This is a genomic window from Streptomyces mobaraensis NBRC 13819 = DSM 40847 (assembly GCF_017916255.1).
Taxonomy (GTDB): Bacteria; Actinomycetota; Actinomycetes; order Streptomycetales; family Streptomycetaceae; genus Streptomyces; species Streptomyces mobaraensis.
In genome coordinates, this window is the sequence record NZ_CP072827.1 from 3,080,994 (window position 1) to 3,138,664 (window position 57,671).

Genomic DNA, 57,671 nt, shown 5'->3' on the forward strand with positions numbered 1-57,671 from the left:
CTCGGCGATGGCCACGAACTCGTCCACGGTCAGCGACTCGCCGCGCGCCTGCGGCGAGATCCCGGCGGCGACCAGCGCCGCCTCGGCCGCCGCCGCGGAGCCCGCCCAGCCGGCGAGCGCCGCGCGCAGCGTCTTGCGCCGCTGGGCGAAGGCGGCGTCGACGACGGCGAAGACCTCTTCCCTGGTCGCCGTGGTGGCGATGGGTTCGGCGCGGCGGACGAGGGAGACGAGGCCGGAGTCGACGTTCGGGGCGGGCCAGAAGACGTTGCGGCCGATGGCGCCGGCCCGCTTGACGTCGGCGTACCAGGCGGCCTTGACCGACGGGACGCCGTAGACCTTGGAGCCGGGCGGGGCGGCGAGCCGGTCGGCGACCTCGGCCTGGACCATGACGAGCGTCCGCTCGATGCTGGGGAAACGCTCCAGCATGTGCAGCAGGACGGGCACGGCGACGTTGTAGGGGAGGTTGGCGACCAGCGCGGTGGGCGGCGGGCCGGGCAGCTCGGTGACGCGCATGGCGTCGCTGTGCACGAGTGCGAAGCGGTCGGCGCGGTCGGGCAGCCGGGCGGCGATGGTCGAGGGCAGGGCCGCGGCCAGGACGTCGTCGATCTCGACGGCGGTGACCCGGTCGGCGGCCTCCAGCAGGGCCAGCGTCAGCGACCCCAGGCCGGGGCCGACCTCGACGACCACGTCGTCGGGGCGCACCTCGGCGGTGCGGACGATGCGCCGGACCGTGTTGGCGTCGATCACGAAGTTCTGACCGCGCTGCTTGGTGGGGCGCACCCCGAGGGCGGCGGCCAGTTCGCGGATGTCGGCGGGGCCGAGCAGGGCGCCGGACTCGTCTGTGCTGGGGCTGGAGCTCACCCGTGAAGTTTACGGCCGCACACGGGCCACGGGCTCGCCCCCCGGCGGACGTAGAGCTTCTTGGCGCGCAGGGTCTGCTCCTCGGCGCTGGCGTCCTGTGGGCGCCCGCTGCCGCCGAGCGACTGCCAGGTGCCGACGTCGAACTGGTACAGCCCGCCGTACGTGCCCGACGGATCCACCGCGTCCGGCCGCCCGCCGGCCTCGCACTGGGCGAGCCCGTGCCAGTTCAGGCCCTCCGCGCCCTGCACGGTGCTGGGCATCTTCTTGGTGCCCACCTTGATGATCTGGGTGCGGGGCTCGCGGACGATCTCGGAGGAGAGCTTGCGGGGCTTCTGGCGGACGCCGTTCACGGTCCGGAGCGCGTAGGTGATGCGTTCGACGCCCTTCTCGCCGCGCTGGGCGACGACCTCGGTGCCCTTGGCGAGGTGGGGGTCGTCGTGGCGTTCGGTGGTGAAGTCGATCGGCACCTCGCGGACCTCGCGGCCGCCGGTGATGCGCATGATCGAGACGGTCTGGCCGTCGCGGGGGAAGCTGTCGGGGTCGACGGACGTGGTGTCCTCGCCGTTGAGGGTGATCCCGGCCTGTTCGAGGGCCTCGCGGACGGTCGCGGCGTTGGTGCGGATGGTGCGGGTGCGGCCGTCGGCCATGAAGGTCAGGGTCCGCTCGGTGCGGACGTCCAGGTCGAGGCCGTGCCGGCCGATGGGCGCGGAGCGGGAGGCGGACAGGTAGGCGCCCTCGGCCCGGACGCCGAGCTGGCGCAGGGCGCCGTCCACGGTCCGCGCGGTGGTCCACACCTGGCGGCGCTCCCCGTCGAGGGTGAGGGTGACCGGGCGGCCGTAGCGGACGATGACGCGGTCGCCGGAGGCCAGGTCGTGGTGGCGGCCGGGGGCGACGATGTCGTGCTCACCGACGGCCATGCCCTCGTCGGCCAGCAGCTCCTCGACGTCGTCCGCGAAGGTGTGCAGGGTGCGCGGGGTGCCGTCGACGCTGAGCTGGACGGACTTGTCACCGGCGACGAACGCGGAGGTGCCGCCGGCCAGGAAGGCGACCACCAGGGCCTGCGGGAGCAGCCGGCGCAGCGGGTCGCCGCCCTGCCGGGGGGCGGCCCGGGCGGCCCGCTTGCGCCGCCCGGCCCTGCGGGCGCCGGCCCGGCCGGGCGGGGGCGCCTCGCCGTGCAGGTCGTCGGGGGGCTCGCCGTCGGGCTCGTCGTCGAGGGCGCTGAACGGGCCGCTCCGGGGGGTGTCCTCCGGCCCGTCCTCCTCGGAGGGGACGGCGACGGCGGGCGCGTACCCCTCGTACGGGTGACCCTCGTACGAGGGGTGGACGACGCCGGTGAGCACGGTGGCGGCGGGCGGCGGCGCGGCCGTGCCGGGCGGGGCGGAGGTCTGCCGGGGCACGTACGCCTCGTAGCCGGCGTACGTCCCAGGGCTCCCCTGGCCGGGCCGGCTTCCCAGCCCGTGCCCGCCCAGCCCGCCGTGGGGCCCGTACGGCTCGGACTGGCCGTGGTCGCCGTGGGGCGCGTACGGCCCGTACGGCGGCGGCTCGGCCGCACCGCGGCGCGCGGCGTGGGGGCTGCCCTGCGGATGGCTCACGACACTCCACTGGGTCCGGACTGACGGGACCGGGACTGTAGCGGAGGCGGGGTGACTCTCCCAAGCCCGTCCGTCACCCTGTGTCGTCGGGATCCGGGGGTCAGTACTGGAACGCGCGTGCGGTATTCGCCGCGACCGCCGTGGCCAGGGCGTCCTCGTCCACGCCCTTCACCGCGGCCATCGCCCGGAGAGTGACCGGAATGAGGTACGGCGCGTTGGGCCGTCCGCGATACGGGACGGGGGTGAGGAACGGCGCGTCGGTCTCGACGAGGATCCGGTCCAGCGGGGCGACCGCCAGGGCGTCGCGCAGCGGCTGCGCGTTCTTGAAGGTGACGTTCCCGGCGAAGGAGAGGTAGTAGCCGGCCTCGGCGCAGACCTTGGCCATCGCCGCGTCCCCCGAGAAGCAGTGGAAGACGACCGTCTCGGGCGCCCCCTCCTCGGCGAGCACCCGCAGGACGTCGTCGTGCGCGTCCCGGTCGTGGATGACGAGGGCCTTGCCGTGCCGCTTGGCGATGGCGATGTGCCGGCGGAACGAGCGCTCCTGCGCGGCGACGCCCTCGGGGCCGGTGCGGAAGAAGTCGAGGCCGGTCTCCCCCACGCCGCGGACCTGGTCCAGGGCGGCCAGGGCGTCGATCTCGTCCAGGGCCGCGTCGAGGGCGGCGTCGCCGCCGGGCTCGCGGGCGCCCTGACGGGACCAGCCGTCGGGATCGCCGAGGACGATCCGGGGCGCTTCGTTGGGGTGCAGGGCCACGGTGGCCCAGACGGCGTCGTGGGCGGCGGCCGTCTCGGCGGCCCAGCGGGAACCGGCCAGGTCGCACCCCACCTGGATCACCGTCGTGACCCCGACGGCGGCGGCCTTGGCCAGGGCTTCGGCGACCGTGCCGCCCTGCATGTCCAGATGGGTGTGCGAGTCGGCCACGGGCACGTTCAGCGGCGCCGGCGGGGGCGGAGGGACGTCCTTGTCATCCTTCTTCCGCCCGCCGTCCGCCGTGCCGCTGTTCGATGCTTTCGCCGCCATGGTCGGGATTCTAGGGACCGCTCCCGGGCCGCGCCCGGGGCGGGTGCCCCGCTCCCGGCCGACCCGCCTACTTGCGGTGGAAGGGGTGCAGCAGGTCGGAGAGGTGCCAGTGGCGCGGTTCCCGGGGGGCGCGCCGCTGCTCGTTGCCGACCGGGATGCCGCCGCTCATGAACGGCCCGGCGGGCGAGGACGGCGACACGGTCGTCCGGGAGGCCAGGTGCAGGGCGTCCGCGATCTGGGAGACCTGCCCCGAGCGCATGATGCGGACGAGGTGCTCCCCGCAGTTGGGGCAGGTGGGGCGGGTGAGCGGCGACGGGACGCGGTTGCCGTCCGTGTGGTACGTGACGAAGGGCCGTCCCTCCGGGTCCACGTGGTGCTCTATCTCGTACGACTGTTCCCAGCTGTGCGCGCACCTCATGCAGGCGAAGGCGTAGGACTCGTGCACCGTGTCGCGGCCCGTCCGGACGGCCGGCGCACCGGGTTCCGTCGCGGTGCGGATGGCGGTGCCGGACTCCACGCCTCGTGAGGTCCCTGCGGTCTCGCTCATGGCAGCTCCTCTTGTCCTCCGGACATTTCCCGGTCCGTTCGGACGTTCATCGGGATCGGACGTCCCACAACCAGGGAACGCCCATTCCCGCGTCGACGCAGCAGCCCATTCCTCGAATTGGGGCAAACTTAACCGCTACATGCCCGAAGAGCCCGGGAGCGAGGTCTGACCTTTGCTTTTCGCTCCAGCCCTTTACTTTACGGCGGGGCGCGGCGGCCGGCATTTCGGAAGGGGCCCGGCCGGGAGCCCGGGAACGCCGCGGCCGGACCTCCGGTCCAGGCCATTCCGCGTCCGGTACCAGCGGTTCCGGGTGATTCCGGGGGCCCGGCGGGCCGTTTCCGCAGTTCCGGCGGGGTGCTTCCCGGTAAACCCGGCGGGGACCCGCTTCCGGTATCACGGAAGGAACGCTTCCGGCGGTTCCGGCAGTTCCCGCGCGGTTCCGGAACGGCTCCCGCACGGCCCCTGTGGGCGTTCCGCGAAGAACACCTCCGGGTTACCGGCGAGAACCGTTCCGTTACCGCTTCCCGGGATCGGCGCTACCGCGTGCCCGGCTGCCCTTCGCCCGCTCCCGCGGATCCGCCGTCCCCTCCCGATTTCGCCGCGGTTTTCGCCGCCACGACCGCGTCGAACACCTCGCGCTTGGGCAGCCCGGCCTCGGCGGCGACCGCGGCGATGGCCTCCTTGCGGCGCTCGCCCGCCTCCTCCCGGACCCGTACCCGGCGGACCAGTTCGGCCGCGTCGGCCTCCTCGGGCCCCTTCTCGGGGGCGCCCTCCACGACGACGGTGATCTCGCCACGGACGCCCTCGGCGGCCCATGCCGCCAGCTCCGCCAGCGGGCCGCGCCGGACCTCCTCGTAGGTCTTGGTCAGCTCGCGGCAGACCGCGGCCCGCCGCTCGCCGCCGAAGACCTCGGCCATCGCGGCGAGGGTGTCGTCCAGCCGGTGCGGCGCCTCGAAGTAGACGAGGGTGCGGCGCTCGTCCGCCACCTCGCGCAGCCGCCCGAGCCGCTCCCCGGCCTTGCGCGGCAGGAAGCCCTCGAAGCAGAACCGGTCCACCGGCAGCCCGGAGACGGCCAGCGCGGTCAGCACGGCGGACGGCCCGGGGACGGCCGTCACCTTCACCCCGCGCTCCACGGCGGCGGCCACCAGCCGGTAACCGGGGTCGGAGACGGACGGCATCCCGGCGTCCGTGACCAGCAGCACCCGCGCCCCGCCGGTCAGCGCCTCGACGAGTTCCGGCGTGCGCGACGACTCGTTGCCCTCGAAGTAGGAGACGACCCGGCCGGTGGTGTGCACCCCCAGCGCCTGGGTGAGCCGGCGCAGCCGCCGGGTGTCCTCCGCGGCGATCACCTCGGCGGCGGCCAGCTCGGCGGCCAGCCGGGGCGGCGCGTCGGCGACGTCGCCGATGGGGGTTCCTGCGAGTACGAGCGTTCCAGTCACGCCCCCATCCTCGCAGGCGCGCCCGGGGCCTCCCGGGGCGCCGGGCCGCGACCGCGCGCTCCCCGGCGCCCGCGGCGGCCGGTTCCCTACGATGGCGCGGTGACCAGTGACACCGCGACCCAGGGCCGGCCGAGCCGCGCGGCGGCCGGACAGCCGCCTTCGTGGCAGACCCGGCTGCGCCGCTTCGGATACGCGGCCCCCGAGCGCCGGACCGGCGTGCGGGAGCGGCTCGTGCCGCCGTACCGGGAGCCGGGCACCGGCGTGTGGGAGGCGCTCGGGGTGCGGCCGGGGCCCGCGCGGCTGCTGGCGCGCTCCCTGGGCTGGCTGGGACCGCTGCTGGTCACGCTGGTCGCCGGGCTGGCGCGGTTCCACAACCTGGGCAGCCCGCGGGCGGTGATATTCGACGAGACGTACTACGCCAAGGACGCCTGGGCGCTCTGGAAGTTCGGCTACGAGGCCAAGTGGCCCGAGGACAAGGACATCAACCAGCGCATCGTCGACGGGTACGACCACATCGCCGACGTGCCGTCGTACGTGGTCCACCCGCCGGCCGGCAAGTGGGTCATCGGCCTGGGCGAGCAGTTCTTCGGTCTGACGCCCTTCGGCTGGCGCTTCATGGTCGCGCTGCTCGGCACGGTCTCCGTGCTGATGCTGTGCCGCATCGGCCGCCGCCTCTTCCGCTCCACGCTGCTGGGCTGCGTCGCGGGCGCGCTGATGGCCGTGGACGGCATGCACTTCGTGATGAGCCGCACCTCGCTGCTCGACCTGGTGCTGATGTTCTTCGTGCTGGCGGCGTTCGGCTGCGTGCTGGTCGACCGGGACCGGGCGCGGGCCCGGCTGGCCGCCGCGCTGCCCGACGACCCGGCGACCGGCGACGTCCGCCCCGACGCGGGGACCGCGCGGACCCTGCGGCTCGGGTGGCGGCCGTGGCGGATCGCCGCCGGGGTGTTCCTCGGGCTGGCGGCGGCGACGAAGTGGAACGGCGCGGTCTACCTGGCCGCGTTCGGCGTGCTCGTCGTGCTGTGGGACGTCGGCTCGCGCCGCCTGGCCGGCGCCCGCCGCCCGTGGCGCACCGCGCTGCGGCGGGACGCGCCCTGGGCGTTCCTCTCCCTGGTCCCGGTCGCGATCGTGACCTATCTGGCCACCTGGACCGGCTGGTTCGCCAACAGCGGCAGCTACAGCCCGACCCAGGGCTGGCAGCACAGCGGCTACTACCGGCACTGGGCGGAGACCGAGGGCGGCTACGGGACGGACGGCTTCCTCGCCGGCGTCCTCAACCCGCTGCGCAGCCTCTGGCACTACGAGCACGAGGTGTGGCGGTTCAACACCACCCTCAACTCGCCGCACACCTACCAGTCCAACCCGTGGAGCTGGCTGGTCCAGGGCCGTCCCGTCTCCTACTACTACGACTCGCCCGCCGCGGGCACCGGCGGCTGCCCGTCCGACGCCGGCGGGAAGTGCGCGCGCGAGGTGCTGGCGCTGGGCACGCCGCTGCTGTGGTGGGCCGCCTGCTTCGCCCTCGCCTACCTGCTCTTCCGCTGGTTCTTCCGGCGGGACTGGCGGGCCGGTGCGATCCTCTGCGGGACGGCGGCGGGCCTGCTGCCGTGGTTCCAGTGGCAGGACCGGACCATCTTCGACTTCTACACCGTGGTGTTCGTGCCGTTCCTGTGCCTGGCGGTGGCCATGATGATCGGGGCGATCAGCGGGCCACGGGGGGCGTCGGAACGCCGGAGGGTGACGGGGGTGGTGGGCGCGGGCGCACTGTTCCTGCTCATCGTCTGGAACTTCGTCTACTTCTTCCCGATCTACACCGGGCAGCCCATCCCGATGGACGCCTGGCGGAACCGGATGTGGCTGGACACCTGGATCTGACGATCTCCCTTGCTGTCCAGGCGACTTGAGCACCCTCGTTGTACAAGCGTCTTGAGCGGCCTCCCGTGGTCCGTCTCACGCCGTCACCGCGGGTGCGTTGTCAGTGGCCTCCCGTAGTGTGCTGGTCCGTGACGGGACGCGGCCGTCCGGGCCGCGGCCGGGGAGGGGGTCGACCATGCGCGCGGGAGCGAAGGCCGTGGTGGCGGCCGTCGCCGCGACGGTGCTGGGGGGTGCCGGGTACGCGGCGTACGCCTGGGTGGACGACGTGGGCCGGAGCACGCGCCGGGAGGCGGCCCCGGCCCGGACGGGTCCGCCGACGGCGCCGGAAGTGGAGCGGGCGGCACGGGACTTCCTGGCCGCCTGGTCGCGCGGCGACGTGGAGGAGGCGGCGGGTCTCACGGACAACGCGCCGGCCGCCTCGGCCGCGCTGACCGGCTACCGCGACGACGCACACGTCCGGAAGGCGACCTTCCGGCAGGGCGCGGCCACGGGGACGGAGGTGCCGTTCACCGTCACCGCCGAGATCGCCTACAAGGGGCACGCCACGACGTGGACGTACCCCTCCAAGCTGGGGGTGGTACGCGGCCGGACGAGCGGGCGGGCCCTCGTCGACTGGCGGCCGGCCGTCCTGCACCCCCGGCTGACCGCCGGCGAGACGCTGACCACCGGGCCCGCCCTGGGGTCCGCGGTGGCGGTCACCGACCGCGCGGGCAAGCCGCTGGACGCCACGGCGTACCCCTCGCTCGCGGGCATCCTGCCGGAGCTGCGCAAGCGGTTCGGGGAGAAGGCGGTCGACGGCCGGCCGCGGGTCGAGGTGCGCGCGGAGAGACCGGGGGGTGGTGGCGGGCAGGGGGCGGCGGCCGGACGGGAGTCGTCTGCCGGGCAGGGGTCCGAGAAGGTCCTGCACGTCGTCGCCGAGGGCGGCAAGGCCGTGATCCGGACGACGCTGGACGCGGCGGCGCAGCGGGCGGCCGAGGCGGCCGCGGCCGCGCGGAACGAGGCGTCGGTGGTGGCCGTCCGACCGAGCACCGGGGAGATCCTGGCCGTCGCGGACTCCGGCGCGCGGCGGGCCGGCTTCAACGCGGCGCTGCTGGGCCGGACGGCCCCCGGCTCGACGATGAAGATCGTCACCGCCGCGCTGCTGCTGGAGCGCGGCAGGGCGCGGCCGGACCTGCCCCTCCCCTGCCCCCGGTACGCGACGTACGGCAAGCAGTTCCATAACGTGGAGCGGAGCGAGAACCCCGGGGCCACCTTCGCCCAGGACTTCGCCGCCTCCTGCAACACCGCCTTCGTCTCGCTCGCCGGCCGCATCGCCGACGACGACCTCGCCGCCGAGGCGCGGGACGTGTTCGGCATCGGCGGGGAGGACTGGCAGACCGGGGTCACCACGTTCGACGGCCGGATACCGCCCGATACCGGGGCGGGGAAAGCGGCGGCGATGATAGGCCAGGGCACGGTCCAGATGAACCCGCTGACCATGGCCTCGATCGCGGCCACGGTCCGCGACGGCGCCTTCCGCCAGCCGCACCTGGTGGACCCGGAGCGCTTCGGCCTGCAACAGGCGCACGCGGCACGCCCGTTGCCCCCGGCGGTGGCCCGCCAGCTGCGCGGAATGATGCGGCTGACCGCCGTCTCCGGGACGGGACGGGCGGCGATGTCCGGCCTCGGCGGCGACATAGGCGCCAAGACCGGATCCGCCGAGATCGATGGACAACCGCAGCCCAACGGCTGGTTCGCCGCCTACCGCGACGACATGGCCGCGGCGGCGGTCGTCCCCCGGGGCGGCCACGGAGGGGATACGGCGGGGCCGGTGGTGGCGGCGGTGCTGCGGACGGGCTGACCAGCGGGGCTCCGGCGGGCCTCCCGAACCGCCGGGCGTCCCCCGCGCACAGTGACGGAGGTGACAGCGGAACGGCGACCCGCCCGCTTAGCGTCGAGCGCATGCGCACCCACGACTCACCGCACCGGCCCGCCTCGTGACCCCGCTGGTCATCGCCGCCGTCCTGGCCGCGGCGGTCACCCACGCCGGGTGGAACGCCATCGCCCACGGGATCCGCGACCAGTTGACGGCCTTCACCCTCGTGGGGGCGGGCAACTGCCTCGGCGGGCTGGCGGTGATGCCGTTCGTCCCGGCGCCGGACGCGGCCTCCTGGCCGTACCTGGCCGTCTCCGGCGTGCTGCACGTGCTCTACATGGCCCTGCTGATGCGCTCCTTCTCCCTCGGGGACTTCGGCCAGGCGTACCCGATCGCCCGGGGCACCGCACCGCTGGCGGTCACCGTCCTGGCGGCCGTCCTCGCCGGCGAACTGCCGGACGGCTGGCAACTCGCCGGCGTGGCCGTGGCCTCCACCGGCCTGGTGGGCGTCGCCCTGTGGGGCATCAAGGGCTCGGGCGCTCCCCCGCAGTGGCCGGCGATCGGCGCGGCGGCGGCCACCGGCCTGGCCATCGCCGGGTACACGGTCGTCGACGGCATGGGCGTACGCGCGTCCGGCTCCTCGCTGGGCTTCACCGCCTGGCTGATGGTGCTGGAGGGGCTGCCGGTCCCGCTGTACGCCCTGGCGGTCCGCAAGCGGGCCGCGCTCGCCGCGGCACGGCCGTACGCGGTGCGCGGTCTGCTCGGGGGGTTGATGTCGATGCTCGCCTACGGGCTGGTGCTGTGGGCGCAGACGCGCGGTCGGATGGCGCCGATCGCGGCGTTGCGGGAGTCGTCGATCATCGTCGGGGCGGCGATCGGCACTCTGCTCTTCAAGGAGCGCTTCGGTGCGCCGCGGGTCGCCGCGGCGGCGTTGCTGGTGGCGGGGATCGGGCTGATGCTGCACGCGGGGTGAGGGCCGGTGGGTGAGGGTGCCCCGGTCCCGCCCTTTCACCGTTTCCTGGGGCTGCGCCCCAGACCCCCTTGTCCTCAAGCGCCGGACGGGCTGATTTCAGCCCGTCCGGCGCTTGAGGACAACCGCGCGGAGCGCGGTTTCAGGGGGTGCGGGGGGCTCGCCCCTGCAAGAAACGGTGAAAGGGCGGGGCCGGGGCACCCTTACCCCCTCCGAAGCGCTGCCCGCAGGCCGATGTTGGACACAAGGATCCCGCCGTCGACGGGAAGGGTCACACCAGTGATCCACGAAGCGTCGCGCGAAGCCAGAAAGGCCACCGCAGCGGCGACATCCTCAGGCCGCCCGACCCGCCCCAGCGGGTAATGACCGGCGGCCCGCCGCAAAGCGTCCTCCCGCCCGTCCCAGTTGGGCGTGTGCACGGTCCCGGGAGCGATGAGGTTGACGCGGACGCCGCGTGGCGCGGCCTCGCCGGCGAGGGTGCGGGTGAGGCTCGCGAGGCCCGCCTTGGCCGCGCTGTAGGCGTGGTTGCCGAAGTCCTGTTCGCCGTTGACGGAGCCGATGTTGACGATCGCGCCGCGCCCGCCGGCGGCGGCCAGGTGCGGCAGGGCCGCGCGGGCGCAGCGGAAGGCGCCGCCGAGGGTGACGTCGAGGTCGCGGTGCCAGGGCTCGTCCGCGTGGTCCTCGAAGCGCTCGGGGTCGGGGGTGCAGGAGAGGGCGTTGTTGACGAGGACGTCGAGCCCGCCGAAGCGGTCGGCCGCGTGGGCCACGGCCGCTTCCACGGCCTCCCGGTCCGTGACGTCGCAGACGTGCGCCTCGGCGGTGAGGCCGGCCTCCCGGATGGCATGGGCGGTCCCCTCGGCCCGTCCGCCGTCCGCGTCCGTGACGAGGACGCGGGCGCCCTCGCCGGCCAGCCGCAGTGCGGTGGCGGCGCCGATGCCGCGCCCGGCGCCCGTGATCAGAACGGACCAGCCGTCGAACCGTCGCGTCATAGGAGCCCCTCTCGCACCACCGGTCACACCGTCGGGGGCTGTTCCCTACCCCGCCAGCGCGCGGGCAACCGCCCGGACCAGGGCCTGCGCACGCGGGTCGGCCGTCACGTTCTTCTGCATGCCGTTGGTGACGTACCCGAAGGAGATGCCGGACTCGGGGTCGGCGAAGGCCAGGGAACCGCCGCGGCCGGGGTGGCCGAAGGAGCCCGCGGCGAGCAGCGGCGAGGCGGGCCCGTGCAGCATGTAGCCCAGTCCGAAACGGGTGTTGGCTATGAGGATCCGGTCGGGCCCGGCGGACTCCTCGCTGCGGGCCAGGGTGAGCGTGGCCGGCGCGAACAGCCGCCGTCCCCCTCCCTCGACGCCCCCGACGCCCTCGACGTCGCCGATGAGCGCCGCGTAGAACCGCGACAGCGCCTCCGCCGTCGCGACCCCGGCCGAGGCGGGGAGCACGGCGGCCCGGTAGGCGGGGTCGTTCTCGTCGGGCAGCGGGTCGATGGCCGCGAACGCGCGCCGGGTGAGCGACGTGGGATCGCGGTAGGCGTCGGAGACGGCCTGCTTGGGGCGGACGCGCAGCCCGGGCGTGCCGGTGCCGGCGGGCGGCTCGACGTCGCCGATCCGCCCGGCGCGGTGCTGTTCGGCCTCCGGCAGGCCCAGCCACAGGTCGAGCCCGAGGGGCGCGGCGATCTCGTCGGCGATCCACGCGCCGATGTCGCGCCCGGTGACGCGCCGGACGAGTTCGCCGACGGTCCAGCTGTAGGTCTGGGCGTGGTAGCCGTGGTCGGTGCCCGGCTCCCAGGCGGGCGCCTGCGCGGCGACCGCGCGCGGGCCGCTGACGCCGTCGCAGGCCTGCTCGGGGGTGAGCGGGGTGTCGAGGACGGGCACGCCCGCGCGGTGCGCGAGGAGGTGCCGGACGAGGACGCGCTCCTTGCCGGCGGTCTTGAACTCGGGCCAGTAGGTGCCGACGGGCGCGTCGAGGTCCACCTGCCCGCGCTGGTGCAGCAGCAGCGGCACGGCCGCCGCGACGCCCTTGGTGGCGGAGCGCACGATCTGCGCGGTGTCCGGCGTCCACGGCGTGCCGCCGTCCACGTCCCGGGTGCCGCCCCACAGGTCGACGACCTTCCGGCCGCCCTGGTGGACGACCACGGCGGCGCCGCGCTCGCCGCGGCGCGCGAAGTTGTCGGCGAAGGCGTCCCGGACCGGTTCGAAACCATCCGCCACCGTGCCCTGGACGTCCGTCACTGCTGTCCTGCTCCCACTGATCCCGCCGGTCGCACCGGTCCGTTCGCCGTACATGTCCTTCCATGGTGCATCGCGACCGGCGTCCCCCGGTGACCGGGTCGCCCGCCGCCGCGTAGGCGGCCGGGCGTCCCCCCGCCCCGGCGGCCTTCTGACGCCTTGCCGGGCCGGGAGCCGCCATCCGCGAAAGTGACGGGGATCACTGCCGATGGGCCGGATGGGATCGCGGCCGACGGGGGCGAGGGTCACGGCCCGGGCCGCGCCGCGACCGCCCGCGGGTCGAAGCCGAAGGGGAGTTCCAGCCGGTGCGCCCGCAGCAGTTCCGCGTCGCCGAGCAGGGTCCGCGTCGGCCCGTCGGCGGCGATCGTCCCGCCGCTGAGGACGACGGACCGCTCGCAGAGCTCCAGGGCGTAGGGGAGGTCGTGGGTGACCATCAGCACGGTGACGTCCAGGCTCCGCAGGACGCCGGCGAGTTCGCGGCGGGAAGCGGGGTCGAGATTGGAGGAGGGCTCGTCGAGGACGAGGATCTCGGGCTCCATGGCCAGGACGGTGGCGACCGCGACCCGCCGCCGCTGCCCGAAGGACAGGTGGTGCGGCGGCCGGTCGGCGAAGGCGGCCATGCCGACCCGGTCCAGGGCCCGGCGCACACAGGCGTCGAGCGCCGCGCCGCGGATCCCGGCGGTGGCCGGGCCGAACGCGACGTCCTCCCGGACGGTGGGCATGAACAACTGGTCGTCCGGGTCCTGGAAGACGACGCCGACCCGCCGCCGGATCTCGGCGAGGTGCGGCGCGGCCACCGGCAGCCCGGCCACCCGTACCGTCCCGGAGCCGCCGCCGAGGATGCCGTTGAGGTGCAGGACGAGGGTGGTCTTGCCGGCCCCGTTGGGTCCGAGCAGGGCCACGCGCTCGCCCTGACGTATCGTCAGATCCACCCCTGTGAGCGCCTGATGGCCGTCCGGGTAGGAGAAGGCCAGCCCCTCGACCTCCAGCGAGAACGGAACCGTCACAGCGGCACCCCTTCCGTCGTCAGGCGGACCGCCAGCGCGGCCAGCGGCAGGAGGGCGGCGCACGCCCACTGCGCGCGGCTCGCGCCGGCCGCGCCCGTCACACCCCCGGTGTCGGGCAGGGTGCCGGTGTAACCGCGGCTGACCATGGCGAGGTGGACGCGTTCACCGCGTTCGTAGGCGCGGATGAACAGCGCCCCGGCGGATACGGCGAGCACCCGCCAGTGGCGCACGCCCCGGGCGGTGTGCCCCCGGGACTCGCGGGCGACGCGCATGCGCCGCATCTCGTCGGCGACCACGTCCCCGTACCGGATCATGAACGCGGCGATCTGCACCAGCAGGGCGGGCACCCGCAGCCGGCGCAGGCCGAGCAGCAGGTCCCGCAGGCCGGTGGTCGAGGCGAGCAGGACGGACGCGGCGACGCCCAGGGTGCCCTTGGCCAGCAGCGTCCCGGCGTCCCGGAGGCCGGGCTCGCTCAGCGGCAGCCCCAGCACGTCCACCCGCGGCCCCCGGGCCACGAACGGCAGCAGCAGCGCGAACGCCACGAACGGCAGCTCGATCGCCAGCCGGCGCAGGACGGTCCCTGCGGGCAGCCGGGCGGCCGCCGTGACGGCGGCGAGCAGCGCCGCGTGACACGCGAACGCCCACGCCGGCGCGGCCGGAGTGGCGGCCACGACGAGCATGAAGCCGCACGCCGACAGGATCTTGCACTGCGCGGGCAGCCTGTGCACGGGCGAGTCGCCCGGCCGGTACAGCGACCCGTGGACGGCCGCCGCGTGCCCGGCCCCCATGTCAGACGGCCTCGGTCCGCCGAGCCTCCGTGTCCGCCGCCGGCGCGGCCGGCCGGGCCCGGCGGCGGCGCAGCACCACCAGGACGCCCGTACCGGCCGCCAGGGTGACGCCGACGCCGACGACCCCGGCCAGCGCGCCGGACGCGCGGGCGTCGGAGACGTCCTTCACCCGGTAGTCGGCCAGCGGCGACCCCTCGGCGGCGGTCTCCCGGGCCTCGCGGTCGATGCCCTTGTCCCGGGCGACCTTCTCCAGGCCGTCGGGGGTGGTCGCCGCGTAGTAGCTGACGAACCCGGCGAGGACGACGGTGACGGCCATCACGGCGGCGGCGAAGCGGCGGCGCGGGCGCGCCGCCGCGTCGGGGGCGCGGGTTGTGGCGCGGGCGCCGTGCACGAGGTCGGGGCGGACGGCCAGGACCGCGCTCACCGTCATGGCCGTGATCACCGCCTCGCCCACGCCGATCAGCACATGCACCCCGGTCATGGCCGCGAACACCGTCCCGACCGGCACGTCGGTCGTGCCGCCGAGGGCGTAGCACAGGGTGAAGGCGCAGGCCGCGGCCGGGACGGAGACCAGCGCCGCGCCGAACGACGCGAACGTGACCGCGCGCGGCCGGCGCGGCAGCACCGCCAGCAGGCCGCGGAACACCGCGTAGCCGACGGCCGTCGTCACCACGGCCATGTCGGTGATGTTGACGCCGAGCGCGGTGAGGCCGCCGTCCGCGAAGAGGAACGCCTGGGCCAGCAGGACGACCGTTATGCACAGCAGGCCCGTCCACGGGCCGGCGAGGATCGCGGCGAGGGCGCCGCCCAGGAGGTGTCCGCTGGTGCCCGCGGCGACCGGGAAGTTCAGCATCTGCACGGCGAACACGAACGCCGCGACGAGACCGGCGAGGGGGGCGGCGCCCGCGTCGAGCTCCCGGCGCGCGCCGCGCAGGGCCAGGGCCACGGCGGTGGCGGCGACGGCTCCCGCGGCGAGGGAGACGGGTGGGTCGATGTATCCGTCCGGTACGTGCATGGGGCGCCCACTTTCGGTCCGTGCCGATCGTGTTGGGGTGAACCGCTCGCATGATGGGCGCGTTGCGAAGCCCTCGCAAGAGCGTGCGGCGCGCGCTTGCGCGCCCCCTGCGGGGTGCTGTGCCCCGGCCCCGCCCCTTCGCCGCTTCCCGGGGGCAAGCCCCCGGACCCCCTGAAACCGCGCTCCGCGCGGTTGTCCTCAAACGCCGGACGGGCTGATTCCCCCTACAACGCCGCCCTGCTCCCCGTATCCACCGCCCGCGTCGCCGTAGCCCCCAACCGCGCGTCCTCCGCGACCTGGGCCGCGGTGAGCACGTACCCCGTCTCCGCATTGGCCGTGGACCGCGCGAAGACGACCCCGTACACCTTCCCCGAAGGAGTGAGCAGCGGCCCACCCGAATTCCCCGGCCGCACGGTCGACCGCACCGAGTACACCTGCCGCGTGGCGATCCCGTCGCCGTAGATGTCCTGCCCCTTGGCGCGCAGCTCGTTGGCGACGGTCGCCGCCCGCAGGTCGAGGCCGCCGTTCTCAGGGAAGCCCGCGACGACCGCGGCGTCGCCCCGCTTGGCGGACTTGTCGAAGGGCAGGACGGGCGCGTCGAGGCCGGGCACGTCGAGGACGGCGACATCCGTCTCGGGGTCGAAGAGGACGACCTTGGCGCGGTGCGGGCGGCCGACGCCGCCGACGCGGACGGTCGGGTCGGTGACGCCGGCGACGACGTGCGCGTTGGTCATGACGTGCTGCGCGGCGTAGACGAAGCCGCTGCCCTCCTGGCCGCGCCGCCCGCCGTCGACGTCGGCGACGCCCTCGACCTTGACGACGGACGTCCGGGCGGCCCGGTTGGCGGCGACGGTGACGGCGTCGCCGGAGGGCTTGGCGACGCTGGTGGCGGGCTCGTTCTCGAACGGGTTGAAGACCTGGGGGAAGCCGGCGCCGGTGAGGGCGTCGGTGGTCCTGCTGAACCAGGTCGGGGCCTGCTCCGGCATCGCGTCCTGGACCGCGCCGAGCACCCGGGAGTCGCGTATCTGCCCGGTGAGCAGGGTCGAGTTCGCCGAGACCAGGACGCTGGCGGCGACCCAGGCCACCAGCAGGACGGCCAGCCCGTTGACGGCCGCGCCTCCGGCGCCGTCCACCCCGCGCACGGGCGCCCAGGTCAGCCGTCGGCGCAGGCCCCAGGCGAGCCGCCCGGCGAGCGCGTGCCCGAGCACGGCCGGGACGAGGACGACGAGGACGGCCACCACGGCGGCCGACGACGAGCCGGGTTCGAAGTGGCCGACGATCGAGGGCAGCACCCAGACGCCCAGGACGGCACCGCCCAGGAAGCCGGCGAGCAGGACGGCGCTCGCGACGAGGCCGCGCCGGAAGCCGGAGACGGCGTAGCCGAGGACGACCAGGAGCAGAAGCACATCGAGCAGGTTCACCAGTGGAGCCCTTTCCCTTCACCCGCGCCCCCGACCGCGGCCACGGTCGCATGCCCCCGTGGACTAGGGAAAACGCACGTTTCCGTACGAGCGGTTCCCCGAGGTGGGCTTCGCCACGTCGGGGACGACGGAACGGGCCCGTCCCCCCGCCGTGGCGGAAGGACGGGCCCGAGGCGCGTCACCCGGGGGTCAGACGCGGGTCAGCCGGGGGTCGGCGTCCGGGTCGGGGTCGCCGGCCCGGCCCTCCGCGGCTTCCGAGGGAGCGGCCAGCTGCTTCTGCAGCCCCTCGCCCTCGACGTCCACGTTCGGCAGGGCCTTGTCCAGCCAGGACGGCAGCCACCAGGCCGCCTTGCCGAGCAGCGCGAGCACCGCCGGGACGATGGCCATGCGGACGATGAACGCGTCGAAGAAGACGGCGATGGCGAGGCCGAAGCCGATCATCTTGATCATCGACTCGGAGGAGCCGATGAACCCGGCGAAGACGCTGATCATGATGACCGCGGCGGCCGTGACCACCCGTGCGCCATGCCGGAAGCCGGTCACGACGGCGTCGCCCGGGGTCTCGCCGTGCACGAACGCCTCGCGCATCCGGGTCACGAGGAAGACCTCGTAGTCCATGGCCAGACCGAAGACCACGCCGACCATGAAGATCGGCATCATGCTCATGATCGGGCCGGTCTCCTCGACGCCGAACACCCCGCTGAGCCAGCCCCACTGGAAGACGGCCACGACCGCGCCGAGCGCCGCCACGACGGAGAGCAGGAAGCCCAGGGCCGCCTTGAGCGGCACGAGCACCGACCGGAAGACCACGATCAGCAGCAGGAAGGCGAGGCCGACGACCAGCGCCAGGTAGGGCAGCAGCGCGTCGTTCAGCTTCTGCGAGACGTCGATGTTCATCGCCGTGGTGCCGGTGACCAGCACGGTCGCGCCGGTCTCCGCCTTCAGCGCGGAGCCCTTGCCGCGGATCGCGTGGACCAGGTCCTCGGTCTTCTCACCGCTCGGCTTGGACTTGGGGACGACGTTGAACAGTGCCGTGTCGCCGGTCTTGTTGGGCATCGGCGGCGTGACCGCGGCCACGTCGTCCAGCCCGCCGACCGCCTTGACGACGGTCTGCGTCGCCTTCTTCGGGTCCTTGACGCCCTTGGCGTCCACCACGACCATCAGCGGCCCGTTGTAACCGGGGCCGAAGCCCTCGGCGATCATGTCGTACGCCTTGCGCTGCGTGGTCTTCACCGGCTGCGAGCTGTCGTCCGGCAGCCCGAGCTGGAGCGACGCGGCGGGCGCGGCGAGCGCGCCGAGGCCGACGATGCCGGCCACCAGCACCCACACCGGGCGGCGCAGCACGAAGCGGGCCCAGCGGGTGCCCATGTTGGGCTTCCCGGCGGCGCCGCCCTCGTCCGCGGACTTGGCCTTGCGGACCTTGCGGGCCAGCACCTGGCGGCCGGCGAAGCCCAGCAGCGCGGGGATGAGGGTGAGCGCGACGAGGACGGCGACGACGACCGTGCCGGCCGCGGCCATGCCCATCTTGGTGAGCATCGGGATGTTGACGACCGCGAGGCCGACCAGGGCGATGACGACGGTGAGACCGGCGAAGACCACCGCGGAACCGGCGGTCCCGACCGCGCGGCCCGCGGCCTCCTCCCGTTCCCTGCCCTCGGCGAGCTCGGCCCGGTAGCGGGAGACGATGAACAGCGCGTAGTCGATGCCGACCGCGAGGCCGATCATCATGGCGAGCGTCGAGGTGTTGCCGGAGAGGTTCAGCGTGGACGCGAGCGCGGCGATGGACGAGACGCCGATGCCCACCCCGATGAGCGCGGTGAGCAGCGGGAGCCCGGCCGCGATCAGCGAACCGAAGGTGATCACCAGGACGACCGCGGAGACGATGATGCCGATGATCTCGGTGGACCCGGTCTCCGGCATCTTCTGCAGGGCGCTGCCGCCCATCTCGACGGTGAGTCCGCTCTCCCGCCCGTGCTTCTGCGCCGCGTCGAGGGTGTCGCGGGACGCGTCGGTGAGCTTGTTGGAGGCTTCCTTGTAGGTCACCAGGACGTACGCGGTGCTGCCGTCCTTGCTCACGGTGTGCGCCTGGAACGGGCTGGGCGCCGACGCGACCTGGGGGCCGGTCAGCTCGCCGACGACCTTCTCGACGGCGGCCTTGTTCTTCGGTTCGGTGATCTTCTGGCCGTCGGGGGCCTGGAAGACGACGCGCGCGGAGGCGGCGTCGGCCTTCTTGCCGGGGTACCGCTCGGCCAGCAGGTCGAAGGCGGACTGCGCCTCCGTGCCGGGTATGGAGAAGCTGTCGTCGGTGGACTTGGACGCGGTGGCGGCGCCGGCGCCGGCGAGGCCGAGCAGCAGCACCCATATGACGGCTACGTACCAGCGGCGCCGGAAAGCGAGCCGGCCGAGTTTGTAGAGGAAGGTGGCCACGAGGAGGTGTACTCCCGTCGGGTCGGAGAAACGAGCAACTGGCGGTGGGGAACCAGCCCGACGACGAGAGCGGCGCGCCAGGTGGATCGGTAGGGGTTCGGGTTGCCGCGGTGGGGACCGCGGTGTGGGGGGATACGAGCCGGGGCTCAGCAGCCGAGGGCGGGGAGCACCACGGCGTCGATGAAGCGGGCGAGGTAGGCGGTGTCCGCCGGCCGGTCCTCGATCAGCGGGCGGGTGATGAAGGCGCCGAGCACGGTGTGCGCGACGAACTCCATCGCGGGGGTGTCGGCGGGGATCTCCCCGCGTGCCACGGCCCGGTCGAGCAGCAGCCGGAGCGCCGCCTTCTCGGGTTCGATCAGCAGCTCCCGCAGGGCACGGTGGAGGTCGGGGTTGCAGTGGACGGCGTGTCCGAGGCCCCGCATCAGAGCCGCGTCCCGCTCCATCTGCTCGGGGTCCGCGCAGGCCGTCAGGGCCAGCAGGTCGCCCCGCAGGGTCCCGGTGTCGATGTCCGCGACCGTAATCGGCTTGGTGTGCCGCAGCGCGCTCGCCACCAGCTCCGGCTTGCCCTTCCACTGGCGGTAGAGGGTCGCCTTGCTCGACCGGGTGCGGGCCGCCACGGCGTCCATGGTCAGCGCCTCGTAGCCGACCTCGCGGAGGATCGCCAGGACGGCCTCGTAGAGCTCCGCCTCGCGTTCCGGCGTGAGCCGGGTGCGGCGGACCGGCGGCGCCGCGGGTTCCTCGGGCATGCCGCACCTCCTCCGAGTCTCAACTGAACGAAACGGTTTCGTACAGTACGAGGGTACGGCCGCCCTTAACGAAACGACGCCGTTTCGACCGTGGTGTGCGTCACGCGCGGCGCGCGTCCCGGCCCGGGTTGCCGGTGCGCCGAACGGTGGAAACCATGAAGTGGTGAGCGATGCCTACCTGAGGTACCCCCATCTCCACGGCGATCTGCTCTGTTTCGTCGCGGAGGACGACCTGTGGCTGTCCCCGCTGCCGGGGGCGGACGGCGGCAAGGACCGCGCGTGGCGGCTGACCGTCGACCGCACCCGGCTGGGCCACCCGCGGTTCTCCCCCGACGGCACCCGGATCGCCTTCACCAGCTGGCGCAGCCTCGACCCCGAGGTGCACCTCGTCCCCGTGGACGGCGGCCCGGCCCGCAGACTGTCCTACTGGGGCAGTACCGACGCCCGGGTCTGCGGCTGGACGCCGCCGGGCCGCGACGGCGGCAGCGACATCCTCGCCGTCTCCTCCCACGGCCAGCCCTTCTCGTACTTCTCCTGGGCCTACCGGCTGCCGACCGACGGCAGCCCCGGCCTCCGCCTGCCGTGGGGCCCGGTGTCCGACATCGCGATGCGCGGCGGGCACGGCCCCGGCGACGCGCCCGGCGAGACGCTGCTGCTCACCGGCAAACCGCCGCACGAGCCGGCCTCCTGGAAGCGGTACCGGGGCGGGGCCATGGGACGGCTGTGGCTGATGGAGAAGCGGCTGGTACCGGAGCTGAACGGCCACCTGGACGCGGTGATGTTCGTCGGCGACCGGGTCGCGTTCCTCTCCGACCACGAGGGCGTCGCCAACCTCTACTCCTGCCGCCCCGACGGCACCGACCTGCGCCGCCACACCGACCATGCCGACTTCTACGCCCGGCACGCCTCCACCGACGGCAGCCGGGTCGTCTACCAGTGCGCGGGCGACCTGTGGCTGGTGGACGACCTCGGCCCGGACGCCGTCCCGCACCGGCTGGACCTCCGGCTCGGCGGTCCGCGCGCCGGGCGGCGCACGTACCAGGTGCAGGCCGCCTCGCACGTCGACGCGCTGGCCGTGGACACCACGGGCCGGGCCAGCGCCGTCCAGGTGCGCGGCAGCCTCTACTGGCTGACCCACCGCGACGGTCCGGCGCGGGCCATCGCCGACACCCCGGGCGTCCGGGTCCGGCTGCCCGAGATGCTCGGCTCGACGGGCCGGGTCGCGTACGTCACCGACGCGGAGGGCGAGGACGCCGTCGAGATCGCCCGGCTGCCGAGCGCGGCGACGGCGGGGGAGCACCGGCGGCTGGCGGCGGGGCGGATCGGGCGGGTGCACGAGATGCTGTCCTCCCCGGACGGCTCGCGGCTGGCGATCGCGGCGCACGACGGACGGCTGCTGCTGGTGGACACATCGGACAGCGCGCCGGAGGGCGAACCGGCGGGGGAAGGCGGCTCGGCGGAAGTCAGCGGCCCCTCCGAGGTCGGCGAACTCGTCCGCTCCGACAACGGCCCCGTCCGCGACCTGGCCTTCTCCCCCGACTCCGGCTGGCTGACCTGGTCCCACCCGGGCATCGGCCGCTCGCTGCGGCAGATCAAGATCGCGCGCCTCTCCGACCGGATGGTCGTGGACGTCACCAACGGCCGCTTCGAGGACGAACAACCGGTCTTCACCCGCGACGGCCGCTACCTCGCCTTCCTCTCCTGGCGTGGCTTCGACCCGGTGTACGACGTGCACACCGGCGACCTGTCGTTCCCACTGGGCTGCCGCCCCTACCTCGTCCCGCTCTCCTCGGCGACCCCCTCGCCGTTCGCGCTGACGGCGGAGGGGCGGCCGGCCGGGGGCGGGCTGGACGTCAGCGACACGGCCGGCGCGGAGACCGGGGGGCCGCTGACCGTGGAGACGGAGGGACTGGAGAACCGTGTGACGCCGTTCCCGGTGGCCGCCTCCAAGTACTCGCACCTCCGCCCGGTGCACGGCGGCGGACTGGTGTGGCTGCGCTGGCCCATCTCCGGCGCCCTCGGCGAGACCTTCGCCAACCCCGCCGACACCTCCGGCCGCCCCACGCTCGAACACTTCGACCTGTGCAAGGCCAAGCGCACCGAACTGACCGCGTCCCTCGACTGGTTCGAGGTCAGCGGCGACGGATCCCGCCTCGTCGTCAACGACGAGGGCGACCTGCGGGCCGTGCCCGCCACCGAGTCCGGGGACCCCGACTCCGTCGTCCACATCGACATGCGCCGCATCCTGCACGAGGTGGACCCGGCCGCCGAGTGGCGGCAGGCGTACGCGGAGGCGGGCCGGATCGTCCGGTCCTACTTCTGGGAGCCCGGCATGGGAGGCGTCGACTGGGACGCGATCCTGGAGCAGTACCGTCCGCTGGTCGAACGCGTCGCCTCCCCCGACGACTTCGCCGACCTGCTCCGCGAGGTGCTGGGCGAACTGGGCACCTCCCACGCGTACGTCATCGGCTCCCGCCGCAACGAGGGACCGCCGCACTACCAGCGCGCCATCGGCCTCCTCGGCGCCAACCTCGTCCGGCTCAAGGACGGCCGCTGGGCGGTACGCCGCATCCTGCCCGGCGACTCGTCGGACTCCAAGGCCCGCTCCCCGCTGGCCGGTTCGGGCATCCGCGAGGGCGCCGTCCTGACGCACGTGGACGGCCGGCCGGTCGACCCGGTCACCGGCCCGTACCCGCTGCTGGCCGCGGCCGGGGGGACCACCGTCGAGCTGACCTTCGCCCCGGCGGAGGGCGAGGGACCGGCCCGCCGGGTGGCGGTGGTGCCGCTGGTCGACGAACGCCCGCTCCGCTACCAGGACTGGGTGGCCAAGCGCCGCGCGGTCGTCCGCGAACTGAGCGGCGGCAAATGCGGCTACCTGCACATCCCCGACATGGGCGGCTCCGGCTGGGCCCAGTTCAACCGCGACCTGCGGATGGAGATGTCCCGGCCCGCCCTCATCGTGGACGTCCGCGGCAACGCGGGCGGCAACATCAGCGAACTGGTCGTGGAGAAGCTCACCCGCACGATCATCGGCTGGGACCTCACCCGGGGCGCGCAGCCGGTGAGTTACGCCTCCAACGCGCCGCGCGGCCCGGTCGTCGCCATCGCCGACGAGATGACGTCCTCCGACGGCGACATGATCACCGCCGCGTTCAAGCTCCAGGGCATCGGACCGGTCGTGGGCCTGCGCACCTGGGGCGGCGTCATCGGCATGACGGGCCGGCACCGGCTCGGGGACGGGACGGCGATCACCGTGCCGATGAACGCCGCCTGGTTCGACGCGTACGGCTGGGACGTCGAGAACCACGGCGTGGAGCCGGACATCGAGGTGGACCGGACACCGGTGGACTGGGCCGAGGGCCGCCACAAGCAACTCGACGACGCGGTCCGGCTGGCCCTGGACCTCCTGGAACGCCACGGCGCGACCACCCCACCGGACTACACCGCCGTCCCGAACCGCGCCCGGCCGGAACTCCCGCCGCGTACTTAGCCCGTCCGGCGCTTGAGGACGCGCACCGCAGGTGCGCTCGGGGGTGCGGGGGCGCAGCCCCCGCGAGAAACGGGAAGGGGCGGGACAGGGGCACAAACCACAAGGGGGCGCGCCCTGCACACAGGGCGCGCCCCTCAGCCGAAGCGGGACCGCTTCAACCGGCCACGTCAGCGATCGCCGAGATCATCCTGGATGTCGTCGATCGACGTCTGCCGCCCCTGCTCCTGCTTCCCCTTCACCCGGTCCTGCGCCTGCTGCCCCCGCTGCTGGGCCTGCTCCTTGGCCTGCTGCGCCTTCTGCTTGGCCTGCTGAGCCTTGCCCTGCATCTCGTCCTTGATGCCCATGCGTGTTCACTCCTCGGGAAGATCGTGTGATCGGGCCGGAACCAGCCTCACACGCACCGTCACCCATCGCATGTCGATCAGTGACCCTCCGTACTCACGCGGCGCCCGGCGGCATCGGCGGCCCCTCCCGCCCCCAGCAGCCCCGGCGTCCTCGCCGAGGCCAGCCGGGGCCCGAACCGCCGCATCTCGCGCCGCGCCCCGAACGCGATCAGCCCGGGCAGCGCCGCCCGCACCGACTGGGCGCCGCGCAGCCACCCCTGGGCGTACACGTGCGCCGAGCGCCGCTCGATGCCCGCCACCAGCCGCTCGACGGCCGGATCGAGCGGGTACGTCCGGTTCGCCGGCCACGGCAGCCGCCGCCGCATCTCCCGCATCACGGCGTTCTCGTCGGCGCCGCGCACCATGTCGGTCTCCGTCCAGCTCAGATACCCCACGCCGACACGTACGCCCCGGTGCCCGACCTCGGCGCGCAACCCGTGCGCGTACGCCTCCGCTCCCGCCTTGGACGCGCAGTACGCGGTCATCATCGGCGCGGGCGCGACCGCGGCGAACGAGGCGATCTGCAACAGGTAGCCGCGGCTGTCCAGGAGGGCCGGCAGGAAGGCGCGGCCGGTGACGGCGGAGCCGATCAGGTTGACCTCGACGACCCGCCGCCAGACGGCGAAGTCGCAGCCGTCGAAGGGACCGCCGGCGGCGACACCGGCATTGGCGACGACGGTGTCGATCCGCCCGAAGCGCGCCCGGGCCTCGTGGGCGACCCGCTCCATGGCCTCCTGGTCGGTGACGTCGGCGGTCCAGCACCCCACGTCCGTCCGCAACCCGCCCGCCACGCGGCGCAGTTCGTCCGGCTCCAGCCCGACGAGGGCGAGCCGCGCCCCTCGCGCCGACAGCTTGCGGGCCAGGGACTCCCCCACCCCACGGGCCGCGCCCGTCACGACGACGACCTGCCCGGCGAGGCCGCTCCGGCGGTACGCCGCGCTCATCGCGCCACCGCCCCTTCGCCCAGCCCCGCCGGGGCCTGCGTACGAGGCCGTCGCGGTTCCCGCAGCACCTGGTACTCCTGGAGGTCCACCCGCCGGGTGACCCGGCGGAACTCGGCGGTCGTACCCGGCCAGGCGGTGGTGTTACGGCCTTCGGAGTCGAGGTACCAGCTGTCGCACCCACCGGTGTTCCACACGGTCCGCTCCATCCGCCGCTGGATGCCGCGGTTCCAGGCGTTGACGGCGGACGGCCGGGCGACGAGCGCGGTCCGGCCGCCGAGGACGTCGAGTTGCCGGAGGAAGTCGGCCAGGTAGTTCAGCTGCGACTCGATCATCAGGATCATCGAGCTGTTCCCGAGGCCGGTGTTGGGCCCGATGATGAAGAGGAGGTTGGGGAACCCGGCGGCGGTGGTGCCGCGCAGCGCGGCCATGCCGTCCTTCCACGTCTCGGCGAGCGTCACGCCGTCGGCACCGGTGATCCGCCGGGCGATCGGCATGTCGGTCACCCGGAACCCGGTGCCGAAGACGAGCGCGTCGGCCTCGACCCGCGTCCCGTCGGCGGCGACCAGCCCGGACCCGCGCACCTCGGCCAGCCCGGACGCCACGACATCGACGTTCGCCCTGGTCAACGCCGGGTAGTAGTCGTTGGAGAGCAGGATCCGCTTGCAGCCGATGCGGTAGTCGGGGGTGAGCCGGGCGCGCAGCTCCGGGTCCTTCACGGCGCGGCGCAGGTGCGCCTTGGCGACCGCCTCGACGAAACCGAGCCGGTCCGGCCGCTTGGTGAACGCCCCCACCTGCAACTCCCGTATCCCCCACAGCATCCCGCGCCGGGCGGCCCGCGTCGCCGGCACCTTGCCGTGCAGCCACCGCTCCACGCCGGTGATCCGCCGGTCGGCCCGGGGCAGCACCCAGGCCGGGGTGCGCTGGAAGAGGGTGAGCCGGGAGACCTCCGGCTGGATCGCGGGGACGATCTGGATCGCCGACGCCCCGGTACCGACCACGGCGACGCGCTTGCCGCGCAGGTCGACGCCGTGGTCCCAGCGGGCGGAGTGGAAGACGGGCCCGGGGAACGCGTCCAGCCCGGGGATCTCCGGCAGCCGCGGGTCGGAGAGCGGCCCGGTGGCGGAGACGACGACGTCGGCGGTGTACGCCCCGGAGGCGGTGTCCAGCTCCCAGCGCATCCGCTCGGCGTCCCACCGCGCCGACCTGACCTCGGAGTTCAGCCGGAGGTGCGGCCGGAGCCCGTAGGTGTCGGTGACGCGTTCCAGGTAGGCCCGTATGTGCGGCTGCCCCGAGAAGTTGCGCGGCCACTCGGGGTTGGGCGCGAAGGAGAAGGAATAGAGATGCGACGGGACATCGCAGGCACACCCGGGATAGGTGTTGTCCCGCCAGGTCCCGCCGATCGCGTCGGCCCGTTCCAGGACGACGAAGTCCGTCACCCCCTCCCGCCGGAGCCGCACGGCCGCCCCCAGCCCCCCGAACCCGGACCCGATCACCGCCACGCGCACGTGCTCGGCCATTCCGCTGCCTCCCGGATCGCGACGCATCGTGCCAGTGATTGCTGGCACGGTGCGAGCGTAGGGGGACGCCGTACCGAGCGGTAGGGGTGCGGCACAAGGAAGTTACCGCCGGTTGCAGTCGCCGGGGCCCCCTTTCGGCCCGCCTCCCCGAGCCGGGAAGGCCCTACGCTGCCCGCGTGAGCACCGACGAGACCGAGGGAGCCGGGGGACGGGACACCACCCCCGGGAAGCGCGAGTACCGGATGGCCGACCTCGCCCGCGAGGCGGGCATCACCGTCCGCACGCTGCGCTTCTACCGCGAGCGCGGACTCGTCCCGCCGCCGCGCCGGGAGGGCCGCATCGCCTGGTACGACGGCACCCACCTCACCCGCCTCCGCACCATCACCGCCCTCCTGGAGCGCGGCCACACCCTGGGCGGCATCGCGGACCTCCTGGCCGCCTTCGAGGGCGGCCGGGACGTGGCCGAACTGCTCGGCCTGGACGGCGCGTCACCCACCCCTTGGTCCCGCGAGACCCCGGTCCGCCTGGGCGCGGAGGAACTGGCGGACACCTTCGCGGGCCAGGTCACGGCCGAGAACCTCGCCGCCGCGCTCGACATCGGCTACCTCGCCGTGGACGGCGAGGAGTTCGTCCACGTCAGCCGCCGCCTCCTGGACGCGTCGACCGAACTCGTCCGCGCCGGCGTCCCCTTGTCGGCCGTCCTGGAAGCGGGCCGCCGCGTCCGAGCCCACGCCGACGCCCTGGCCGAAATCTTCGCCGACCTCATCCGCACCCACGCCCGCCCCGAGCACACGGTACGCACCCTGGAACAACTGCGCCCGGTCTCCCAGACGGTGGTCGACGCGGAGGTCTCCATGGCCATGGACCGCCACATAAGAGCCAACGCCGACACCTGGACCCAGGACACCGCCCCACGGGAGGACGCGACTCACCGCGGCACGACCTCCACGTGAAACTCTTCCAGGACCTCCAAAGCCGCCTCGAAGAGGCTGTACTCCTCCCCTTGCGGCGACAACCGTCGCCCGAGAGCGCGCCGAGCGACGTCCGAGTGCTCCCAGACGAGCGTGAAGGGCGCGGTCACGCCGAGCCACCCGTACTTCAGTGCTTCCCTCCGCCGTGACGACCCCACGAGATCGTGAACGGTCTGCACCGAACCGGCCCGTTACCCCAAATAAGACGCAGAGCGCCGCTCCAGAAAATGCCCGATCCGCAGGCACTGTGTGTGATGCGTGGGCAGGCGGCCGAGTGGGAGCGCGCCGGCGTCCGGCAGGGCGTCGAGTTGCCGCGCCGGAAGGGCTGGGAGCGCTGGGAGGGGGCACACCGTGAGCCCGGCCGACCGCAGCGCCCAGCCGCCCTCCCGAGTGATCATGGCCGCACCCACCCGGTGGGCCGTCCGAGGCAACGTCATGCCGACCCGCTCGCGCCTGCTCCGCGTCACCCCCGCCGGGCTGAACCATTGCCCTGGTCAAGACGCCGGAGAGGGATCCGGGCGACATCGAGGGGAACGACGGCCGATGGACAGAGCGGGACATCCGAACCGCAGGGCGCTGCTCGCCGGCGGGCTCGCGAGCGCCGCCGCCGTGCTCGCGGGGTGCTCCTCACCGAGGGCCTCCTCAGCGCCGGCCGACACGTCACCGAGCCCGAGCGCGAGTCCGCAACCGAGCCCCACCACGCCCGCCGCGGCGTTCGCGAGGCTGATGGAGGGCAACAAGCGCTGGGTGAGCGGAAACCTGCGCCACCCCGACCGCGACCCGGACCGGCGTCAGCTGGTGAGCCTCACGCAGGAGCCCTTCGGCGCGATCCTCTCGTGCATCGACTCCCGAGTGCCGCCCGAGCTGCTCTTCGACACCGGGCTGGGCGATCTCTACGTGATGCGTACGGGCGGAGAGGCGGTCGGCCCGGTGGTCACCGGTTCCGTCGAGTACGGGCCCATGACCAGCGGCACTCCGCTCGTCGTCGTCCTCGGGCACCAGCGCTGCGGCGCCGTCAAGGCGGCGTACGAGTCCCTCCGCGACGGCAAACCGCTGCCCGGCAACCTGCAGGCGATCGTCGACGCCCTGCGGCCGGCGTACGACCGGGCGGTCCGGGAGGGCGGCGCCGACCCGGTCGAGACCATGGCCCGTGCCCAGGTCGAGCTGACCGCCGCCGGCCTGCGTTCCAACCAGGACCTCGCCCCTCTCGTGAAGAAGGGTCTCCTCGCCGTGGTCGGCGCCTACTACTCGCTCGACACCGGCACGGTGGACGTCCTGGCCGGCGCCCCCTCCTGAACCCGGCCCGCACGGGGGGAAGCCCCGCCGACGAGGCCCTCCCGCCGGGCCGGGGCCGGGCTACCCCCCGTACACCACCGTCACCGGCGCATGGTCGCTCCACCGTTCCGCGTGCGAGGCCGCCCGCTCCACGTGTGCCTTGAGCGCCCGCTGCGCGAGGCCCGGGGTCGCGACGTGGTAGTCGATGCGCCAGCCGGAGTCGTTGTCGAAGGCGCGGCCGCGGTAGGACCACCAGGAGTAGGGGCCGGCGACGTCGGGGTGCTTGGCGCGGACGACGTCCACGTACTCCTCGAAGACCTTGGTGAGCCAGGCGCGCTCCTCGGGGAGGAAGCCGGCGCTCTTGCGGTTGGCCTTCCAGTTCTTGAGGTCGGCCTCCTGGTGGGCGATGTTCCAGTCGCCGCAGACGAGGACCTCGCGGCCGTCCGCCGCGGCGCGGGCCTTCAGGGAGACGAGGTAGGGGAGGAACGCGTCCATGAAGCGCTCCTTCTCGTCCTGCCGCTCGGTGCCCACCTCGCCCGAGGGCAGGTAGAGGCTGGCGACGGTGACGCCCGGGAGGTCGATCTCCAGGTAGCGGCCGGTGCCGTCGAACTCGGCGGAGCCGAATCCGACCCGTACGGCGTCGGGCTCGCGCCGGGAGTAGACGGAGACGCCGGCCCGGCCCTTGGCCGCGGCGGGCGCGTGGAAGGCGTGCCAGCCCTCGGGCTCGCGCACCTCGTCGGGGAGCTGCTGCGGCTCGGCGCGGACTTCCTGGAGGCAGACGACGTCGGCGTCGGTCGCCGCCAGCCACTCCACGAAGCCCTTCTTGGCGGCGGCGCGCAGGCCGTTCACGTTCACGGACGTCACAGTCAGGGAGAGCATTCCGGAACGATACCGACTTTGCGGGCGCCCCTGTCACCCCCGGCCAGGTGATCGTACGATCGCGGGATGCGGATTCTGCCCGTGTCCTTCGGCCATCCGGACGCCGTGAAACTCAGCGATGAAGTGCAACTGGAGTACCAGGCGCGCTACGGCGACGAGGGCGACCTCACCCCCTTGGAGCCCGCGCACTTCGCCCCGCCGCGTGGCCTATATCTCATCGCGTACGAGGACGACGGCACCCCCGTGGCCACCGGCGGCTGGCGCGCGCAGGACCGCAACGACGAGGGGTACGCGGACGGCGACGCCGAGCTCAAGCGGATGTACGTGGTGCCGGCCGCGCGGGGGCGCGGGCTGGCGCGGCGGATCCTCGCGCTGCTGGAGGAGGACGCGCGGGCGGCGGGCCGGGTGCGGATGGTCCTGGAGACCGGGACGGAGCAGCCGGAGGCGATCGCCCTCTACACGTCGAGCGGCTACGCGCCGGCGGAGCGGAAGTTCGGCTTCTACCGGGAGTACGAGGCGAGCCGCTGCTTCACCAAGCCGCTGCGGCGCGGGGCTGTCCCGTCCGCCGTCGGGACGGGGACCGGCGGCGCCGTCCGCTAGGGGCCCTGACCGCTCCCGGCGGTAACGGGTCCCCGCAACCCCGTTGCTTTCAGGCGGTCCTAGGGTGAGCGCGTACGGCACCACCGGCCCACAGCCGCCAGGAGGTACGCATGACCGACGCGATCGACCACCGCCACGTCGAGGTGAACGGCGTCAGACTGCACATCGCGGAACAGGGCGAGGGCCCACTGGTCCTCCTGCTGCACGGCTTCCCCGAGTGCTGGTACTCGTGGCGGCACCAGTTCGGGCCACTGGCCGAGGCCGGCTACCGGGTGGTGGCACCCGACCAGCGCGGCTACGCCCGCAGCGACCAGCCGGAGCGCATCGACGCCTACACCATGCTGCACCTGACCGGTGACGTGGTCGGCCTGATCCACGCCCTGGGCGAGCGGCGGGCCGTGGTCGTCGGACACGACTGGGGCGCGCCCGTCGCCTGGAGCACCGCCCTGCTCCGCCCGGACCTCGTCCGCGGCGTGGCCGGGCTGAGCGTCCCGCCGACCCCGCGCGGCACGCTCCGGCCGCTGAGCGAGATGCGCGCGAAGCTGGGTGAGGACTTCTACCAGCTCCGCTTCCAGGAACCGGGCGTCGCCGACGCCGAGTACGCCGCCGATATCGCCGGCAGCTTCCGCCGCCTGCTGACCGCCGCCTCGGGCGACAGCCCCACCCCCATGGGCGTGGTGGCCGAGCGCGGAGCCTCACTGGCCACCATGCCGGAGCCCGAGCGGCTGCCCGGCTGGCTGACCGAGGCGGACATCGAGGTCTTCACCGGCGAGTACGCCCGGCACGGGGAGCGGGCGTTCACCGGCGGCCTCAACTGGTACCGCAACATCGACCGCAGCTGGGAGCTGATGGCCCCCTTCGACAGCCGGGTCATCGAGGTCCCGGCGCTCTATGTGACGGGCGACCGCGACCTGGTGATGGCCTTCCCCGGCATGGACGAACTGCTGCCCGCGCTGCCCGAGGTGCTGCCCGGTCTGCACCGCAGCCTGATCCTTCCGGGCTGCGGTCACTGGACGCAGCAGGAGCGGCCGGACGAGGTCAACTCCGCCCTGCTGGACTTCCTGGGGAGCCTGCCCGAGGAGCCGTGACGGCAGGGGCGCCCAGCGGGCCTTGGCCGACCAGCCGGGCGGCCGGACGGGCGGACGGACGGGCGGACGGCCGGACGGGTGGGTGGCCGCTCAGCCGGGCAGCCGGACGGACGGCCGGGCGTGGCGCGGCAGCACCGCATGACGCGGCCACCCTCGCCCCTTACGCGCGCCCTGAGCCGCCGGGCAGCGGTCGTCGGCAATCGGCGGTCGGGACAGCCACCGGCCCGGCCTGAAGCCCGGATCGGCATCCCATGTCCCGGAGCCGGGTTGCCGCCGGGGCCCCGGCGGCAACCCGGCTCCGGGACATGGGACCGCCCCCACTACCCCGGCCCCGGCTCCGCCGGCCCCCGCACCGCCCCCCGCAGGTCCAGCACCGCCTCCGCCCCGCCCTCCGGCCGGTTGGCGAAGGTCAGCGGAGCGCCCAGCACCCGCGCCTGGCCCGCGGCGATCGTCAGTCCGAGGCCGAGACCGGCGCCGGATTCCGTACGGAAGCGCTGGGGGCCGTGGGCCAGGAGGGGCTCGGGGAAGCCGGGACCGCCGTCGCGGACGCGGATGACGCCGCCGTCCACCTCGGCGACGACGGGCTCGGCGCCGTGCCGGAAGGCGTTGGTGACGAGGTTGGTCAGTATGCGTTCGACGCGCCGCGCGTCCGTCTCCACCAGGCAGTCGCGCACCACCCGCACCTCCGCCGCCGTACCGTCCGGCCCGGCCGCGGCACCGGCCGCTCGGCGGGCGAGGTCGCCGAGGGCGCGGACGTCGGTCTCGACCCGTTCGGCGTCCGCGTCCAGCCGGGCCACCTCCAGGACGTCCTCCATGAGGGTGTGCACCCGCCGGGCCCGTTCCTGGACCATCTCAGCAGGCCGGCCGGGCGGCAGCAGGGCCGCCGCGGCGACCAGTCCGGCCACGGGAGTGCGCAGTTCGTGCGCGATGTTGGCGGTCACCTCCCGCTCGGCCTGGAGGCGGGCGGCGAGCGCGTCGGCCATGGTGTTGACGGCGATGGTCAGCCGGGCGATCTCGTCCTTGCCGCCGCGCGGCCGGAGCCGGGCCGTGAGGTCGCCGTCGGCGATGCGCTCGGCGATGCGGGCGGAGGCGTTCAGCCGGCGGCCGGCGAACGTCGCCAGGCCGACGCCGACGATGCCGGAGAACGCGGTGCCCAGGCCGCCGGCCGCCCACAGGACGTCGTCGAGGTCCTCCAGGTTGCGGGTCTCGCGGCGGTAGGGCCGCTTGAGGGCGATCATGTCGTCGCCGACCCGGGTGGCCGCCCACAGCACCGGTTCCCGGCCGCTCCGGTCCAGGTAGGTGGCGCGCTTGCCGTGCTCCGCCGCCTCGCGCAGCGGGGCCGGCATGCCGTCGGGGTTGACGAGGGTGTGCTGCCGGTCGATGCCCGCCGCGTGGTCGTCGACGGCGTTGGCCAGCCGTGCGTCGATGCTCTCGCGGGCCGTCGCGAGCTGGTTGACGCCCGTCCGGTGGTGGACGACGAACCCGATGAGGACGGCGACGAGCGCGGCGGTGACGGTGATCGCCGCCCCGATCTTCGTTCGCAGTCCCATGGATCAAGGCTCCTCGACGGCCGACGCTCGCGGCTGACGCTCCGGTACGAAGAGCCGCAGATCACGCAGCCCGTTGTGCTGCTCGGGCGGGAGCCCGTCGACGAGGACGGAGACCCGGCTGTAGTAGGAGTGACGATCCTGCCCTATGCGTCCGGAGAATTGGACACGGGCCTCGCGCGGCCGGTCCCCGCAGGCCGCGGCGCACCACGGACCGGTGACCGTGCCGGCCGCCTCGGCGACCGGCCCGCCCCAGGACCGCCAGCGCAGCCGGGTGAGCCGTACGACCCCGGTGATCTCGAACGTCGCCGGGCGGCTGACCACAGGCCGGCCGGGGCCCTCGCTGACGTGCACGGGCAGGGTGACGGGCGCCGGCGTCGGCGCGGGACCGCTCACCTCCAGCCCGCCGGGCTCCGAACAGCCCGTGAGCAGCCCGCCGGACAGGCCGGTGACGAGGAGCGTGAGGATGCCGGAGACGGCACCGAGTCGTCGCACGGCGTTCCTCGGGTACGGGAGGGGGCGCGGGGGCGGGAGGTTCCTCGGGGGCGACAGGGAAGGTCTCAGGGGCGACAGGGAAGGGACGGAAAGCGGGGAGGCAACGGACACGACAGGCCCGGCGACCGGGGCGGCCGCCGGAAGGCGCCGAACGAGGGGCGGACCACCGGCCCGAAAGAGGCCATTCGCAGTAAATGTTACCGGTGTGACTGAATCGCCCAGGGCGCTCTTGACGTTCGGCAGTCGTGGGCTCATAGGATCTCGGCGCTCAAGTGGTCCAGGCCGGTAGCCGCAGCTGCCTCGGAGGTCACTCATGCACATCGCCCGTCGCTCGGTCCTCGGCGCCCTGGCCGGCTCCGCCGCGCTCGGCGCTCTCGGCGCCTCCTCCGGGGAGGCCGCGGCGACCGCGCAGCCGCCCCCCGACTCCTCGGGGGTTCCGGCCGCGCCCGGCAGACGGGCGGGTCCGGACGCGCGGTCGGCATCCGACGGAAGCGGAGCCGCCGGGGGCGGAGCCTCCGGAAGCGCCGCTGCCGCGGCGCTGGCCCGCCTCCTCCCCCGCCACCACCGCCAGGTCACGTTCCGCACCGTGCCCCGCCGCTCCGGCGCGGACGTCTACCGGGTCACCGGCCGGGCCGGGCACCTCCTCGTCGAGGGCAGCACCCCGGCCGTCCAGCTCACCGGCTTCCACCGCTACCTGCGGGACGTCGCCCACGCGCATTTCTCCTGGAGCGGCGAGCGGACCGCCCTGCCCGCCACGCTCCCCGCCGTCCGCGGGGCCATCGCCGCCGAGGCGAACGTCCGCCACCGCTTCGCGCTCAACGACACGAACGACGGCTACACCGGGCCCTACCGGGACTGGGCCTACTGGGAACGCGAGATCGACGTCCTCGCCCTGCACGGCTTCAACGAGGTGCTGGTCTACACGGGCGCCGACGCGGTCTACCGTCGAACGTTCATCGAACACGGTTACACCGACGCGGAAGTCCGGACTTGGGTTCCCGGCCCCGCCCACCAGCCCTGGTGGCTCATGCAGAACATGAGCGCCTTCGGCGGACCCGTCTCCCGCGCCCTCCTCGACCGCCGGACCGCCCTGGCGCAGCGGATCACGCGCCGGCTGCGCGAGCTCGGCATCACCCCCGTCCTCCCCGGTTACGCCGGTACCGTCCCGCCCGACTTCACCCGCCGCAACAAGGGCGCCCGTACCGTTCCACAGGGCGACTGGGCCGGCTTCCCCCGGCCCGACTGGCTCGACCCGCGCACCGCCCACTTCGCGCGCGTCGCCCGCACGTACTACCGGGTGCAGCGGGAGCTCTACGGCGCCTCGTCGATGTACAAGATCGACCTGCTGCACGAGGGCGGCACCCCCGGACCGGTCCCCGTCGGCGCCGCCGCCAAGGCCGTCGAGAAGGCGCTGCGCGCCGCCCACCCCGACGCCACCTGGGCGATCCTCGGCTGGCAGACCAACCCCCGGCGGGAGATCCTCGACGCCGTCGACCGCTCGAAGATGCTCGTCCTCGACGGCATCCCGGACCACTACCCGCGCGTCACCGACCGGGAGAAGGACTGGGGCGGCACCCCCTACGCCTTCGGCACCATCTGGAACTTCGGCGGGCACACGGCGATGGGCGCCAACACCCAGGACTGGGTCTCCCTCTTCCACCGCTGGCGCACCAAGAAGGGCAGCGCGCTGCGCGGCATCGCGCTGATGCCGGAGGCGGCCGACAACAACCCCGCCGCGCTCGCCCTCTTCTCCGACCTGGCCTGGACCGAGGGGCGCCTGGACCTCAAGGACTGGTTCGCGCGCTGGCCCGTCCAGCGGTACGGCGCCGCCGACCCCAACGCCCGACGCGCCTGGGACGTCCTGCGCCGTACCGCCTACGGCACCACCCGCGCCGACGGCTGGAGCGAGGCCGCCGACGGCCTCTTCGGCGCCCGGCCCGACCTGGCCGTCAACCGTGCCGCCGCCTGGTCGCCCCGGCAGCTGCGCTACGACGCCGCCGCCTTCGACGAGGCCCTGCCCGCGCTGCTCGCCGTCGCCCCCGCGCTGCGCGGCAGTTCGGCGTACCGGTGCGACCTGACGGACGTCGCCCGGCAGTGCGTCAGCAACCGCAGCCGGCTGCTGCTCCCCCGGATCAAGGCCGCCTACGACGCGGGCGACCGGACCCGCTTCCGCACGCTGACCCGGCAGTGGCTGGACTGGATGACCCTCCTGGAGGAGACCGTCGCCACCAGCGAACGCCACCTGCTCGGCCGCTGGATCGCCGAGGCCCGCGCCTGGGGCGGCACGGCCGCCGAACGCGACCGGCTGGAGCACGACGCCGTCTCCCTGTTGACCGTCTGGGGCCCGCGCGCCTCGGCGGACGGCGGCAAGCTGCACGACTACGCCAACCGCGAGTGGGCGGGGCTGGTCGGCGGCCTGTACCGGCTGCGCTGGAAGACGTACTTCACGGAACTGGAGGCGGCACTCACGGCCCGGCGGAAGCCCAAGCCCATCGACTGGTACGCGCTGGAGGACCGCTGGACGCGCAAGCGGCCGGCGTACCCGGCGAAGCCGTCGGGCGACATCGTGGCGGTGGCCAGGAAGGTGGCGGCGCGGCTGACATAGAGCCCGTCCGGCGTTTGAGGACGAGCGGCGAAGCCGCGGGGCGAAGCCCCCAGGAAACGGCGGAGGAGCAGGGCCGGGGCACAACCCCCCGGCCCCACCCGGGTCAGCCCTTGGACCCGGCGAGCTTCCACTCCCGGTGCAGCCCCGGCAGCGGCAGCTTCCGCTCGAACACCGGCGTGCCGAAGATCCTCAGCTGGAGCTGGAGCGCGCCGTTGAGATCGACGCCGCCGAACGCCCCCCACTTCCCGTTCAGCGACTTCTTCCCGTCGCTCGACGCCTTGGCGGTGACCTCGCCCTCGGCCCGCAGGTACGGCGACAGGTCACCGGTCACACCGACCGTGCCGTACAGCCCGACGGACGCCTCCGCGCCCAGCGCGGCCCGCACCCGGCCCCCGGCCGCCACCGTGGCACGCACCGGGGAACCCTTCATCGCCGACTTGCTGACGGGGGCCCAGCCCTTGGCCCTGCTGTATGAGCCGCCGACCCGGAAGTCGCCCTTGACCTCCTGCTTCACATCGACGCTGATCTTTCCGTCGGCGTCCACCTGGAGGTAGCAGGTGAGGTCGGCGTTGACGACGACCGGGACGGGCCCGACCTGGACGACGGGGGCGGCGTGCAGCTTGGCGAACGGCAGGCGCAGCGGCTTGCCCTCCGTGGACGCGGCGGCCCGGCCCTTCAGCGCCCACTGCGCCGACCAGTCGCCGGCCAGGGCGAGGGACGCCGTGCCGGGCGCGCGGCCGTCGGTGCCGCGGCCGTCGTACGAGAAGTCGACCTCGGGGGCGAGCTGCACGAAGCCGTCGACCGACGCCTTGGCCGAGGCGGGGGCGCCCTTGGCGGTGGCGACGGCGGCGGACACGTCCACGCGCAGGTTGCCCAGGGGCAGCTTCGCGCCCTGCGGCCCGAAGTGGAGGTTCCCGCGCTTGGCCCAGGACACCTTGACGCCCGGGACGAGCGGCTTGACCTGGACGGCGGACGGGTCGACGGCCACGGTGCCGTCGGCCTTGGCGTCGCCGAGGAGCGCCGGGAGGGTGGCGGGGGCGGTGCGCACCTCCAGGCCCTTGTCCGTCGTCCCGACCACCTTCGTGACCTTGGCCAGGACGCCGTTGGGGGCGCCCGGGGTGGGTGCGCTGGCGAAGACGTCGCCGACGGCGACGGTCTTCGCGGGGGCCGCCGGTCCGGTGCCGGGCTTGCCGCTCGGCTTCGCGCCGGGGGCGGCGCTCGGCTTCGTACCCGGCTTGGCCGTGGTGACGCCGGAGATGACGGCGCGTCCGGTGGCGCGGTCGTAGGAGGCCACCTTGAGCGTCGACGTGCGCGCCTGCTGCTGCCGGGGGGCCGCCGAGGGGCGGTCGGTCGGCGCGCCGGGGGCGACCGCGGCGGCGCGCGAGCCCAGGGGGGCCGCGGCGACCGCGAGCTCCTGTTCCTGCGGCGCGGCCGGGGCGGCGGCCGGCGCCGCGGCCCGGTCGTCCGGCTTGTCGGCGGCCTCGGAGCCGGACGACGAACACCCGGCCACCGCCAGGGACATGGCGGTCAGGGCGGGGAACAGCACTCTCTTGTGGCGCTTGCGCAATGGGGATCCTCGGGGGCGTGCCGCGCGGCAGCGGGACGGACTGCGATTACTCACTGGTAAGGAACCGCATGATCGTGTCATGCACGCCACGGCCCGGGGATCCGTCGGACGGCCTTCGCCGAATGATCTCCATCACAGCGCCGACGCCGCGCCGAACGGCGCCGCCGCCGGACCGGCCCTTGAGCGAACGTTCCGTCACACGGCGCGGTACACCGACACCAGACAGGAGACGGTGACCGACAGCGGCTGCGCCAACGCGGCGACCCGTTCCCCCAGTTCGTCCGGCGTCACGTGCCGCGCGCTGGGCCCCATCAGCACCAGGTTCATCACGTCCTCCGCCGAGAGGACGACGGTGTGCTCGTGCGTCCCGGCGTCGACGGCCTCGAAGCGGTCGCCGAGCGTCCGCCGCAGCCGGTCCTCCTTGTCCGCGTCCACCGCGAGCAGCCCGAGGCTCTCGCGCAGCCCGGCCAGGTGGCGGGCGGTCGGCGTGACGACCACGAGCGCGCCCCCGGGCCGCAGCACCCGGTGGAACTCCCCGCCGTTGCGCGGCGCGAAGACGTTCAGCACGACGTCCACGGACCCGCCGCGCACCGGCAGCGGACGCCAGACGTCCCACGTGGCCGCCCACGCCCGCGAATGTGCCCTGGCCGCCTGCCGCAGCGCGTATTTGGAGGCGTCGAGCCCCAGCCCGACGGCGCCCGGCAGCGCGTCCAGGGCGGCGGCGAGGTAGTACCCGGTGCCCGCGCCGGCGTCGAGCAGTGTGCCGCCGTCCGGGCAGTGCGGCGCGACGGCCCCGGCCAGGGCCCCGGCCAGCGGGGCGTAGTGCCCGGCGCCCAGGAACGCCGTCCGGGCCCGCACCATGTCGGCCGTGTCGGCGCTGCCCGCCCGCATGTTGCCGGTCAGCAGGCCGACGTAGCCCTGGCGCGCGACGTCGAACGAGTGCCGCCCGGCGCAGCGGACGGAACCGTCGGCCAGGACGAGCCGCTCACCGCAGTGCGGACAGGCCAGGACGTCGAGGAGGCGGAGCCGCGCCTCGGGCGCGACGGGAAAGGCGGGCATGCGTGGTCCTCCGCAGCGGTGGGCCGCGTGTCAGCAGTGGAACGGTCGGGATCGTCGGCGGCCCGGGCCGACGCCTCGGGCGTGACCCCGCCTCAGCCGGAAACCTGCGGACAGCTGGAGAACGCCATGGTCACGAGGCTAACACGGGCTCCCTGGCCCCCCGCTGGACCGCGCGCCCGCCCCTCACTCTTCCGTCCCCCTTCCGTCCCCAGGCTTCCGCCTCCCCTCAACAGCACTGCCAGGTGAGCACGGCCCGTTCGAACCGCCGTTCCGCTCCCCCGTGCCCCACGGCCGCTCAGACCTTCGTCACCATCTCGACCGTCGCGCCCCGCTGCTCGGCCCACGCCTCCAGGACCGTGCGGCAGGCGTGGTCGAGGTGGCGCAGCCGCGACAGGTCGAGCTCCACGGGCCGGTCCTCCGGGAGCGCCTCCAGCGTCTCCAGCATCCGGGGCAGCCGGAGGAACGTCGCGTTGCCGCCGGCCGTGACCGTGAGCCGGCCGTCCGCCGACTCCCGCACGTCGAGCTGGATGTGCGACGTCTCCCAGGCGGACTTGACGACCGCCAGCAGCAGCCCGGCGAGCACGCCCTCGAACATGTTGGTGGCGATGATGGCCACGGCGGTGACCGCCAGCACCACCGCCTCGCCCCGGTGCTGCCGCCAGAGCGGCACGATCTGCCGGACGGGGACGAGCTTGCAGCCGGCGTGCACGAGGACGCCCGCCAGCGCGGCCAGCGGGATGACCCCGACCGCGGCCGGCAGCAGCGCGGCGAACAGCAGCAGCCACATCCCGTGCAGGACGCGTGCGGCCTTGGTGCGCGCACCCGCCTGCACATTGGCCGAACTCCGCACGATCACGGCCGTCATGGGCAGCGAGCCCAGCATCCCGCAGACCGTGTTGCCGATGCCCTGGGCCATCAGCTCCTTGTCGTACGCGGTCCTCGGACCGTCGTGCATCCGGTCCACCGCCGCGGCGCTGAACAGGCTCTCCGCGGAGGCGATCAGGGCGAAGGCGAGGACGGTGCCGAGCGCGGCGACGCTGCCCAGCGCATCGAAGGCGTCGGCGCCGGGCGGCCGGACGGCCTCGGCGATGCCCCGCACCTCGACGGTGGCCACGGGGAGCCCGGCCAGGGCGCAGACGGCCGTGGCGAGGGCCACCGCCACGAGAGGCGCGGGCACCGCGCGCGCCCCGGCCGGGAGCTTCCGCCACAGGACGAGGACCGCGATCGTGCCCACGCCCACGAGGAAGGGGACGAGGGCGTCGGCGTCCGTCGCCACGGTGGCTATGAGGTCCGGTATCCCCATGATCTTGTCGACGCCGGACCGGGGCTGCCGGACCTCGGCCATGGTGTAGAGCTGGCCGAAGAGGAGGACGAGCCCGATGCCGGCGAGCATGCCCTGGACGACCGCCACGGACACGGCCCGGAAGAGCCGGCCGAAGTGCAGTGCCCCCAGGACGATCTGGAGCAGCCCGGCGGCCAGCACGAGGGCGCCCAGGGCGCCCGCCCCGAACTCGTGCACCGCCTCCAGGACGAGCACGGTCAGCCCGGCGGCCGGACCGCTGACCTGGAGGGAGCTGCCAGGCAGACAGCCGACGACCAGTCCGCCCACGATGCCGGTGACCAGGCCGAGTTCGGCGGGCACTCCGGAGGCCACGGCCACCCCGACGCACAGGGGAAGGGCCACCAGGAAGACGACGAGCGACGCCAGGAGGTCCTGCCGCAACGTGGCGGGGCTCGGGAGCTTCTTACGGTTCTTGAGGTTGCTGAGGGTCGAGACCATGACTGCGGTTCCTCGCACTGTGAGGGGACGGGGCCGATGGTCGCCGCCCGGGCGGCGGGCGGACGCGCGGGTCACAGCACGTGGAACCGCCCATCGGACCGGAGTTCCCTGACGGCACCCGTGTGCACCTCGTAGTACCAGGCGTGCAGCCCGACGCTCCCGTCGGCGATCCGCTCGGCGACGCACGGGTGGGTGCGCAGCCGCTCCAGTTGCGCGATCGCGTGCCGCTGCACCGGTCCGGCCAGGTCGGGCCCCCAGGCCCCCGCCGGTCCGTCCCCCGGCCGGGCGGCCGTCCGCTCCAGCCAGCCCCGCACGGCCGGCACGCCGGACAGGTCGTCCCCGCCGACCAGCGCCCGTACGGCGCCGCAGTGGGAGTGGCCGCAGACCACGATGTCGCGCACGCCCAGCACACGGACCGCGTACTCGACGGTCGCCGTCTCGCCGGTGGGCTGGTCGGCGCTGTACGGGGGGACGACGTTGCCGGCGGTGCGCAGCTCGAACAGCTCACCGGGCCGGGCTCCGGTGATCAGCGACGGCACCACCCGGGAGTCGGAGCAGGTGATGAACAGCGCTTCCGGGCGCTGGCCGGATTCCAGGGCGCGGAACTCGTCGGCTCGTTCGGACACATGGGTGGCGAAGGACCGGGCGTTGGCTATCAGGGACCGCATGGTGGCCTTTCTCCTGCGCCCCGCCGTTTCCGGGCAGGGCGCGGTGTGGTCAAGGTCAGCACTGGGGTGTCGGACGCCGGCGGCCCCGGCGGGGGATCGCCGGGACATGCCGGGACATGCCGCGTCATGAGTCCCCGACGCGGAGAGCGAGGGAGCGGGCAGGGGCAAACGCGCCGCCCCTGAACGGCCGGGGAACCGGGGCCCGTGGAGCAGCCCTTGGCCTCCACGTTACCCGTCGCATCCGGTCAAGAGAATGCCAAATCCACGTCTCGGGAAGGTAATTGGCGCTCGGCCCGGACCAGCGCACCGGGGGCGCACAACCGCGTGGCGAGAAAGGGGCGCACACACCCCGAAGCGCCGCCGGCACGAGCGCCACGCGGCGAAAACACGGTCAAGCCACCCCGGAATCGGGGTGGCTTGACCGATCGGCCGACGGCGGGCGGCATCGCCGCCCGGGCCGTCACCGCTTGCGGACGTACTTCCTGACGAGCACCCCGTTACCGAAGGCGCGCACCGAATCCAGCGAGAAGTCCGTCACCCGGAAGTCCGAGCCGAACATCGGCATGCCGGAACCGTAGATCTGCGGATAGGTCTTGATGACCAGCTCGTCCACCTCGTCCGCGAGCTCCCCGGCGACCTGCGAACCGCCGCAGAGCCAGATGCCCTTCTCCCCGTCCTCCGCCTTGAGTTCGCGCACGGCGGAGGCGATGTCCCCGGACAGCAGCCGCACGTTCGGGTGGGGCGGCTCCGTCAGGGTCCGGCTGGCGACGTACTCGCGCAGGTGCCCGTACGGACTGGGGAACCCGGCGTCCAGGCCGAGCTGGTAGCTGCCGCGCCCCTGGACGACGGTGTCGAAGTGCCGGTTCTCCAGGCCCTCCAGCCCGAGGAGGCGGCGCCCCTCGGCGGAGACGGTCTCGGGGTACTCGGTCTTGAGGTACTCCAGGAACTCCTCTTCGACGTAGGCGAACATGGAGGACGCGTCACCACTCGGGTCGCCGATGAACCCGTCGATCGAGCAGGCGACGAAGTAGGTGAGCTTGCGCAAGAGGGTCCTCGTTTCATGGACGGCGGGTGTCTCCGGCGGCCGGGCCGCCGGGCGGCCGCCCCCGGGGAGGCGAACCACTCCACACATAGTGCTTCAGTCGTAGTGGTTCCGCAAGACCTTTCCGCCGGCCGATCCCGCCCACCGGCGGCGCGAGCGCCACCCCCGTGCACCCCGGCACCCACAGCCCGGGACACCGACCCGCCCCGGAAAAATTGCCCACCGCCCACATGCCGGAATGTTCAACTGACGCCACCGGCGGATCGATCACCCGGCAATTACCGGAACACCGCCTTCGACCCGATTTTCGACCGCACGGACGACGCGATTCGCCGCCTCCTCCCCGGCCGAGGCGAATACGGAAAAGATCCTTCGACTCCGCGCCGCGAGCGCCTGGATCATCCCCTTCTGTCCAGTTGAACCTTCCGCTTTCCCGCCCCTCCCCCGCCCACTAGCATCCGCGGGGATACACCCGGAGATACGCCCGGGGATACACCCGGAGATACACACGGTGATTTCCCTGGGAAACACCCGGAGATACGGCCGGGAAAGAGACTTCCGACGATTTCCGATAGCGAGGGTGACATGGCGGCACCGCTGGTCAACGCAGACGCCCTGGTCAAGACCGACCGATCCCGGCTGATCCACCCGCACCTGCCCGGTGCCGCCGCCGATCGGATCGTCATGGTGGAGGGTTCCGGCTGCCGGTTACGCGACGCCCACGGCCGCGAGTATCTGGACGCCACCGGCGGACTCATGCTCGCGCACGTGGGACACGGGCGGCGCGAGATGGTCGAGGCCGCGGCCGGGCAGATGGCGAAACTGGAGTACTACAGCAGCTTCCACGAGTTCACCAACGAGCCTTCCATCCAACTGGCGGACCGGCTCATCGAACTGGCCCCCGCCCCGATGGAGCGGGTCTACTTCACGAGCGGCGGCGCCGAGGCGGTCGACGCCGCGCTGCGCATGGCCCGGCTCTACCACCACCGGCTCGGCCGCCCCGAGCGGACCTGGGTCCTCGCCCGTCACTTCGGCTACCACGGGGTCACGTACGGCGGCGCCGCGGCCACCGGAATGCCCATGTTTCACCAGGGCTTCGGCCCCATGCTGCCGAACGTCCGGCACCTCACCCCGCCGCTGCCCTTCCACCCGGAGCTGTACGACGGCGAGGACCCCACCGAGTACTGCCTGCGCGAACTCCGGGAGACGATCGACGAGATCGGCGCGGAGAACATCGCGGTGATGATCGGGGAACCGATCCTCGGCGTGGCCGGCGTGGTCGAACCCCCGGCCGACTACTGGCCGCGCGTCCGCGAACTGCTGACGGACCACGGCATCCTCCTCATCCTCGACGAGGTCATCACCGCGTTCGGCAGGACCGGCCACTGGTTCGCCTCCGGACGGCTCGGCGTCACACCCGACTTCATCGTCACCGCCAAGGGCCTCACCTCGGGGTACTTCCCCATGGGCGCGCTCCTGGTGGCCGATCACGTGGCCGAGGTGGCCACCCGGGACGAGGGGTTCCTCGGCGGGTACACCTACAGCGGCCACGCGACCGGCTGCGCCGTGGCCCTGAAGAACCTCGAGATCCTGGAGCGCGAGGACCTCCTCACGGCCGCCGTCGAGGTCGGCGACCACCTCGGCGCACGGCTGCGCCGCCTGGAGGAGCTGCCCGTCGTCGGCCAGGTGCGGCAGACCGGACTCATGCTCGGCATCGAGCTGACCGAGGACCCGGCCACCGGCGAACCGCTGTCGGCCGACCGGGTGCCGCCCCTGGTCCGGGAGCGCGCCGGGGTCATCGTCCGCAACAACCCGAACACCGTCCTGCTCAGCCCGCCCCTGGTGATGACCCGCGACGAAGCCGACCGGGTCGCGGCGGCCGTCACGGACGTCCTCACCGAGTTCGCCGCCACGACGCGCCGCGCCCACCGCGCGTCCGCCCCGGCCCCCTCGGCCCTGGACGCCCCCTGGGGCCGTCCACCCACGATGCCCGACCTGCTCGCCGCCGCCATGGAATGGCACTTCGCCCCCGAAACCGGCTCCCGCTTCTGGCTGGAGCGGGCCAGGACCCTCGACTTCGACCCGCGGAAGGACGTCCGCACCGAGGCCGACCTGGCCCTGTTCCCCAACGTCGTCGACGCGTTGCGCGACGCCCGCGTCGAGGACCTCGTCCCGCGCGGGTACGGGGACGGGCCGATCCCGCTGGACATCTTCGAGAGCGGCGGGACGACCGGCGCGCCCAAACGCGTCGTCTGGCCCCCCGACCTCCACGAGCGGCTGACCTCCTGGCACTCCGAGGTCCTGGACGAGCGAGGGGTCCCCCGCGGGGTCAACTGGCTGACGATCGGCCCCAGCGGCCCGCACCTCTTCGCGCCCACGAGCCGGACGCTGGCGCACCTGCGGGGCGGCATCCCGTTCACCGTGGACCTCGACCCACGGTGGGTGAAGAAGTGCGTCGGCGAGGGCAGGGCGGAGGAGACCAAGCGGTACGTGGAGCACGTCCTCGACCAGGTCACGGCCATCCTGCGGAGCCAGGACGTCGGCGTCGTCTTCACCACGCCCCCGCTGCTGGAGGCGCTGGCCGGCCGCGAGGAGCTGGCCGAGCTCGTCAACAGGAAGGTCGACACCCTCATCTGGGGCGGCTCCTCCATGAACGTCGACACCCGCGCCCTGCTCCGCACCCAGGTGTTCCCGGACGCCCGGCTGCTGGGCTTCTACGGGAGCACGATGGTCGGCGGCGGCATGTACGAGCGGGACGGCGTCGCCGAGCACGAGCCGTCCGTGTTCGACCCGCCGTACCCGTTCATCAGCATGCGCGTCGTCGACCCGGACACCGGGAAGCCGGTGCCCTACGGCGAGCGCGGCCAGGTGGTCATGAACCATGTGAGCCGCGGCCTGCTGCTCCCCAACAACCTCGAACGGGACACCGCCCTCCGGCTGCCCGCCGCCGAGCACTCCGGCGGCGACGCGGTCGCGGACATCCAGCCGGTCCGGACGTTCGGCGGCACCACCGTGATCGAGGGGGTGTACTAGGAATGGCCGGCTCCACGGCACCCCTCCACCTCGACGCCCTCGGCCCCGGCGGCCCCTACCGCACCCAGGCCAGGGAGACCGTCCACGACGTCACCGGACGACCGGTCGCGGAACTGAGCGTGGTGCCGCGCCTGTACGTCCGCCGCGCGCTGGCCGCCCTCCGCCGGGCGGAGACACCGCCATTGGACGAGCGGACGGCGGCCCTGGCCGAGGCGGGCCGGCTGTTCGCGACCGCCGTCATCGACGGGATGTCCGTCGAGCGGTACGAACACACCGTCGCCCGGGTGAGCGGCCTGCCCGTCTCCGTCGTGCGACAGGCCACCGGCACACTCGCCACGGGCCTGGCCGGCGCCTATGGCTTCGCCTGCCAGGCCAGGCCGCGCGGCAGCCGCGATGTGTCGGCCGGTGCCGGCACAGCACGCTGGATCCGGCGCGGTGCCGTGCTGTCCGTACTCGTCGCCGGCAACCACCCCGCCATCCACACCCAGTGGGTGGAGGCGCTGGCCCTCGGCTACCGCGTCGCCGTACGCCCCTCCCGCCGCGAACCGCTGAGCGCGCACCGGCTGGTGACCGCCCTGCACGAGGCCGGCTTTGGCACGGACCACGTCGTGCTGCTCCCGACGGACCACGGGGTCGCCGACGAACTCGTCGCGGGCGGCGATCTGGCCCTGGTCTACGGCGGCGACACCGTGGTGGACAAGTACGGTTCCGGCACGACCGTCCTGCCCCACGGCCCGGGCCGGTCCAAGATCCTCATCACCGCGGACACCGACTTCACCCGGCACCTCGACACGATCGCCGACTCGATCGGCGCACACGCCGGCGCGTCCTGTACGAACGCCACCGCCGTCTTCGTCGAAGGCGACCCGGCACCGGTGGCCGAGGCCGTCGCGGACCGGCTGGCCCGCCTGCCGTCCCTGCCGCCGGAGCACGACGACGCCGCACTGCCGGTCCAGCGCCTCGACGAGGCGCGGAACCTGGAGAAGTACGTGCGCGCCGAGGCGGCCGGGGCCACGGCCCTGCTCGGCGGCGACACCCTCGTCGACGACCTGGGCGACGGCGCCGCGGTCCTGCGTCCGGCGGTGTTCCGGGTGGACCGCGCCGACGCGCCCCAGACCCGCCTGGAAATGCCGTTCCCGTGCGCCTGGATCGCCCCGTGGAGCAGGGCCGACGGCCTCGGCCCGCTCCGCGACACGCTCGTCCTCACCGCCCTCACCTCCGACCACCGCCTGGTCTCGCGCCTCCTGGACGAGCCCACCATCCGCAATCTGCACGTGGGCGACCACCCCACCCACGTCCTGACGCCGGGCCTGCCGCACGACGGCTACTTCGGCGAGTTCCTGATGCGCGGCAAGACCTTCACCCCGCCGCCGGCCCCCTGACCGGGCACCCGAGCCGAGTCCCCGCCGCCCGCGCGCCGACGCGGGTGCCGGGGACTACCGCGGTTCCGGACCGGCCTGTTCCGCGGGACGGTCGATGAGGACCGCGAGCCCGTCGAGGACGCGGCCGAGGCCGAACTCCCAGGCGTGCTCGGGGCTGTACGCGGCGCCCTGCGCGCTGCCCGCCGCCGTGCCCACGCGGGCGGCGGTGGGGTACGCCGTCGGATCGAAGACCTTCTCCAGCAGGGGGGCGTTGGCCGCCCACCACTGTGCGTCGTCCATCGCGCTCTCCTGCCGGGCGGCGCGCGCCTCGGCCACCGAGCGGGCGTTGGCCTGGACGAAGGTGAGCAGGAAGGTCAGGGCGGCGTCCATCTCGACGTCGTCGAGACCGAGTCCGTCCAGTGCCGACAGTTCGTGCTCGTACTTGGCCATCAGCCCCGGCCCCAGCGGCGGCCGCCCGGTGGAGATCGTCGCCGCCCAGGGGTGCTCCTCGAACATCGCCCTGTTCTCCTCGGCCACGGCGGTCAGCCGGGCCCGCCACGGCTGCCCGGAGGTGTCGGTCCGGGGCATCCGCAGGTAGGCGGTGTCCAGCATGAGGTCCAGGAGTTCGGCCTTGCCCGGCACATAGGTGTACAGCGTCATCGGGACGACCCCCAACCGCTGCGCGACGCGGCGCATCGTGACCGCGTCCAGCCCGTCGGCGTCCGCCAGGCCGATGGCGACGGCGACGACCGTGTCGATGTTCAGCCGCTGCTGCGGACCGCGCCGTGGCGCGTCCGGAACGCGCCAGAGCAGCTTCAGGGAACGGGCCGGATCGCCGGAGCCGCTTCGGTCGGAAGTCACAGGGACATTCTGACCCACAAAGCTTCTCTGTACGCAGTACACTGTATGCAGTACAGAGAATCTGGACCCGTTCAAGGAGGACCTTTGCCGATCACCGCTTCCGCCGTGTCCCTGAACGTCGACGACGTCGAGGCGTCCAGCGCCTTCCTCGCCGACCACTTCGGGTTCCGGGAGGACATGAGCGCCGACGGCTTCGCGTCGCTGTCCCGCGAGGACGCCGGGATGAACGTCATCTACCTGCGGCGCGGCCTGGCCTCACTCCCCGACGACCAGCGCGACGACCACGCCGACGGCGTGATCCTGGCCTTCGTCGTCGACGACCTCGAAGCCGAACTGGCCCGCCTGACCGCCGAAGGCGTCACGATCACCATGCCGCTGCGCGAGGAGCCCTGGGGCGAACGCGCCTTCCAGGTCACCGACCCCAACGGCGTCATCGTCCAACTCGTCGACTGGAACGCACCCACCACCCACTGAACGGGCCGCCGGAGGACCGCACCGACGGGCCGGGCCGCGACTCCCGCGGCTCGGCCGGCCGCATGATGGACAGCCCTCTCCGCGGGGTGCGGCTTACGGGTGGTTCGGATTGATCCACACCGCGTCGAAGTCGTTCGCGCCGAACGCCGACGAGAACCCCATCCACCCGTCCGAGATCGTCACCGGATAGCCCGCGTCGACCGCGAGCGTGAGCGGGTCGAGCCGGACGTACTTGTCCCCCTTGAAGAGGTAGGTCCTGCCGTCGGGAAGGCGCACGCCGTCGTCGATGTCGGAGCCGAACCCCGCGGACGCCAGGCTCGGCGCGAGCGAGGAGATCGTGTCGGGCCCTTGGATGATCCCGGCCGGAGGGGACCCACGCAGACAGCGGTTGTCGTGGAAGAACCAGGCCGAGCCGTCCCCCACGCCGAATCCGCCGTCGAGGTAGTCCTCGAAGCCGGTGCCCGTGAGGAAGGACGCCCAGCCGTTGGTGATCGGCCAGGGGTACGGGGGCTCGCCCACCAGGTCGACGATGTCGTTCTGCGCGGTGCCGTAGCGGACGTAGTTGCCGCCCTTGTAGAAGGAGACATACTCTCCGGCATCGTCGTTGATGGCCGCGTCCAGTCCGCTCGCGAACCCCCGGGCCGCCATGCCTCCCCAGTTCGTGGCGATCGACTTCACGTACTCGACGGTTCCGGGGTCGGGGTCGAGCTCGTAGCGCGCGTAGTTCCCGCCTTTGATGAAGTAGACCTTCGCTCCCATGACGCACCTCCTCTTGAAGGCGTCAAATCGTTTCGCCCGTGCAGCCGTTCCGGCATGCGGGGGGGGTCGCGCACGCGGCCACCCGCGAACCGGGGCCGAACGGCAGTCGACGGCGAGCCGCAAGTCGGGCAGGTGATCGTTCAACAGCCACCGCGGCTTCCGAACCGCCGGCCCGTACGCATGTACCAGGCTTGGGGGCACCAGGGTTCCGGATCGGCGGAACGCCCCTTCCTCTTCAAATGTATCCCCACCCTGGCGCCCGCGCCCTGGGCGGCGGCGAGGCTCACATCCCTGGAGCGCGCGCTGTGGTCAGCATCCATTGACCGGAGGGGGATCATCCACCGCGGACCATTTCAACAACCGGCCGACTTGGGTCGATTCGGGACATTGAAGCACCAAAGGCCCTCTTCGGCCGCCAGTTTGAAACGCAGCCGCCACGGCGGCGAAGCGCCGGCGACCGAAGGCTCTCGGACACCCGGGAAACGAGAAGATCCCGCCCGATCTGAACGATCGGACGGGATCTTCCGTGACTGCTCCGGAACAGTCGTGTTGTGGACCTGAGGGGATTTGAACCCCTGACCCCCTCGATGCGAACGAGGTGCGCTACCGGACTGCGCCACAGGCCCTTGCAACGAGTGAAACTCTAGCACCCCGACCGGCTGAGAAGAAAATCGCCCTTCGCTCGCCCTCCCGCGGCTGACCAGCGCGAGGGTTCCCGAAGGGCGGGTGGTGCCGTCACTCGTTGGCGGCGCGGGGGCGCTCCTCGTCCGCGTACTGGTCGAAGAGCGGGGTGCGGCCGCGTTCGCGGGGGCGGCGGCGGGGACGGGCGCCCCGGCGGTCGTCGGCCGGTTTGCGGTCGAGGGAAGGGCCGGCGGTACTGGAGCGGGCGGCGCTCCAAGTGTCCGGGGTGCCGAGGTCGGCGGAGTCGCCGGCGCGGGGGGCGACGGGGGCCGTGACGTAGGTGGGCAGCGGGACGGGCACGGGCTCCCAGCCGTCGCCCTCGGTGCCGCGGTCGCGCTGCTGGTCCACCCACTCCGCGTGGTCGGTCTGCTCGACCAGGGCGCGGCGGCCCGCGCTGGGCGAGGGCGCCGACGGGGCGGCCGGAGCGGCCGGGGGCTCAGTCGCGGCGGCGGGGGCTGGTCGGCGGACGGTGTCCGCGGGGACGGGGGCGGCGACGGTCGTGGGGTCCGCCGCCTGCTGAGGGCGCGGGCGGCCCTCGCGCAGCCGCTGGGCGGCCAGTTCGGCCCGGCGCTGGTCCATGACGAAGGCGAACCGCCGCCGTTCCTGGACGCGCAGGTAGCAGATGTACGCGCTGAGAAGCACCGCCGGAACGGCCGGGGCCCACAGGAAGGCGATGCCGCCGACGCCCGCGACGACCGCGCCGAGGGTGAAGGCGAGGAAGAGGAGAACGGTGGTGCGGCGGCGGCGCGCGAGGACCTTGGAGCGGCGGGCGCGTTCGGCCGGGGTGGGGGGAGTCCGGTCGGGCGCGGGTACGCCGGAGGGCCGGGCGGCGACCGGTGCGGTCGCGGCGTCCGGCTCCTGGGGACGCGCCGTCGGGGCGTCCGCCGCCACGCCGGATGCCGACGCGTCCGGTGCCGGCGCGCCGGCGGAGGCGCCGGCGCGTTCGAGCTCCTTGGCGTAACGGCGCTCCATCCCCGCCCGTCCGGACAGCAGCCGGATGGCGGTGCTGAAGCGTTCCGTCGGACGGGCTTCGTTGAGCTCGTCCTGCCTACGGAGCCACATCGGCACCAAGTAGGCGGCCCAGGCCCCGACGATGACTGCGTAGATCAGGCCGCTGCTGCTCACACTGCACACGGTAGAGGGGTCCGCTCGGCGGATTCCGCCAATTGGCGCGGTGTGTCGCACGAACCGGCTGATATCTCGAACTTTTTTTGTGATTGTTGGGTTCGAAACCGAACGTCGACCGTCATTAGACAGCCCAATTCGAACATCTATTTTATTTTGCGAGGCGGGAGCGGTGCCACCGGCTGACGACCCCGTCCACCGCCTCCTCCGCCGTGAGCGCGTAGACCAGGTGGTCCCGCCAGGCGCCGTCGATGTGCAGGTACCGCGGGCGGAGCCCCTCCTCGCGGAAGCCGAGCTTCTCCACCACCCGGCGGCTGGGCGCGTTCTCCGGCCGGATGCACACCTCGACGCGGTGCAGGCCGAGGGTGCGGAAGCAGTGGTCGGTGACCAGGGCGACGGCGGTCGGCATGACGCCCCGGCCGGCCACGGCCTCGTCCACCCAGTAACCGATGTGCGCCGAGCACATCGACCCCCAGGTGATGCCCGCCACCGTCAACTGGCCGGACAGCCGCCCCTGGTACTCGATGACGAAGGGCAGCATGCGTCCGGCGTGCGCCTCCGACCGCAGGTGACGGACCATCTGCCGGTAGGTGGGACGCCGCGCGGGCGGGCCGCCGGGCGGGGGCGGCGGGACGGTGGCCTCCCAGGGGCGCAGCCAGTCGCGGTTGCGCCGGTTGACCTCGCGCCAGGCGCTGTGGTCGCGCATACGGATGGGGCGGAGCAGGACGTCCCCGTCCCGGAGCGCCACCGGCCACATGGTCATGCCGGGTTCCGCGGCGCGGGTCCGGGGTGATCACCGCCGTGCAACTGGTCCACGGCGTGCGCGAGCACCCGGCCGAGGACGGCCAGGCCGTCCCGCACCCCGCCCGTCGAACCGGGCAGGTTGACGATCAGGGTGCGTCCGGCGACGCCGGCCAGGCCGCGGGAGAGCGCGGCCGTCGGCACCTTGGCGAGCCCCTCGGCGCGGACGGCCTCGGCGATGCCGGGCACCTCGTAGTCCAGGACCGCCCGGGTGGCCTCGGGGGTGCGGTCGGTGGGCGAGACGCCCGTACCGCCGGTGGTGACCACCACGTCGTACCCCTCGGCGACGGCCGTCCGCAGCGCGGCCTCGACCGGGTCGCCGTCGGGTACCACCAGGGGTCCTTCCACCGCGCAGCCCAGTTCGGCCAGTCCGGCGACCAGCAGCGGACCGCCTCGGTCCGGATAGACGCCGGCGGCGGCGCGGTTGGAGGCGGTGACGACCAGGGCTCTCACGCGCGCCGCCAGTCGCCGGACGTGCCGCCGGACTTCTCCTCGACCCGGACGTCCGAGATGACGGCGGCCTTGTCGACCGCCTTGACCATGTCGACGACGGTGAGGGCGGCCGTGGTGACGGCGGTCAGCGCCTCCATCTCCACACCGGTGCGGCCGGTGGTGCGGACGGTGGCGGTGATCTCGACGGCCTCGTCGGTCAGCGCGAGGTCGACGGTGACGCCCGAGAGGGCCAGCGGGTGGCAGAGCGGGATGATCTCCGGGGTGCGCTTGGCGCCCATGATCCCGGCGATCCGGGCGGTGGCCAGCACATCGCCCTTGGGCAGGCCCTCGCCGCGCAGCAGCTCCACCACGCGCGGCGCGACCAGCACCCGTCCGCTCGCCCGCGCGGTGCGGGCGGTGACGTCCTTGGCCGTGATGTCGACCATGCGCGCCGCGCCCGCGTCGTCGAGGTGCGTCAGCCGGGCGGGTGGGGGCTGGGTGCTGCTCATCGTTCTCCCGGTCCAAGGCCAAGGCCGTCAGTGGGGTGCCACCGTACCCGGAGGCGGCGGCGGTCAGTCGAGAAGGATGACGTCCACCTCGGCGCCCGCCGGGACGGAGGTGACGTCCTCCGGCACCACGATCAGCGCGTCGGCCCGCGCGAGCGCCCCCACCAGGTGCGATCCCGCGCCCCCGACGGGGGTGACCCGCCCGTCCGCGTACCGGCCGCGCAGGTACTGGCGGCGGCCCCGCGGCGACGGGCCGACGGGCTCGGCGCACTCGGCGCGGACGACGGGGCGCTCCGGCGGTTCGAGGCCCATCATGGCGCGGACGGCGGGCCGGACGAACAGCTCGAAGGAGACGTAGGCGCTGACGGGGTTGCCCGGGAGGGCGAAGAGGGGGGTGCGGCCGGGCCCGAGCCGGCCGAAGCCCTGCGGCTTGCCGGGCTGCATGGCCAGCCTGCGGAACTCGACCCGGCCCTCGTCGCCGGAGAGTCCGGTGAGCGCCGCCTTGACGACGTCGTAGGCGCCGACGCTGACACCGCCGCTGGTGACGATGGCGTCGGCGCGGACGATCTGGTCCTCCAGGGTGGCGCGCAGCGTCGCGGCGTCGTCCTCGACCGCGCCGACGCGGTAGGCGAGGGCCCCGGCGTCGCGGGCGCAGGCGGCGAGGAGGTAGCTGTTCGAATCGTGGATGCGGCCGGGGGCCAGCTCGCCGCCGGGCGGCACCAGCTCGCTGCCGGTGGAGAGGACGACGACGCGGGGGCGCGGGCGGACGGTCACGGTGGCGCGGCCGATCGCGGCCAGCAGCCCGAGCTGGGCGGGGCCGAGGACGGTGCCGGCGGCGAGCGCGAGGTCGCCGGCGGCGACATCGCTGCCGCGGGCGCGCACATGGGCGCCGGCGGTGACGGGGCGGTGCACGCGCACCGCGCCCAGCCCGGCTCCCTCCCCGGAGGCCCCGCCGGCGATGCCGCCCGCGGACATGGTGGTGGCGGGGCCTCCGCCGAGCCCGCCGTCGGTCCACTCGACGGGGACGACCGCCTCGGCGCCGGGCGGCAGCGGCGCCCCGGTCATGATCCGCGCGGCCTGGCCGGGCCCCACGGCGACGAGCGCCCCGTCGCCGCCCGCCGCGACGTCGCCGACGACCGTGAGCACGGTCGGGAACTTCTCGCTCGCGTCCCGGACGTCGGCGGCCCGGACCGCGTAGCCGTCCATGGAGCTGTTGTCGAAGGGCGGCAGGGCGGCGGGCACCGTGACATCCTCGACGAGCACGCAGCCCTGGGCGTCGAGCAGTTGGAGCTCGATGGGCTCCAACGGACGGACCGTGCGCAGGATGTCGGCGAGGTGCTCGTCCACGGACCAGAGGCGGTCCGCGCCCGGCGCGGCCGCGGCGGCGTCGCTCACAAGGCTCACAGGGCTACATCTCCTCGGTGACGTACCTACGAAGCCAGTCCCGGAAGTCCGGTCCCAGGTCTTCACGTTCGCATGCCAGTCTGACAATGGCACGCAGATAGTCACCACGGTCACCGGTGTCATACCGGCGTCCCTTGAACACTACGCCGTGCACCGGTCCGCCGAGGCCCGGCTCGGCGGCGAGGGCCTGCAGGGCGTCGGTGAGCTGGATCTCGCCGCCGCGCCCCGGCGGGGTCTCCCGCAGCACGTCGAAGATCGCGGGGTCGAGGACGTAGCGGCCGATGACCGCGTAATTGCTGGGCGCCTCGGCCGGGTCGGGCTTCTCGACGAGCCCGGTGACCTCGACGACGTCCTCGGCGTCGGTGGGCTTGACCGCCGCGCAGCCGTAGAGGTGGACCTGGGACGGGTCGACCTCCAGCAGGGCGATCACACTGCCGCCGGAGCGCCGCTGGATGTCGACCATGCGGGAGAGCAGGGCGTCCCGCTCGTCGATCAGGTCGTCGCCGAGGAGGACGGCGAACGGCTCGTTGCCCACGTGCGGTGCGGCGCAGAGCACGGCGTGACCGAGGCCCTTGGGATCGCCCTGCCGGACGTAGTGCATCGTCCCCAGGTTGCTGGACTCCTGCACCCGGGCGAGCCGGGAGGCGTCGCCCTTGCGGCGCAGGGCCTCCTCCAGCTCGTAGTTCCGGTCGAAGTGATCTTCCAGGGGGCGCTTGTTGCGGCCGGTGATCATCAGGACGTCCGTGAGGCCCGCGGCGACCGCTTCCTCGACCACGTACTGGATGGCCGGCTTGTCGACGACCGGCAGCATTTCCTTGGGCGTGGCCTTCGTCGCCGGCAGGAACCGGGTTCCCAGGCCGGCGGCGGGAATGACAGCCTTGCTGATCCGAGGTCGCGCGTGAGTCATGGGGCGAACACTATCCGTTGCGAATGAGTGGAAGATGCGGCTCCACCGAGTATGAACCGAGAAAAGGAGTTTGTACGAACAATGGGCACGGCAGATGGCGGCAAGACCGACTTGCGGCGAATTCTCCTGGACCGACGCGCGGCCCTGAGCCCCGGAACGATCGGGGCCGCGCAGGAGGCGCTGGGCCGGCGCGCGCTCGGCCTGCCCGAGCTCGCGGGCGCCGGAACGGTCGCCGCCTACGTCTCCGTCGGCCGCGAACCGGGCACCCGCGCCCTGCTGGAGCGCCTGCGCGACCGCGGCGTCCGGGTCCTGCTGCCCGTCCTGCTGCCCGACAACGATCTCGACTGGGGCCTCTACCGCGGCCCCGGCCACCTCGCCAGGGCCGGCCGCGGACTGCTGGAACCGGACGGGCCCCGGCTCGGCCCCGACGCCGTCACCGAGGCGGACGCCGTGCTGCTGCCCGGCCTGGCGGTGGACGGCAGGGGCATGCGACTGGGGCGCGGGGGCGGCTCGTACGACCGCGTACTGGCGCGCCTGGAGCGCGCGGGCGCGACGCCCGCCCTCGTCGTGCTCCTCTACGACGACGAGGTGGTCGCGCGGGTCCCGGAGGAACCGCACGACCACCCCGTGCACGCGGTGGTCACCCCTGGCGGGGTGCGCCGCTTCGCGCCGGCCTGACCGGCGCCCGTTCACCTGGCGGAGGAGGGCACCGGCCTCACGGCGTGAGCGTGAGCGTGTTCTCCGACGCCTTCTTCACCGCGCCCGGAGTGAAGGCCCACGGCAGCAGCTCGCCCTTGGCCCACTTGTCCGTCTGGTCGTAGTAGTTGGCGTGGTAGGCGTGGCCGGACGCGCCGGTGAGGTTGATCCACCGGGACTTGTCCAGGTCCTCCAGGTTGACGACCATCCGCATGGACGGCACCCAGACCACGTCGTAGCCGCCCGCCGCGTTCCAGCCGGCCGCGTTGACGGCGGCCTCGCCGCCCGCCAGGTTCCAGGGCCCGCGGTTGAGCATCCACCGGACGATGGCGGGGCCCTCCTTGCCGAGCGTCTGGTTCTTCAGGTTGAGCTGGTGCAGCCGGCCCCAGCTCCAGGACGAGACGTCCTTGCCGAGCTTGGAGGTGAGCTCCCAGCGGGCGTCCTTCATGGCGCGGGCCAGCAGATCGTCGCGGTTCTTCGCGCCCTTGCGGCCGCTGGTCTTCCACCAGCCGTCGTCCGGCTTGTCGAGGATCGAGCGGACGACCTCGGTCCAGCGGTCGCCGCCGTCCGGCTGCGCCGCGTCCGGCTCGCGCTCGCCGCACTCGGTGACCAGGCGGGTCCTGCCGTTCAGGTCCTCCTTGGGACCGGAGTCGCGGGCCGGGGGCACCCGCAGGCACTGGCCCTTGACGCGCAGCTCCTTGGGGAGCTTGTTGCCGAAGGCGAGCTTGAGGGTGTTGCGCCAGACCGCGTTGAAGTAGGCGGCGGCGGCCGAGTCGGCGTCCTGCTTGTAGTCCCAGTCCTTCAGCAGGTCCTGGGCCTCGCGCAGGTACTTCGTCTCGCGCTCGTTGGGGCCCTTGAGGTTGATCTTGAGCAGGTAGGGCGTCAGGAGCTTGCCGATCTCGCTGGCGTTGTCCATCTGCATCTTCTGCATGTCCTCGGTCGAGATCTTCCCGCCGTCCTTGATCTTCGACTGGATGAGCTCGGTGATGCGGTGGCTGCGGGTGCCGTAGCCCCAGTCCGTGGTGAGCGGAATCGGGTACTTCGGGTCGACGACGGCCTGGTTGGCGGTCACGATGTAACCGCGCTTGGGGTTGTAGTCCCAGGGCAGCGCGGTGGAGGGGACGAATCCCTTCCACTGGTAGGACGGGTCCCAGCCGGGCGCCGGGAGGCGGCCGTCGTGCTTCTTGTTGCGCACGGGGATCTGCCCGGGGGCCTGGTAACCGATGTTGCCCTTGGTGTCCGCGTAGATCAGGTTCTGCGAGGGGACGGCGAAGTCGAACGCGGCCTTCCGGAACGACTCCCAGTCCGTGGCCCGGTTCAGCTCGAAGACCGCGTCCATCGACTTGCCCGGCTCCAGGGCGGTCCAGCGCAGCGCGACGGCGTAGCCCTCCGCGCGGTCGGGGGCCGCGCCCTTGACCGGTGCGTCCTGGCCGACCTTGCCCAGCTCGTCGTTGCGGTCGGAGACGAGCGGCCCGTTGTTGGTCTCGCGGATCGTGAACTCGCGGTCCTTGCCGCCGGCGACCTTCACGGTCTCCTTGCGGGTGTCGAGCTTCAGCTCCTTGCCGCCGTACTGGTACGTGCCGTCGGGGCTGACCTTCTCCAGGTAGAAGTCGGCGACGTCGGCGCCCAGGTTCGTCATGCCCCAGGCGATGTCCTTGTTGTGGCCGATGACGACGCCGGGCATGCCCGCGAAGGTGTAGCCGGCCACGTCGTACGGGCACTGCTCACTGGTCTTGGTGCAGTGCAGGCCCATCTGGTACCAGACGGACGGCAGCTGCGGCGCGAGGTGCGGGTCGTTGGCCAGCAGCGGCTTGCCGGTGGTCGTGTACCGCCCCGAGACGACCCACGAGTTGGAGCCGATGCCGTTGCCGTTGGGGCCGAGCAGGGCCGGGAGCTTGTCGAGCGTCTTCGACAGCGAGGCCAGGCCGGTGCGCAGGCCACCGGCCGACGCGCCGCCCGTTCCCTTGCCGGGGACGCCGCTGTTGGGAACGCCCTGCGTGCCTTGCGTGCCCTGCGTGCCCTGCGTGCCTCGGTTGCCTTGCGTGCCGGGTGTGCCCTGGGTTCCGGGCGCGCCCTGCGTGCCCCGGCCGCCGGGCGTCCCCTGGGTCCCCTGGGTCCCCTGAGTACCCTGCGTCCCCTGCCCGCTGGTCTGCGACGACGAGGACGGCGTGCCCTTGGGGTCGAAGGTCTTGCCGGCCGCGTCATAGGCGCCGCCCTCGACGATCGGCTTGTTCCGGTCGTACGGGTACGCCGGGTAGAGCTGCTCGATCTGCCGCGGGCTCAGCCGGGTCGCGGCGAGCGAGCGGTCGATCTCGTCGCGCATGTTGGCCCGCAGGTCCCAGGCCATCGCCTTCAGCCAGGCGACGGAGTCGACCGGCGTCCACTTCTCCGGCTTGTAGTCGTTCTCGAACTCCAGGGCCGCGTACTCCACCGACAGCGACTTGCCCTTGTGGTCGGCGAGATAGGCGTTGACACCGTCCGAGTACGCCTGGAGGTACTTCTTGGTCTCCGGCGACAGCTTGCTGTCGTATTCCTTCTGCGCGGTCCTGCGCCAGCCCATCGTGCGGACGAAGGCGTCGGTCTCCACCTGCCCGGAGCCGAACATCTCGGAGAGCCGTCCGGCCGTCAGGTGCCGCCGGACGTCCATCTCCCAGAAGCGGTCCTGCGCCTGGACGAAGCCCTGGGCGCGGAACAGGTCCTCGGCGTTGTCCGCGTAGACCTGAGGGATCCCGTTGCCGTCCCGCTCGACCTTGACCTGACTCTTCAGTCCCTTGAGCGCGAGCGTTCCGGACGTCTCCGGGAACGAGGCGCGCACGGTACTGACGCCCCAGTACGCCCCGAATCCGACACCTGCCACGAGCAGCAGCACGAGGCTGATCACGAGCAGGCGAGCGCGTCGTCCCTTCTTTTTCTTGCCGGAAGGGCCGGTGTTGTTGGG

46 protein-coding genes and 1 tRNA gene (2 of these 47 cut by a window edge) are annotated in these 57,671 nt (G+C 73.5%); 13 read left to right on the plus strand and 34 right to left on the minus strand.

Annotated features, from left to right (window positions below; all coding sequences use genetic code 11):
• The 5 genes from rsmA to rsmI all read right to left on the minus strand — a co-directional run.
• Positions 1–861, minus strand: the 5' portion of a protein-coding gene (gene rsmA, locus J7W19_RS12890) for a 16S rRNA (adenine(1518)-N(6)/adenine(1519)-N(6))-dimethyltransferase RsmA (RefSeq protein ID WP_004953317.1). 27 nt of this gene lie to the left of the window's left edge; only the first 861 of its 888 coding nucleotides appear in the window; it begins with the start codon at positions 859–861; its stop codon lies off the left edge, out of view.
• Positions 858–2,453 carry a resuscitation-promoting factor gene (locus J7W19_RS12895; RefSeq protein ID WP_004953319.1) on the minus strand — a complete coding sequence of 532 codons (1,596 nt, stop codon included), beginning with the start codon at positions 2,451–2,453 and terminating at the stop codon, positions 858–860. Before J7W19_RS12895 ends, rsmA begins: the two co-directional genes overlap by 4 nt.
• A gap of 100 nt (positions 2,454–2,553) precedes the next feature.
• The gene (locus tag J7W19_RS12900; RefSeq protein WP_004953320.1) at positions 2,554–3,471 is read right to left on the minus strand and encodes a TatD family hydrolase; all 918 of its coding nucleotides are present in this window, start codon (positions 3,469–3,471) and stop codon (positions 2,554–2,556) included.
• Between the two features lie 67 nt (positions 3,472–3,538).
• The gene (locus J7W19_RS12905; protein WP_086025291.1) at positions 3,539–4,018 is read right to left on the minus strand and encodes a hypothetical protein; all 480 of its coding nucleotides are present in this window, start codon (positions 4,016–4,018) and stop codon (positions 3,539–3,541) included.
• Positions 4,019–4,554: 536 nt separating this feature from the next.
• On the minus strand, positions 4,555–5,457 hold the full coding sequence (gene rsmI / locus J7W19_RS12910) for a 16S rRNA (cytidine(1402)-2'-O)-methyltransferase (RefSeq protein ID WP_004953326.1): 903 nt from the start codon (positions 5,455–5,457) through the stop codon (positions 4,555–4,557).
• Positions 5,458–5,556: 99 nt separating this feature from the next.
• Here rsmI and J7W19_RS12915 point away from each other — a divergent pair, with 99 nt between their 5' ends.
• The 3 genes from J7W19_RS12915 to J7W19_RS12925 all read left to right on the plus strand — a co-directional run bounded on the left by J7W19_RS12915 (position 5,557) and on the right by J7W19_RS12925 (position 10,157).
• Positions 5,557–7,329, plus strand: coding sequence for a dolichyl-phosphate-mannose--protein mannosyltransferase (locus J7W19_RS12915; RefSeq protein WP_004953329.1), 1,773 nt, complete (start codon positions 5,557–5,559; stop codon positions 7,327–7,329).
• A gap of 175 nt (positions 7,330–7,504) precedes the next feature.
• Positions 7,505–9,169, plus strand: coding sequence for a penicillin-binding transpeptidase domain-containing protein (locus J7W19_RS12920; protein ID WP_004953331.1), 1,665 nt, complete (start codon positions 7,505–7,507; stop codon positions 9,167–9,169).
• Positions 9,170–9,305: 136 nt separating this feature from the next.
• Positions 9,306–10,157, plus strand: a complete 852-nt coding sequence (locus tag J7W19_RS12925) for an EamA family transporter (RefSeq protein WP_004953333.1) — start codon at positions 9,306–9,308, stop codon at positions 10,155–10,157.
• Between the two features lie 200 nt (positions 10,158–10,357).
• Here J7W19_RS12925 and J7W19_RS12930 read toward each other — a convergent pair whose 3' ends face one another.
• The 8 genes from J7W19_RS12930 to J7W19_RS12965 form a co-directional block, all read right to left on the minus strand.
• Entirely contained in the window at positions 10,358–11,143 is a 786-nt protein-coding gene (locus J7W19_RS12930; protein ID WP_004955951.1) for an SDR family NAD(P)-dependent oxidoreductase, read from the minus strand.
• Positions 11,144–11,188: 45 nt separating this feature from the next.
• Positions 11,189–12,436: a serine hydrolase domain-containing protein gene (locus J7W19_RS12935; protein ID WP_051072789.1), complete on the minus strand. Its 1,248-nt coding sequence runs from the start codon at positions 12,434–12,436 to the stop codon at positions 11,189–11,191.
• Between the two features lie 188 nt (positions 12,437–12,624).
• On the minus strand, positions 12,625–13,386 hold the full coding sequence (locus tag J7W19_RS12940) for an energy-coupling factor ABC transporter ATP-binding protein (protein WP_004955947.1): 762 nt from the start codon (positions 13,384–13,386) through the stop codon (positions 12,625–12,627).
• A complete protein-coding gene (gene cbiQ, locus J7W19_RS12945; RefSeq protein WP_004955945.1) occupies positions 13,383–14,174 on the minus strand; it encodes a cobalt ECF transporter T component CbiQ in 792 nt (263 codons plus the stop codon). The genes J7W19_RS12940 and cbiQ overlap by 4 nt, the downstream gene beginning before the upstream one ends.
• A gap of 1 nt (position 14,175) precedes the next feature.
• Positions 14,176–15,189 (minus strand): energy-coupling factor ABC transporter permease, encoded by a 1,014-nt coding sequence (locus tag J7W19_RS12950; RefSeq protein ID WP_004955943.1) that lies wholly within the window; start codon positions 15,187–15,189, stop codon positions 14,176–14,178.
• 224 nt (positions 15,190–15,413) lie between these two features.
• The gene (locus J7W19_RS12955) at positions 15,414–16,610 is read right to left on the minus strand and encodes a MarP family serine protease (protein ID WP_004953168.1); all 1,197 of its coding nucleotides are present in this window, start codon (positions 16,608–16,610) and stop codon (positions 15,414–15,416) included.
• A 189-nt stretch (positions 16,611–16,799) separates the two neighbouring features.
• Entirely contained in the window at positions 16,800–19,037 is a 2,238-nt protein-coding gene (locus tag J7W19_RS12960) for an MMPL family transporter (RefSeq protein WP_004953164.1), read from the minus strand.
• Between the two features lie 146 nt (positions 19,038–19,183).
• Entirely contained in the window at positions 19,184–19,783 is a 600-nt protein-coding gene (locus J7W19_RS12965) for a TetR/AcrR family transcriptional regulator (protein ID WP_004953160.1), read from the minus strand.
• Positions 19,784–19,943: 160 nt separating this feature from the next.
• Here J7W19_RS12965 and J7W19_RS12970 point away from each other — a divergent pair, with 160 nt between their 5' ends.
• Positions 19,944–23,273, plus strand: a complete 3,330-nt coding sequence (locus tag J7W19_RS12970; protein ID WP_004953156.1) for a S41 family peptidase — start codon at positions 19,944–19,946, stop codon at positions 23,271–23,273.
• A 167-nt stretch (positions 23,274–23,440) separates the two neighbouring features.
• On the opposite strand, the gene J7W19_RS12975 is transcribed toward J7W19_RS12970, so the two are convergent.
• The 3 genes from J7W19_RS12975 to J7W19_RS12985 all read right to left on the minus strand — a co-directional run bounded on the left by J7W19_RS12975 (position 23,441) and on the right by J7W19_RS12985 (position 26,117).
• The gene (locus J7W19_RS12975; protein WP_004953154.1) at positions 23,441–23,617 is read right to left on the minus strand and encodes a hypothetical protein; all 177 of its coding nucleotides are present in this window, start codon (positions 23,615–23,617) and stop codon (positions 23,441–23,443) included.
• A 77-nt stretch (positions 23,618–23,694) separates the two neighbouring features.
• Complete coding sequence (locus J7W19_RS12980) at positions 23,695–24,600, minus strand: SDR family oxidoreductase (RefSeq protein WP_004953153.1); 906 nt, start codon at positions 24,598–24,600, stop codon at positions 23,695–23,697.
• Positions 24,597–26,117 (minus strand): flavin-containing monooxygenase, encoded by a 1,521-nt coding sequence (locus J7W19_RS12985; RefSeq protein ID WP_004953150.1) that lies wholly within the window; start codon positions 26,115–26,117, stop codon positions 24,597–24,599. Before J7W19_RS12985 ends, J7W19_RS12980 begins: the two co-directional genes overlap by 4 nt.
• Positions 26,118–26,293: 176 nt before the next feature.
• On the opposite strand from J7W19_RS12985, the gene J7W19_RS12990 reads away from it, so the two are divergent.
• Together J7W19_RS12990 and J7W19_RS12995 are read left to right on the plus strand one after the other, a co-directional pair.
• Positions 26,294–27,070, plus strand: a complete 777-nt coding sequence (locus J7W19_RS12990; protein WP_004953148.1) for a MerR family transcriptional regulator — start codon at positions 26,294–26,296, stop codon at positions 27,068–27,070.
• Positions 27,071–27,631: 561 nt separating this feature from the next.
• Entirely contained in the window at positions 27,632–28,384 is a 753-nt protein-coding gene (locus J7W19_RS12995; RefSeq protein WP_233478101.1) for a carbonic anhydrase, read from the plus strand.
• Positions 28,385–28,444: 60 nt separating this feature from the next.
• On the opposite strand, the gene J7W19_RS13000 is transcribed toward J7W19_RS12995, so the two are convergent.
• Positions 28,445–29,242, minus strand: a complete 798-nt coding sequence (locus J7W19_RS13000; protein ID WP_004953135.1) for an exodeoxyribonuclease III — start codon at positions 29,240–29,242, stop codon at positions 28,445–28,447.
• 66 nt (positions 29,243–29,308) lie between these two features.
• On the opposite strand from J7W19_RS13000, the gene J7W19_RS13005 reads away from it, so the two are divergent.
• Positions 29,309–29,842 carry a GNAT family N-acetyltransferase gene (locus J7W19_RS13005; protein WP_004953132.1) on the plus strand — a complete coding sequence of 178 codons (534 nt, stop codon included), beginning with the start codon at positions 29,309–29,311 and terminating at the stop codon, positions 29,840–29,842.
• A 110-nt stretch (positions 29,843–29,952) separates the two neighbouring features.
• On the plus strand, positions 29,953–30,930 hold the full coding sequence (locus tag J7W19_RS13010; RefSeq protein WP_004953129.1) for an alpha/beta fold hydrolase: 978 nt from the start codon (positions 29,953–29,955) through the stop codon (positions 30,928–30,930).
• 320 nt (positions 30,931–31,250) lie between these two features.
• On the opposite strand, the gene J7W19_RS13015 is transcribed toward J7W19_RS13010, so the two are convergent.
• Positions 31,251–32,480: a sensor histidine kinase gene (locus tag J7W19_RS13015; RefSeq protein ID WP_004947151.1), complete on the minus strand. Its 1,230-nt coding sequence runs from the start codon at positions 32,478–32,480 to the stop codon at positions 31,251–31,253.
• Between the two features lie 3 nt (positions 32,481–32,483).
• Positions 32,484–32,972: a hypothetical protein gene (locus J7W19_RS13020; protein ID WP_004947149.1), complete on the minus strand. Its 489-nt coding sequence runs from the start codon at positions 32,970–32,972 to the stop codon at positions 32,484–32,486.
• 313 nt (positions 32,973–33,285) lie between these two features.
• Between J7W19_RS13020 and J7W19_RS13025 the strand changes: the two genes are divergently transcribed.
• A complete protein-coding gene (locus J7W19_RS13025; RefSeq protein ID WP_004947145.1) occupies positions 33,286–35,577 on the plus strand; it encodes an alpha-N-acetylglucosaminidase in 2,292 nt (763 codons plus the stop codon).
• Positions 35,578–35,680: 103 nt separating this feature from the next.
• Here the strand turns inward: J7W19_RS13025 and J7W19_RS13030 are convergent, their stop codons facing one another.
• The 5 genes from J7W19_RS13030 to J7W19_RS13050 form a co-directional block, all read right to left on the minus strand.
• Entirely contained in the window at positions 35,681–37,144 is a 1,464-nt protein-coding gene (locus tag J7W19_RS13030; RefSeq protein ID WP_004947144.1) for a hypothetical protein, read from the minus strand.
• A gap of 195 nt (positions 37,145–37,339) precedes the next feature.
• Entirely contained in the window at positions 37,340–38,203 is an 864-nt protein-coding gene (locus J7W19_RS13035; protein ID WP_004947141.1) for a putative RNA methyltransferase, read from the minus strand.
• A gap of 295 nt (positions 38,204–38,498) precedes the next feature.
• Complete coding sequence (locus J7W19_RS13040; protein ID WP_004947140.1) at positions 38,499–39,983, minus strand: SulP family inorganic anion transporter; 1,485 nt, start codon at positions 39,981–39,983, stop codon at positions 38,499–38,501.
• A 71-nt stretch (positions 39,984–40,054) separates the two neighbouring features.
• Positions 40,055–40,651 carry a carbonic anhydrase gene (locus J7W19_RS13045; RefSeq protein WP_004947137.1) on the minus strand — a complete coding sequence of 199 codons (597 nt, stop codon included), beginning with the start codon at positions 40,649–40,651 and terminating at the stop codon, positions 40,055–40,057.
• 460 nt (positions 40,652–41,111) lie between these two features.
• Positions 41,112–41,696 (minus strand): dihydrofolate reductase family protein, encoded by a 585-nt coding sequence (locus tag J7W19_RS13050; protein ID WP_004947135.1) that lies wholly within the window; start codon positions 41,694–41,696, stop codon positions 41,112–41,114.
• Between the two features lie 582 nt (positions 41,697–42,278).
• On the opposite strand from J7W19_RS13050, the gene J7W19_RS33660 reads away from it, so the two are divergent.
• Positions 42,279–44,726 carry an aminotransferase class III-fold pyridoxal phosphate-dependent enzyme gene (locus J7W19_RS33660; RefSeq protein WP_004947133.1) on the plus strand — a complete coding sequence of 816 codons (2,448 nt, stop codon included), beginning with the start codon at positions 42,279–42,281 and terminating at the stop codon, positions 44,724–44,726.
• Between the two features lie 2 nt (positions 44,727–44,728).
• On the plus strand, positions 44,729–46,108 hold the full coding sequence (locus tag J7W19_RS13065; protein WP_004947129.1) for an aldehyde dehydrogenase family protein: 1,380 nt from the start codon (positions 44,729–44,731) through the stop codon (positions 46,106–46,108).
• Between the two features lie 54 nt (positions 46,109–46,162).
• Here the strand turns inward: J7W19_RS13065 and J7W19_RS13070 are convergent, their stop codons facing one another.
• Complete coding sequence (locus tag J7W19_RS13070) at positions 46,163–46,948, minus strand: TetR/AcrR family transcriptional regulator C-terminal domain-containing protein (protein ID WP_004947127.1); 786 nt, start codon at positions 46,946–46,948, stop codon at positions 46,163–46,165.
• Positions 46,949–47,032: 84 nt separating this feature from the next.
• Here J7W19_RS13070 and J7W19_RS13075 point away from each other — a divergent pair, with 84 nt between their 5' ends.
• A complete protein-coding gene (locus J7W19_RS13075) occupies positions 47,033–47,422 on the plus strand; it encodes a VOC family protein (protein ID WP_004947124.1) in 390 nt (129 codons plus the stop codon).
• A gap of 93 nt (positions 47,423–47,515) precedes the next feature.
• Here the strand turns inward: J7W19_RS13075 and J7W19_RS13080 are convergent, their stop codons facing one another.
• The 8 genes from J7W19_RS13080 to galU form a co-directional block, all read right to left on the minus strand.
• Entirely contained in the window at positions 47,516–48,181 is a 666-nt protein-coding gene (locus tag J7W19_RS13080; RefSeq protein ID WP_004947121.1) for a hemopexin repeat-containing protein, read from the minus strand.
• A 552-nt stretch (positions 48,182–48,733) separates the two neighbouring features.
• Positions 48,734–48,807: transfer RNA gene (locus J7W19_RS13085), tRNA-Ala, on the minus strand.
• A gap of 109 nt (positions 48,808–48,916) precedes the next feature.
• Positions 48,917–49,987: a divisome protein SepX/GlpR gene (sepX, locus tag J7W19_RS13090; RefSeq protein ID WP_004947115.1), complete on the minus strand. Its 1,071-nt coding sequence runs from the start codon at positions 49,985–49,987 to the stop codon at positions 48,917–48,919.
• 151 nt (positions 49,988–50,138) lie between these two features.
• The gene (locus J7W19_RS13095) at positions 50,139–50,750 is read right to left on the minus strand and encodes a GNAT family N-acetyltransferase (protein ID WP_004947113.1); all 612 of its coding nucleotides are present in this window, start codon (positions 50,748–50,750) and stop codon (positions 50,139–50,141) included.
• Positions 50,747–51,241: a MogA/MoaB family molybdenum cofactor biosynthesis protein gene (locus J7W19_RS13100; RefSeq protein WP_004947111.1), complete on the minus strand. Its 495-nt coding sequence runs from the start codon at positions 51,239–51,241 to the stop codon at positions 50,747–50,749. Before J7W19_RS13100 ends, J7W19_RS13095 begins: the two co-directional genes overlap by 4 nt.
• Positions 51,238–51,729: a cyclic pyranopterin monophosphate synthase MoaC gene (moaC, locus tag J7W19_RS13105; protein ID WP_004947110.1), complete on the minus strand. Its 492-nt coding sequence runs from the start codon at positions 51,727–51,729 to the stop codon at positions 51,238–51,240. The genes J7W19_RS13100 and moaC overlap by 4 nt, the downstream gene beginning before the upstream one ends.
• 63 nt (positions 51,730–51,792) lie before the next feature.
• Positions 51,793–53,121, minus strand: a complete 1,329-nt coding sequence (gene glp, locus J7W19_RS13110) for a molybdotransferase-like divisome protein Glp (RefSeq protein WP_004947107.1) — start codon at positions 53,119–53,121, stop codon at positions 51,793–51,795.
• Positions 53,122–53,134: 13 nt separating this feature from the next.
• Entirely contained in the window at positions 53,135–54,037 is a 903-nt protein-coding gene (gene galU, locus J7W19_RS13115; RefSeq protein WP_004947104.1) for a UTP--glucose-1-phosphate uridylyltransferase GalU, read from the minus strand.
• An 81-nt stretch (positions 54,038–54,118) separates the two neighbouring features.
• Between galU and J7W19_RS13120 the strand changes: the two genes are divergently transcribed.
• Positions 54,119–54,715 (plus strand): 5-formyltetrahydrofolate cyclo-ligase, encoded by a 597-nt coding sequence (locus J7W19_RS13120; RefSeq protein WP_004947101.1) that lies wholly within the window; start codon positions 54,119–54,121, stop codon positions 54,713–54,715.
• A gap of 37 nt (positions 54,716–54,752) precedes the next feature.
• On the opposite strand, the gene J7W19_RS13125 is transcribed toward J7W19_RS13120, so the two are convergent.
• Positions 54,753–57,671: the 3' portion of a penicillin acylase family protein gene (locus J7W19_RS13125; RefSeq protein ID WP_004947099.1), read on the minus strand. 6 nt of this gene lie beyond the right edge of the window; only the last 2,919 of its 2,925 coding nucleotides appear in the window; the start codon falls outside the window, past its right edge — the gene reads right to left on this strand; the stop codon is at positions 54,753–54,755.

Bases quoted from the DNA above. Each gene is read 5' to 3' on its own strand.
- J7W19_RS12900 (WP_004953320.1), bottom strand. From the start codon at position 3,471: ATGGCGGCGAAAGCATCGAACAGCGGCACGGCGGACGGCGGGCGGAAG.
- J7W19_RS12905 (WP_086025291.1), bottom strand. From the start codon at position 4,018: ATGAGCGAGACCGCAGGGACCTCACGAGGCGTGGAGTCCGGCACCGCC.
- J7W19_RS12920 (WP_004953331.1), top strand. From the start codon at position 7,505: ATGCGCGCGGGAGCGAAGGCCGTGGTGGCGGCCGTCGCCGCGACGGTG.
- J7W19_RS12930 (WP_004955951.1), bottom strand. From the start codon at position 11,143: ATGACGCGACGGTTCGACGGCTGGTCCGTTCTGATCACGGGCGCCGGG.
- J7W19_RS12935 (WP_051072789.1), bottom strand. From the start codon at position 12,436: ATGTACGGCGAACGGACCGGTGCGACCGGCGGGATCAGTGGGAGCAGG.
- cbiQ (WP_004955945.1), bottom strand. From the start codon at position 14,174: ATGGGGGCCGGGCACGCGGCGGCCGTCCACGGGTCGCTGTACCGGCCG.
- J7W19_RS12950 (WP_004955943.1), bottom strand. From the start codon at position 15,189: ATGCACGTACCGGACGGATACATCGACCCACCCGTCTCCCTCGCCGCG.
- J7W19_RS12965 (WP_004953160.1), bottom strand. From the start codon at position 19,783: ATGCCCGAGGAACCCGCGGCGCCGCCGGTCCGCCGCACCCGGCTCACG.
- J7W19_RS12975 (WP_004953154.1), bottom strand. From the start codon at position 23,617: ATGGGCATCAAGGACGAGATGCAGGGCAAGGCTCAGCAGGCCAAGCAG.
- J7W19_RS12980 (WP_004953153.1), bottom strand. From the start codon at position 24,600: ATGAGCGCGGCGTACCGCCGGAGCGGCCTCGCCGGGCAGGTCGTCGTC.
- J7W19_RS12985 (WP_004953150.1), bottom strand. From the start codon at position 26,117: ATGGCCGAGCACGTGCGCGTGGCGGTGATCGGGTCCGGGTTCGGGGGG.
- J7W19_RS12995 (WP_233478101.1), top strand. From the start codon at position 27,632: ATGGACAGAGCGGGACATCCGAACCGCAGGGCGCTGCTCGCCGGCGGG.
- J7W19_RS13000 (WP_004953135.1), bottom strand. From the start codon at position 29,242: ATGCTCTCCCTGACTGTGACGTCCGTGAACGTGAACGGCCTGCGCGCC.
- J7W19_RS13005 (WP_004953132.1), top strand. From the start codon at position 29,309: ATGCGGATTCTGCCCGTGTCCTTCGGCCATCCGGACGCCGTGAAACTC.
- J7W19_RS13010 (WP_004953129.1), top strand. From the start codon at position 29,953: ATGACCGACGCGATCGACCACCGCCACGTCGAGGTGAACGGCGTCAGA.
- J7W19_RS13015 (WP_004947151.1), bottom strand. From the start codon at position 32,480: ATGGGACTGCGAACGAAGATCGGGGCGGCGATCACCGTCACCGCCGCG.
- J7W19_RS13025 (WP_004947145.1), top strand. From the start codon at position 33,286: ATGCACATCGCCCGTCGCTCGGTCCTCGGCGCCCTGGCCGGCTCCGCC.
- J7W19_RS13035 (WP_004947141.1), bottom strand. From the start codon at position 38,203: ATGCCCGCCTTTCCCGTCGCGCCCGAGGCGCGGCTCCGCCTCCTCGAC.
- J7W19_RS13040 (WP_004947140.1), bottom strand. From the start codon at position 39,983: ATGGTCTCGACCCTCAGCAACCTCAAGAACCGTAAGAAGCTCCCGAGC.
- J7W19_RS13045 (WP_004947137.1), bottom strand. From the start codon at position 40,651: ATGCGGTCCCTGATAGCCAACGCCCGGTCCTTCGCCACCCATGTGTCC.
- J7W19_RS33660 (WP_004947133.1), top strand. From the start codon at position 42,279: ATGGCGGCACCGCTGGTCAACGCAGACGCCCTGGTCAAGACCGACCGA.
- J7W19_RS13065 (WP_004947129.1), top strand. From the start codon at position 44,729: ATGGCCGGCTCCACGGCACCCCTCCACCTCGACGCCCTCGGCCCCGGC.
- J7W19_RS13080 (WP_004947121.1), bottom strand. From the start codon at position 48,181: ATGGGAGCGAAGGTCTACTTCATCAAAGGCGGGAACTACGCGCGCTAC.
- J7W19_RS13095 (WP_004947113.1), bottom strand. From the start codon at position 50,750: ATGACCATGTGGCCGGTGGCGCTCCGGGACGGGGACGTCCTGCTCCGC.
- moaC (WP_004947110.1), bottom strand. From the start codon at position 51,729: ATGAGCAGCACCCAGCCCCCACCCGCCCGGCTGACGCACCTCGACGAC.
- galU (WP_004947104.1), bottom strand. From the start codon at position 54,037: ATGACTCACGCGCGACCTCGGATCAGCAAGGCTGTCATTCCCGCCGCC.
- J7W19_RS13120 (WP_004947101.1), top strand. From the start codon at position 54,119: ATGGGCACGGCAGATGGCGGCAAGACCGACTTGCGGCGAATTCTCCTG.